Raw genomic sequence first — 57,671 nt, 5'->3', positions numbered from 1 at the left:
CCGGGTTCTCCGTGTGGACGGCCCCGGACTCCGGCGTGCGGCGGGCGAGCCCCTCAGCCGCCAACCGGCAGCCCCGCGGCCTCCGCACCCCGGCGCAGCACATCCCGCAGCATGGCGGGGGTGAGGGTGCGGGTGAACATATTGCGCCGACTGGGGTGGTAGCCGCCGATCAGGCGCACCTCCCGCTCACCCCGTGGATCGACGGCCGGCGCTTCGGCGCCGTGCCCGAAGACGGGGCGCGGCCGGGGCAGCCGCCATCCGGCGCCGGCCAGCACGGGCAGCAGTGCCTGCCAGGCGAAGGCGCCGAGGACCACGATCGCCCGCAAGTCCGGGCGCAGCAGCTCCAGTTCGCGGGTGAGCCAGGGCCGGCAGGTGTCGCGTTCGGCGGTGGTGGGCCGGTTGGCGGGCGGCGCGCAGTGCACCGGCACGGTGATCCGCACCCCGTACAGCTCCAGTCCGTCGTCGCGGTGGGTGGCGGTCGGCTGGGAGGCCAGCCCCAGGTCGTACAGGGCGGCATAGAGGGCGTCACCGGACGGGTCGCCGGTGAAGATGCGCCCGGTGCGGTTGCCGCCGTGGGCGGCCGGGGCCAGCCCGACGATCACCAGTGGCGCGTCCGACGGTCCGAAGCCGGGCACCGGACGCGCCCAGTAGTCCCAGTCCGTAAAGGCCCGGCGCTTGGTCCTGGCGGCCTCCTCCCGCCAGGCGACCAGCCGGGGGCAGGCCCGGCAGATGGCCACCGCCTCGTCCAGGTCCCGGGTGGTGTTCATCCCAGGGGCCGTCACGGCGGGAAAGTCGTGTGCCGCCGGGCGCCTGCCATGCATGCCGCGCTCCTCTCCAGTGGCCGGGCTCTCGACCGGCGTCACGGGTCGGCGCCGATGAAATGTCGGAGCCGGACCTGCCAGCCGGCCGGAGGTGCTGTCATGGCCGTACGGTTCGCCTGCCGGCGAGTCCACGAAGAGACCTTCCCCCGGGACGGCAGGCGAGTACCGGCCGACGGTGCCAGGTCTTACGAGGTGATGACGTGCCGCGGACACCCGCACCGGGCGACCGGGACCGGCCTTAGCGTCGACGCATGCGCGTACTCGTCACCGGAGGGGCCGGGTTCATCGGCTCCCAGATCGTCAACGCCCTGCTCAAGCGGGGACATGAACCCGTCGTTCTTGACGCCCTGTTGCCGGCGGTCCACCCGGTACGGCCCATGGTGCCGGAGGGCGTTGTCCGTCTGGAGGCGGATGTGCGGAACCCCGCCGGCACCGCCCGGGCGCTGCGCGGCGTCGACGCCGTCTGCCACCAGGCCGCAATGGTCGGTCTGGGCAGGGACTTCGCGGATACGCCCGCCTATGTGAGCTGCAACGACCATGGGACGGCAGTGCTGTTGGCGGCGATGGCCGAGGCGGCGGTGGACCGTCTTGTGCTGGCGGGGTCCATGGTGGTCTACGGCGAGGGCCGTTACGACTGCCCCGGGCACGGCCCGGTGCGCCCCGGGCCCCGGCGGGCCGGCGATCTGGCGGCCGGGCGCTTCGAGCCACGGTGCCCGCACTGCGGTGGAGAGCTTGTCCCCGGCCTGGTGAGCGAGGACGCCATCATGGACCCGCGCAATGTGTACGCGGTGACCAAGCTCGCCCAGGAGCAGCTGGCGCGGTCCTGGGCCCGGGCGACGGGCGGCCGCGCGGTGTCGCTGCGCTACCACAATGTCTACGGTCCCGGCATGCCGCGCGACACCCCGTATGCGGGCGTCGCCTCCTTCTTCCGCTCCGCGCTGGCGCGGGGCGAGGCGCCGCGGGTCTTCGAAGACGGGCGGCAGCGCAGGGACTTCGTGCATGTCAGCGATGTGGCGCTGGCGAATGTGGTGGCGCTGGAGGCGCTCGGCTCGCGCGACGCGGGCGGCTTCGGCGCGTACAACTGCGGCAGCGATGTACCGCACACCATCGGGGAGATGGCGCGGTCGCTCAGTGCGGCGTACGGCGGTCCCGAGCCGGTGGTCACCGGTGAGTTCCGGCTGGGCGATGTCCGGCACATCACGGCGACCTCGCGGCGGCTGCGCGAGGAGTTCGGCTGGCGCCCGCGGGTGGGTTTCGCGCAGGGCATGGCGGAGTTCGCCCGCGCCCCGCAGCGGGATGTCGCAACCCCTCAACTGGGCTGACCCGCCGGGACGATGCCGGCCGGGCGGCGGCGCCACAGCCATCCGGCGAGCACGGCCGCGCAGGCCACGGCGTACGCCGCCGTCCCGAGGAGATCCGGGTCTGCGACGGCCCGTCCGCCAATGTACTTGGCCGCTCCCGCCATGGCGACGGTGAGCCATTCCCCTCGCCCGTCGAGTGCCACCAGGGCGACGAGGAGCAGCGCGTACCAGGAGTAGCCGGGGGTGGTGAGGAGAAAGGCGGCGCCGGTCACCAGGAGGGCGCCCCGCCAGGGCCGTCCGGGGTCGCCGCGCCACAGCACATGGGTCACCACCACGGCCAGCACGGCCGGCACCGCGGGCTGGGCCCAGGAGGGCGGGAGGACAAGCCGGAGGAGGGCATAGCGGTTCTTGACGGTGGGGTCGTCATAGCCCTCCTCCCGGGCGTAGCCGCCGAGGTAGCCCAGGACCGAGTGGTGCGAGACCAGGACATAGGGCAGGTAGGCGAGGGCGGTGACCGCCGCCGCCGGCAGCAGGACGGCGAGGGCCCGCCGGAGCGCGTCCCGCGAGCCGCCGGGCCGCCGCCGGGCCGCGAGGCCACCGAGGGCCCCGGGGAGGACGACGGCGGGCAGCAGCTTGGTGGCGATCCCGGCACCGATCAGGGCGCTGCCGCGGGCCGCCCGGGCGCCGGGCACGGTGAGGCCGGCGACGGTGAAGAGCACGGCGACCACGTCGACATGGGCGTTGTTGACGGCTTCGAAGGCGACCGCGGGCGACCAGGCCCAGCAGGCGGCCCAGTGGGCGCGGCCGCGGCGGCGCAGGGCGGTGAGCAGGAGGGCGGAGACGGCAACGGACAGGACGGCCCCGCCCACTTGGAACGGTTTGTGGCGCGCCCCGGGCGGCGAGAGGAAGTGGAGGAGCAGGAAGTACCCCTCGGCGACGGGAGGGTAAATCGTGTGGACGGCCGGGCGGTTGATGCGGGTGCATGTTGCCGTGCCCGGCTCGCCGGCTGCCGCCGGGGAGACCGTGAACCGCTCGGGGCGTGCGCACTGCGCGCCCCGGGGGAACAGCCAGTCGTCGCGCAGCCGGGCCAGGGCCGGGTCGCCGGGCGCGTGGTCGTACGGCGAGATGCCGGCGGCCTGCACCCGGCCGTCCCAGGCGTAGCGGTACATATCGGAGCTGGTGCGGGGTTCGGCGACCAGCCCGCTTGCCGCGACCGCCACGGACCCGGCCAGTACCAGGGGCACGACATGCCGGGCCGGCACCCGTCGCAGGGTCCACACGGCCGTGCCGAACAGGGCCCAGGCGGCGGCGTACCAGCCGGTGAGGGCGGCGGGGTCGGTCACATAACTGTCGCCGTGGACGGCCGACACCAGAACCGTGGTGAGTGCGGTGAGGGCGGCGAGGGTGACGGCGGTGGCGGCAACGGGGCGGCGGGGGCGGGAGATCACCCGCTCAGCGTGGCACCGGCGCGGGGTGCCGGACGGCCGCCCGGCGGCGATGTCCGCGTTCCGTAAGGTCTTGCGGCCGGTGCCGGGCCGCCGCCCGGGGTGTGATGGAGGGCATGCGGTTCTCTTGGCGCTTCCCCGTCCTCAAGTACCCCTCGTTCACGGGCAGGTTGCATGACGCGCGCACGGCCACGGCCGTGGGGCGCCTGCTCGGTGCGGCCATTGCCGTCTGCCTGGTGACCGGGCTGATCAGTCATGTTCTGCAACACCCGCCCGCGGTACTGGCGAACGACCTGCCCAGCCGTCCGGCCTGGGGGTACCGGGTCAGCCAGGGGCTGCATACGGCGAGCGGGATCGCGGCGGTCCCGCTGCTGCTGGTGAAGTTGTGGTCGGTGTACCCGCGGCTCTTCGTCCGCCCGCCGGTGCGTTCGGTGCCGCATGCCCTGGAGCGGCTGTCGGTCGCGGTGCTGGTGGCCACGGCGCTGTTCGAGCTGTTCTCCGGGCTGCTCAACATCGCGCAGTGGTACCCCTGGCCGTTCTCCTTTGTGCCCGTGCACTTCGCGGTCGGCTGGCTGCTGACCGGCTCGCTGCTGCTGCATATGGCTGTGAAGTACCCGCAGATCGCGGCGCATTGGCGGCGGCGTTCCCCCGGGACGCTCGCGCTGCCGGCCGAGGACGCGCCCGACCGTCGCGCGCTGCTGGCCGCCCTGGGCGGTGCCGTGGGTGCAGTGACGCTGACCACGGTGGGCCAGTCGGTCACCCCGCTGGCCGGCCTCGATCTGCTGGCGCCCCGCCACCCCGGCCATGGGGAGCAGGGCCTGCCGGTCAACCGCACCGCGGCCGGCGCGGGGATCACCGAACGGGCGCTGCGGGAGTGGCGGTTGTCCATCGACGGCCCACGCCCGTACCAGCTCACCCTGGACGAGCTGCGCGCCATGCCGCAGCACGAGGTGACGCTGCCCATCGCCTGTGTGGAGGGCTGGAGCAAGTCGGCCCGGTGGACGGGGGTGCGGGTACGCGACCTGCTGGACCGGGCCGGGGCGCCGGAGGGTGCTCTGGTCCGGGTGACCTCCCTTCAACAGCACGGCGCCTACCGGGTGATGGTCATGCCCCATACCTACGCCCGCGATCCCCTGACGCTGCTGGCCCTGGGTCTCAACGGCCGCGTGCTCCCGCCGGACCACGGCTTTCCGGCGCGGATCATCGCTCCCAACCGGCCCGGTGTCCTGCAGACCAAGTGGGTCTCCCGGCTGGAGGCACTGTGACGCGCATGACGGGTGTGGTCCGCGTGGTGCTCGGCGCCTGCGGCATCGGCTTGATCGCCGTGGGTGTGTGGTCCCTGGGCCGGGGAACCGAGGACCCCTGGCAGGTCGCCCGCTGGCTGGCGGGCCCGCTGATCGTGCACGACGGCGTCATCGTCCCGCTGACGCTGCTGATCGGATGGGCCGTTGCCCGTCTCCCCGCCCGCCGGACGGTACGCGGCGCTCTGCTGGTCGCCGCGAGCCTGACGGCGGTGGCCTGCCCGGTACTCTTCCGGCCCGGCCGCACCGCCAATCCATCCGTGCTGCCGTTGGACTATCCACGCAACTGGCTGCTCGCCCTCGGGGGCGTCGCCGCGACGACCCTGGCGGTCGGGCTCGCGGGCGCGTGGTCACGGCGCAGGAGTCGAACGGGCCGGGAATGACGGCGCGTTGAGGCGTGCGGCGGGGGTGTTCCGGCAACTGGAGCGCTCCCGGCCGGCGGCGGGCCGGCCGGATCGCACCACATGGACCACCACGCTCCCCCGCGCACGACGGGGGGATGACGGCCACCGGAACACCTCCGCGTCAGCCGCAGTGGCGCAGGCCGACGAAGGCACGCCCGGCGGCAGTCCACTGCTCGGCCGTGTGCCACCCGGCCGCCCTCGCGTGGCGGGTCAGGGCGGATGCCCCGACGCGGGCCCAGGGGAAGGCCGGTCCGGTCCGGCCGTGGCCGTCGTCGACGCGGACCAGGAGGCGTTCGTCGGCCTCCGTCGCGGTGGCTTCCGCCAGGAGGAGTCCGCCGGGCGTCACGATGCGGGCGACCCGGTGGAGCAGCGCCCGGGGGTCGCCGCCGATGCCGATGTTGCCGTCGAGGAGGAGTGCCGTGCCCCAGCGTCCCTCGCTCGGCAGGGGCTCGAAGACGGACCGGCACAGGGCGGTGCCACCGGCCCGGCGGGTGCGGGTGACCGCTGCCCGGCTGATGTCCACCCCGAGCACGGGGTGGCCGCGCTCGGCCAGTGCGACAACGAGTCTGCCGGGGCCGCAGCCGAGGTCGATGACGGGGCCTTGGCACCGCTCGAGCACCGTCAGATCGGCGGGGACGGCCTCGGCGCACCACCGCTCGATCTCCAGGGGCAGCAGCCGGCCGTCGGCCCGGCGCAGGAAGAGCGGTCCCCGCCCGGTCCGCATCGCATCGGCATAGGGATCACCGTGCCAGGGGGCCGGAACCCGGCCGCGGGTGGCCGTGTCACCGGTCAGCACGGCCGCTCACCCGCTGCCCGGCGGGCGTTCCTATCCCGCGCATCCCTCGCGGCCGGCACCTCGCCGCGTGGCCGCATCGCGGACAGGGCCCTGGCGAAGCGGCTGCCGGGCGCCGCCGACGCGACCTCGGCCGCGTCGGCGGCGGTGTCCACATCGCGCAGCGCGGGCAGGTCCCGGACCCGGAGCCCCGCGGCCACCAGCCGGTGCCGCTGCACGGCGCCGGTCTCGGCGGTGGACATGGGAACACCCCGGAGCAGGCCGGGCCGTGGCTCGGCCAGGCCCAGGGCCCAGAACCCGCCGTCCCGGGCGGGGCCGAACCAGGCATCGCACCGCGTCCAGCCATCCGGGCCGAGGGCCGGGGCCAGCAGTCGCGGTGCGAGCTGCGGGGTGTCCATGCCGACCAGCAGGGCCGGGCCCGTACAGCCGGCGAAGGCGGCGGCGAGCCGTTCGTCGAGGCCGCCCGCGCACTGCGGGACGATCTCGAAGCCCGGCGGCAGCCAGGGCCCGGGCCGGCCGTCGAGGACGAGGACGCGGCGCCGGGCGGGCATGGCCCGTACCGCCCACAGGGTGTCGGCCACCGCCGCCTCGGCCAGGACGGCCGCCTCGGCGGGTGTGTAGGGCGGGGTGAGCCGGGTCTTGACCCGGCCCGGCACCGGTTCCTTGGCGATGACCAGCAGCGTGGTGGGTCCGGCCGGGCCGGGCGGGGGCACCGTCACCGGGCCGCTCCTTCCCGGAGCACGGCCCGCATGTCCCGTACCGCGTGCCAGGTACCGCGCCAGGTACCGGTGACCTTGGAGGCGCCGGTCCGCGGCAGATAGGGGATGTCGGTCTCCCGGACCCGCCACCCGGCCTCGGCGGCACGCACCACCATCTCCAGGGGGTAGCCGCTACGCCGGTCGGCCAGGCCGAGTTCCAGCAGCGCCTCCCGGCGTGCCACCCGCAGCGGCCCGAGGTCGCGCAGCGGCAGGCCGGTGCGCCGCCGGACCATATGGGCCAGGGCGAGGTTGCCGAGGCGGGCATGCGACGGCCAGGCGCCGGCCCCCCGCGGGCGGCGCCGCCCCAGCACCAGGTCGGCGGTGCCGTCCCGGACGGCCGCGAGGAGACCGGGCAGCAGTCCGGGGTCGAGGGAGGCGTCACAGTCGCAGAAGCACACAAAGTCGGCGGTGGCGGCGAGCAGTCCGGCGTGGCAGGCGGCGCCGAAGCCCCGGCGCGGTTCATGGACGACGGTGGCGCCGAGCGAACGGGCCACATCCGCCGAACCGTCGGTGGAGCCGTTGTCGACGACGACGGCCCGCCAGCCCGCGGGGATCCGCCGGAGCACCCAGGGCAGGGCGGCCGCCTCATCGAGGCACGGCAGCACAACGTCCGCGGAAGAGGTGGTGGAGTGAGTCACGCCACTCACCCTACGAAGGTAATTCGGAAATATCGGGCGCAAGGTCCTTACGAAACAAGGACGTTGGCCCCGGGAACCACGGCATGCCGCGCCGACCGGCTCCGGTCGGTGCGAGGCTTGCGGACATGCCCACCGAAGTCCCCGCGCGCGTACTGGTCGTCGACGACGACCCGACCGTCTCCGAAGTCGTCGCCGGCTACCTCGGCCGGGCCGGCTTCGCCGTCGAGCGGGCCGCCGACGGCCCGGCCGCGCTGCGCCTCGCCGCCACCGCCCGCCCCGACCTCGTCCTGCTCGACCTGATGCTGCCCGGCATGGACGGTCTGGAGGTCTGTCGCAGCCTGCGCGCCGACGGGCCCGTCCCCGTCATCATGCTGACCGCCCGCGGCGACGAGGAGGACCGCATCCTCGGCCTGGAGGTCGGCGCGGACGACTATGTCACCAAGCCTTTCAGCCCCCGCGAACTGGTGCTGCGCGCCGAGGCCGTGCTGCGCCGCGCCCGCGCCCGGTCCGCCGCCCCGGCGCCGGCCCCGCCCCTGCGCGCCGCCGGACTCGTCCTGGACCCGGTGGCCCGCCTCGCCACCAGGTGCGGCGGCGAACTCGCCCTCACCGTCCGGGAATTCGACCTCCTCACCCATCTGATGCGCCACCCCGGCCGTGCGTTCGGCCGTGAGCAGCTGATGCGGGAGGTCTGGGGGTGGGAGTTCGGCGACCTGTCCACCGTCACCGTGCATGTACGGCGGCTGCGCGCCAAGATCGAGGACGATCCGGCCCGGCCCCGGCTGATCCAGACGGTCTGGGGGGTCGGCTACCGCTTCGACGCCACCGGCATGGACCATGGCCGGGCTCCGGAGGCCGGGGACGATGCGTGACGTCCTGCTGATCGCGCTCTACGCGCTCGCCGGCGCGGCGGCCGCCGGCCTGCTCGGCGCCCTCGCCCTGTGGCGGCTGCGCCACCGCTCGGTCGCCGTGTCCCTCACGGTGGTGGCCGCGGTGTCGGTGACGGCCATGTTCGCCGGCACCTTCAGCGTGGCCCGGGCGATGTTCCTCTCCTCCCACGACCTGACCGTGGTCACCATGGTGTGCGCCATGGCCACCGTGGTGTCGCTGGCCACGGCCCTGCTGCTCGGCCGCTGGGTCGTCGCCCGCAGCAACGCCCTGACCGTGGCCGCCCGCGACTTCGGGCACAGCGGCAGCTTCGCCGCCCCCGACGGTGACGCCACCGCCGAACTCACCGCCCTCGGCAGGGAACTGGCGGCGACCAGCGCCAGGCTGGAGGAGTCCCGGGCCCGGGAACGCGCACTGGACGCCTCGCGGCGCGAACTGGTCGCCTGGATCTCACATGACCTGCGCACCCCGCTGGCCGGGCTGCGTGCCATGGCCGAAGCGCTGGAGGACGGCGTGGCCGAGGATCCGCGGCGCTATCTCCGGCAGATCCGGGCCGAGAGCGACCGGCTCGACGCGATGGTCGGCGACCTCTTCGAACTCTCCCGTATCCATGCGGGCGTTCTGCCGCTCTCCCCGAGCCGTATGTCGGTGTACGACCTGGTGGGCGACGCCCTCGCCGGGGCGGAACCGCTCGCCCGGGAACACGGTGTCCGCCTGGTCGGGGAGCGGGTGGACGCGGCGCCCGTGGAGGTCGACGGCAAGGAGATGACCCGGGTCCTGGGCAATCTCCTGGTCAACGCCATCCGCCGCACCCCCGCCGACGGCACGGTCGCCATCGCCGCCCGGCAGCGGCCGGGCACCGTGGTCCTCTCCGTCACCGACGCCTGCGGCGGCATCGCCGAGGACGACCTGCCCCGGGTCTTCGACACCGGCTGGCGGGGCTCCGAGGCGCGAACTCCCCCGGCCGGGGCGGGACTCGGCCTGGCCATTGTGCGCGGCATCGTCGAGGCCCACGCGGGCCGCGTCACCGTCCGCAACGTCCCCGGCGGCTGCCGCTTCGACGTCTGCCTGCCGACGGCCGACGGCGGCAGCCCCCGGCCACCGACGGCCTGGTGAGCGCCCGGCCGTCGCGGACCAGGGGCGGTCCCGGCGTGCTCAGGCCGCGGTCGGGGCCCCGGCCACACGGCGTTCGCCGCCGTTGCGCTCCTGCCAGAAGCGGTACACCTCGACCGCGGTGTCCCGGGGCTCGTAGCGCATGGGCAGCCGGCGCTCGTCCCAGTTCTTGGCGAACTCCCCGTAGAATGTGTCCAGTTCGAAGTACTTGCGGTCGTCGGCATAGTGCGGCTCATAGGCGTCGCGGGTGGTGAGGAAGACGACCTCGTCCGGGGAGCAGTAGTACAGCGAGCCCAGGCACATCGGGCAGGGGTGGGCCAGCACATAGATGGTGGTGCCGGTCAGGTGCTCGGTGCCCAGCTTGGTGCAGGCCTCGCGGATGGCGAGGATCTCCGCGTGCGCGGTGGGGTCATTGGTCTGGGCGACCTTGTTGGGGCTCTCGGCGAGGATCTCGCCATCCTTGACGATGACGGTGGCGAAGGGGCGGCCGCCCTCGGCGACATTCTGCCGGGCGAGGTCGATGGTGCGCTGAACGAAGTCCATGGGTCCTCCGGGCGAGATGAAACGGGAACAGGGGGGACGGAAGGGGGCGGGGCGTGTCCGGCCCCGCCCCCGCCCGGATCAGAAGGGCTTGGTCGGCAGGTACTTGCCGTCCAGGGTGATGATGGCGCGCTCGCCGCCCTCGGGGTCGGCGACCCTCTTCACATCCAGCTTGAAGTTGATCGCGGAGATGATGCCGTCACCGAACTCCTCGTGGACCAGGGCCTTGAGGGTGGTGCCATAGACCTGGAGCATCTCGTAGAAGCGGTAGATGGTCGGGTCGGTGGGGATGCCGCCGGGGATCGAGCCACGGATGGGGACGGTCTGCAGCAGCAGCGCCGCGTCCTGGTCCAGACCCAGCAGCTCGGCGACCGCCTGGGCGGACCGCTCCGGCAGGGGGTGCTGGCCGAGGACGGCGGCGGTGGTGAAGGCCACCGACAGGCCGGCCGCGTCGGCGATCCGCTGCCAGGTCAGGTTCTTGCGCATCTTGGCCTCGACAGCGGCGTTGGCCAGGGCCTCGCGGGCGGTGGGGTCGAACTGGGCGTGCACCATGAGAGGGGCTCCTTTTCCGGGGGTGCCGGCCCGCGGGGACAGCGGGAGCGGCGGGTTCTTGGGTGGGGTGGTGGGCTTCGGTCAGGACGCGAGGGCGGTGCCCGCGCCGGTGAGATCGAGCGCTTCGACGCGCCCGGTGGCGATGTCGAAGACCCAGCCGCGCAGGGTCACCTTCTTCTCGGCCAGCGCCCGGGCGACGGAGGGGTGGGTGGTCAGATTTGTCAGCTGCGCGTGCACGTTCCGGCGGACCAGCGCCGCCACCTTCGCCGGGCCTGCCGCCAGGCCGGCGGTACGGGCCACGGCGGCGTCCGCGTGCCGCAGCCAGTCGGCGACCACCGGCGCGCCACTGAGGTCATGGCCTTCGGCCAGGGCGGTCATCGCGCCACAGGCGGAGTGCCCGCACACCACGATGTCGGTCACGCCCAGCACGCTGACGGCGTACTCGATGCTGGCCGTCACCCCGTTGGCACCGGGGGTGTAGGCGGGGACGAGGTTTCCGGCGGTGCGGATGACAAAGAGCTCGCCCGGCTCGCCCTGGGTGATCAGCTCGGGTACGACACGGGCGTCCGAGCAGCCGATGAACAGGGTGTGCGGCGTGTGATGGGTGGCCAGGTGGGTGAAGAGGTCTGCCTTGGCCGGGAAGACATCGCGCTGAAACCGTGCGACGCCCTCGGTGAGGTTCTGCATGGGTCACTCCCTTCGGTAGCCGTCGGGCCCCTGGGGGCCGGCGAGTTCCACCATGCACGACCTGCACCTATAGCGTCCAAGAGCTGCTCACCATGACTGCCATAGTCCACACCTATAGTTGCCCTCATGGCCACCCTGGAACTGCGTCACCTGCGCTATCTGCTCGCCGTCGCCGAACATGGCAACTTCACCCGCGCCGCCGAGGAACTGCATATCTCCCAGCCCACCCTGTCCCAGCAGATCAAGCAGCTGGAGCGCACCCTCGGCGTGCAACTGCTGGACCGCACCGGCCGCATGGTGCGGCTGACCGACGCCGGCGCCGTCTACACCGACCACGCCCGGCGTGCACTACGCGACCTGGCCGCCGCCGAACGCGCCGTCCACGATGTACAGGACCTCTCCCGGGGCCAGCTGCGCCTGGGCGTCACCCCGACCTTCAGCGCCTACCTGGTCGGCCCGCTCACCGCCGAGCTCCACACCCGCCACCCCGGCCTCGGCCTGACCCTGACGGAGACGACCCAGGACCATATGGAGGCAGCCCTGCTCGCCGATGACCTCGACCTCGGTATCGCCTTCGCCGGATCCCACCTCCCCGGCATCGAGGCAACCCCCCTCTTCACCGAAACCCTCAGCCTGGTCACCGCCACCCACCACACTCCCCCGCCGGCCGACCCGCTACCGGTCCACACCGTCAAGGACCACCAACTCGCCCTCCTCAGCGGGGACTTCGCCACCCGCACCCATATCGACACCTACTTCACCGACCACCGCATCGCCCCCCGCATCACGGTCGAGGCCAACTCCATCCAGGCCCTCACCGAAATCGTGCGACGCACCGGCCTGGCCACCGTCCTGCCGGACGCCATCACCCACGACCACCCTCACCTCACCCCCGTCCCGCTGGCCCCACCCCTGCCCACCCGCACCGTCGCCCTCCTCCAGCGCGAAGGCGCCTACCGCAGCGCCGCCGCCCATGCCTTCCGCCGGCTCATGGACGACCTCATCCACACCCGCGGATACGCCCCGCCCCGGTGACCCGCCCTGGCCCACCCTCGGCGGACGCGGCCGCGCGGCGGTGAGCGCCTGAACGACCCCGCGCCGGGGCGGCAGGAGGCTTGCAAACGGAGGCCCCGGCCATGACGAGTGTGGCCGCCGCGACCACGATGGCCGGCGAAGGACGGCTGGAGCATGGTGTCGGCGTCCTGGACAAGGACCAGATCGGTGTCGCCGAGGCCGGCCGGGAGCCGCGGTGCGGCGGTCGCTCTTGGCGGTTCAGGGCCGCGATGGCGGCGGCGATGCGCTCGGCCTCCGGCACCGGGTCGGCCGGCAGTGGCGCGACCCGACCGCATCGCCCGCACGATCCGGCACGTCAGGGGATCTGGGCCTCGATATGGGCGAGTTGGGCGGCGAGGATTTCCTCGAATGCGGCGCGGCGGTCTGCTCCGAGGGGGCGGATGTCGCGAGCGAAGTGGGCCAGGGCGGGGAAGCGTTCGGGGTCGGCGCCGAGCACCGCGACGCGGAACTGCTCCATCGCCTGTTCGTACTCGTTGGGGGTGATGGTGCTGATACCGGCCTCGGAGGCGATCAGCGCGGCGAGGAGGATCACGATGCGGTGGTACCGCACCGGGACCTCCTCGTCGGGCAGGCCGGACGCGCGCAGGGCCTGCAACAGTTCCTCCATGACCAATCGGGATCCGGTGCCGCCGGACGCATAGCGTCCCCACACCGTGGCGAGTTGGGGCTGCTCACCGAAGGCCTCGCGCAGGCGCAGGGCCAGGGCGGTGATGCGCTGCTTCCAGTCGCCCTCGGGGCGGTAGCCGTCCATGGCGGCCAGCAGGATCCGGTCGGCAACCGCGCGCAGGAGTTCGGTCTTGTTGCGGAAGTGCCGGTAGAGGCTGGAGGAGTCGGTCCCGAGCGCTGCGGCGAGTTTGCGCACGCTGAATGACTCGGCGTCGCTGGTGCGCAGCAGTTCCGCCGCCGTGTCCAGGATCTCCTCGGTCGACCATCGCCTTCGGCCAGTCATCTCGCCCCTCTCGTCCGGACTCAGCCTAACCTATGCACTTGACGATGCACGCACTGCGTGCATCATTAGGACAACGGGCTGTCCGGCCACAACGACATACCCGGCATCCGGCTCGGAAAGGGAGAAGGACACATGAGTGAGACCACTACCGCGATACGGCCACCGGAGCCGGACTTCTCGGCGATCACGGCCGAAGAACTGCACGCCTACCGCGACGCGGAGAACCGCTGGCGGGCGTCCGGCACGGCTCGGGCACTCCTCGGGGAACCGGACCCCGGCGCCGCGATCGCCTGGCAGCAGGTGGCGCTGCCCGGCCGCGACCTCCCGGTCCGGGTGTACCGGCCCGCGTCGACGGCAGACGGCGAAGCCGACGCCCGAACCGGCCTGCCACTCGTCATCCATGTGCATGGCGGCGGCTTCGTGGGCACGGCGGCGCAGTGCGACTGGACCAACAGCCATCTCGCCGCCCGGCTGCCCGCCCTCGTCGTCTCGGTCGAGCACCGCCTCCTCGCCCCCGGCGGCCCGCTCGCGGACGCCGCCGACGACGGCTGGGACGTGCTCCAGTACGTGGTGCGGCACGCCGCGCAGTGGGGCGCCGACCCGGCGCGCGCGGCCGTCTTCGGCGAGAGCTGCGGCGCACTGATCAGCGCGCTGGCGGCCATCCGGGCCAGCGAGGCCGGCCTGGAGCTCAAGGCACAGGTGCTGGTCAACCCCGTGGTCGACGTGACCGAGACGATGTTCGACTACCCCTCGATCACCGAGTACGCATACAGCCCGACCCGGGCCCTGCCGCAACTGCGGCTCTTCCAGCGGCTCGCCGTCCCGCCGGGAGCCGACGCCGGCACAGTCTCGCCGCTGTACACGGACCACCTGGGTGGGCTCGCCCCGGCTCTCGTGGTGGTGCCCACCCGGGACGCGGTCGCCGACCACGGCCGCCGCTATGCCGAGCAGCTGCGCGAGGCAGGGACCCCCGTGCGGCTTTCCGAATACCCGGGAGCAAGGCACGCATTCCTCACCCTGCCCGGCGTGGAACCACAGGCCGAGGCCGCCCAGGCGGAGATCCTCGCGTTCCTCCACGCGGCTCTGGCGGAGTGACGGAGGAACGACGCACCCCCCCTTGGACCCGACGGCCCAACGGTCTCCCGACTGCGCCGGAGGCGGCGGCCGGGTTGCCGGCGGTGCCGCACGACCGCCCAGGGACACCGCGCCACCCACAAAACCACTGAACGCGACAGTCCCGCAAGGTGAGTTCGCATCACCGGGCGCGCGGCCCGGGTCCGTACTGATGGTTGTCTGTACACACGTGTTCGTCGGCCTCAACGGCCTGCGCCTGCCGGCCGATACCGCCTGGCGCCACGCCCGCACCGGGAACGGCCGGTGACCCGCCGCAATCGCAAGGCCGCCCACGCCACAGCGGGGGCGGCCCGCTGCACAGCCACCGTCTGCCGGGGCTGCTGCTGCGGTACCCCAAGATCCCCGGGCTCGACCACACCGCCCAAACTCGCGCAGCTGCGCGCCCCCCTCGCCGGTCAGGCACAGGTACGGGTCGTCAAGTGCCTGGGCGCCTGCGAACACGCCAACCTCATTGTCGTCCAACCCTCACCGGAAGGCCGCAAGGCCGGCGGCCGCCCCGTCCGGCTCGGCCTGGTCAACGACCCCGACGCCACGACGGACATCGCCGCCTGGATACGCGACGGCGGACCCGGACTCGCCGAACCACCCGGCATCCTCGGCCTCTACGCCTTCACCCCCCGCCGCATACGCCAGTTCCCGGAGAGCTGACCGGCGCCGGGAACAGCCACCTGCGTCCTGGCGGGCACGGCTCCATCGCTACCGTCCGGCACCAGGCCGAAGTCGCATGTGACGCCAGGCCGCAGATTCTGCAGGGCGGTCAATACCTCCGGGCGCAGCTAGTGGCTGGCCGCCGCCCGGTGGCGGAGCTGTCCGTCGGGGCGGGGCCAGGTGTAGTGGTTCCGGTCGATGACGTAGTGGTGACCGTGGCGCCAGCCGCCTGCGGTGTGGCGTGCGTCGACGAGGTGAGGGTGGCCGACCGGGAGGTCGGTGTGCACGTGGTCGAGCCGCCCGGGGTCGTGAGCCGGCCACAGCACAACTGCCCCGAGTGCGCCGGCCAGTGAGATGCCGCCGAGCAGCATGGCGGTGACGGGCAGCCCGGCGCCTGCGGCGAGCCATCCGGCGAGGGGATAGGTCAGCAGCCAGCAGCTGTGGGAGAGGGAGAACTGGGCGGCGAAGGCATCAGGCAGGTCCGCGTCGTCGGCGGAGCGGCGGATGACCCGCCCGCCCGGGGTCAGGACGGCGGAGGAAGCAGCACCGATCAGAGCCCAGACCACGAGCAGTGCTGCCCAGGACCAGGCGCCCGGGTCAGTGGCGGTCAGTGCGGCGGCAGCAACCAGCACCACAGGCAGTGCGAACGCGGCGAACAGCATGACCGCACGGTCGCTGACTCCGGTGAGTACGCGGGGAAGGGCAAGGGCGGTGAGCATGGAGCCGGCCCCGAAGGCACCCAGCGCCAGTGACACTGCACCGGCGGGCTGGTGGAAATGGTCGCGGACGATAACGACGGTGTTGACGTAGACGATTGCTCCGGCCGCGGCGACAGCGAGGTCGAGCGCGAGCAGGGCCCGCAACCGCGGTGTGGCCCAGAACAGGCGCGAGCCGAAGGCTGCCTTGGCATAGACGCTGCCCGTCCGGTCCACGGGCGCGGGCTTGGGCAGGACGACAGAGACGACCAGTGCGGCGGAGGCAAGGAAGCCGACCACGGTGCCTGCGAACAGCCAGTTGTAGGAGACCAGGGTCAGCAGGCCGGCCGCGAGCGCCGGGCTGAAAAGGCTCTCCAGGTCGTAGGCCAGGCGGGACATCGACAGCGCCTGCGTGTAGTTGCGCTCCTCCGGCAGTACCTCGGGGATGGTTGCCTGGAAGGTCGGGGTGAAAGCGGCGGAGGCCGCCTGCAGGAGGAAGACCATCACGTAGATCTGCCAGACCTGAGTGACGAACGGCAGAGCGAGCGCGACGCCGGCCCGGGTCAGGTCCATCGCGACCATCAGCACCCGCCGCGGTATTCGCCCGGCCAGTGCACCCACGACCGGCGCGATGGCAACGTAGGCGACCATCTTGATCGCCAGCGCTGTGCCCAGCACCGCCGACGCATGGTCCCCGGCGACGTCGTACGCCAGCAGCGACAGCGCCACCGTCGCAAGACCCGTCCCGGTCAAGGCGACGACCTGGGCGGTGAACAGGTGACGGTAGGTGCGGTTGCGCAGCACAGACAGCATGGGCCCCGTCCCGGTCAGCACGGAATGACGCACCCATCATAAACATCATGTGCGTACGTATTCACATATTGATTCCGGACCGGTCCCGGATGCTCACACCACACGGGAGGGACCGGGGGTCAGTCGTGAGGCGGCAGCGATCCAATCTGGTGATCAGCGACGTTCAGCGCCTCGTCGACCAGGCGCCGCAGATGCCCGTGCCGCAGGGAGTAGACCACGCGACGGCCGTCCTTGCGGGCGACGACCAGACCGGCCAGGCGCAGCTTCGCCAGGTGCTGACTCACGGAAGTCCGCGCCGCGCCCGTGGCCTCGGTCAAGGTCGTGACGTCGGCCTCACCCCGGCCGAGCCGCTCCATCAGCGCAAGCCGCGTGCGATCGGCAAGCAGAGCCAGCACCGACGCGGCGACATCCAGCCGCTCGCCGCTGCCCCGCTGCTGCAAAGGGTGTGCATCTGCCATCTCCGCGCTTACGCCCATCCCGACATCGTAGGGCTGGAGTGCGCACCTGTGCACGTTTATGGGAGGCGCACACCCTCGAGCCCTGCCTGGCCGGCCTACCCCCACATCGCCCAACCGGAGGGATCCACCCACTGCCCGGGCATAGAACGCCTCACGGGCCAGAAGACCAAGACGCGGGAACGACATTTAAGAGATCTGACTGCCTGCTCTGGCGGTCGCCACGGTGCGTGGCCTGGGGGCCAGTGCCGTGCGCAGCGCCGGGGTGAGGATGTGGCGGGTCTCGGACGGGGTGAGGGTGGCGGGGGTGGGGAGGGGGTTGAGGTAGCGGGTGTAGATGAGGCCGCCGAGGATCGTCACCACGGCCGTGGCGCGGGCGGTAGCGTCCCGGCCGCCGAGAAATTCAACAAGCCGGGCCAGCAGCTCGTGTTCCAGGTATTCGCGGAGCACTTCGGCAGCCTCGTCGCCCTGGGTGGTGAGTTGACGGAAGTCGGCGTCTTCCCATAGGTCCGTCACCGCGTCGATCAGGCGGTCGGGGAGGGTGGCCGGGTCGCCGCCGAGGACCTCGTCCACCGCCAGCGCGTTGGCGCACTGGAACTGCATCACGTCCGCGAACAGGCCCCTTTTCGAGCCGAAGTGGTACGCGATCAGCGCCGGGTCGACCCCGGCAGCCTCGGCCACCGCGCGCAGGGTGGTGCGCCGGTAGCCGCGTTCCAGGAACAGCGCGCGGGCCGCCGAGACGATCGACTCGCGGGTCGGCGGGTTGCCGCGGGGGCGGCCTCGGGTGCGGGTGGGGGTACGGGCGGAGTTATTCATCAGCGTTGAGCCTGCGTTTCATGATCGGCACAGTCAAGGGCGTTCCAGGACCCACACGAAGGGATGACCCGACACCATGCGTATCGCAGTCTTCGGCGCCAACGGACCGACCGGCCGCCACCTCACCGACCAGGCGCTCTCAGCCGGCCACGAGGTCGTCGCCGTAACCCGCCGCGCCGGCTCCCTCACCGAGCGGCCAGGCCTCACCGTGGTGGTCGCCGACGCCACCGATCCGGCGGCTGTCGACGCCGCGATCGCCGGGACGGACGCCGTCCTGTCCGCGCTGGGCGCGCGCTTCAGCAAGGAGATCATCACCACGTACTCGGCGAGCGCCACTGCCATCACCGGGGCCATGGCCCGGCACGGCGTCAAGCGGCTGCTCGCCGTCAGCTCCAGCATCGCCGACCCGAACTGGCGTCCCACCGGCGCGCACTTCTTCAACCACGTGCTCGACCCGCTGGTAAACCGGCGCCTCGGCCGCACCCTCCACGAAGACATGCGCCGTATGGAGGCCGTGATCCGTCAGACGGACCTCGACTGGACCCTCGTCCGGCCCTCGGGCCTGTTCGAGCACCCCGTCGTCACGGACTTCCACACCGCCGAGACCAGCGCCGACGGCGTCTTCACCGCCCGTGCCGACCTCGCCGCGAGCATGCTGCGCGAGCTGGCGGAACGGAGGTACGTCCGTGCGCACATGGGCGTCATCACCACGGCCGTGAAGCCGAACATCGCCAAGCTGATCTGGAACGAGGGCGTGAAGAAGAAGTGAGCCGGGCGACAGTCGTACTCCCGGCCAGCACACGGGCGTTCCTTACTCGCCCCTGCACGGCCACCTTCACCACCCTCCGCCCCGACGGCACCCCGCACGTCACCCCGGTCCGCTTCACCTTCGACGCGGCCACCGGCCTGGTCCGGGTGACCACCCGGGCGGGAGCCCACAAGGCCCGAAACGTGGCGGCGGGCGGCCCGGCGGCCCGCGTCGCGCTCTGTCAGGCGGACGGCTTCCGCTGGGTCACCCTCGAAGGCCGGGCCGCCGTCACCGACAATCCCGCGCGCCTGGCCGAGGCGATCCGCCGCTACACCGCCCGCTACCGCGCGGACCCGCCGGCCCCGCTGGACCTGGTCGTCATCGAGATCGCCGTCGACCGCGTCCTGAGCCTCAACCTCTGAATCCCCCGCACTGAAAGCGAAGTGACACCCGCGATGCCCACCCTCCGCGTCCTTGACTCCACCCTCCACTACCGCGAGTCCGGCGACCCCGACGGGCTGCCGTTCGTCTTCCTCCACGGCAACCCCACCTCCTCCCACCTGTGGCGGAACGTCCTGCCCGGTGTGGCCGCACCCGGCCGCCGCCTACTGGCCCCCGACCTCATCGGCATGGGCGACTCCGGCAAGCCGGACATCGCCTACTCCTTCGACGACCACGCCCGCTACCTCGACGCCTGGTTCGACGCCCTCGGCCTTGCCGAGGCCGTCCTCGTCGGCCACGACTGGGGCGGCGCGCTCGCCTTCGACCGAGCCGCCCGTCTCCCGGACCGTGTCCGCGGCCTCGCTTTCACCGAGACGATCATCAAGCCGCTGGTCGGCGACGAGTTCCCGGCGGCAGGACGGGAGTTGTTCACCCTCCTGCGCACCCCCGGGGTGGGCGAGGAGATGATCCTGGAGAAGTCGCTGTTCATCGAGGGGCTCCCGGAGACGCTGGCCACACCGCTCGACCCTGCCGACCTGGAGGTCTACCGCCGCCCCTTCCCGACCCCGCAGAGCCGCCGCCCGGTGCTGGCGTGGACGCGCATGATGCCATTGGACGGCGAGCCCGCCGATGTCGTGGCCCGTGTCGAGCACTACGACACCTGGCTGGCCACCAGCCCCGAAGTCCCCAAGCTGCTCGCCGCGTTCGAGCCGGGCCCGGGCGCGATGACCGACCAAGGCACCGTGGCCTGGTGCGAGGAGAACATCGCGGGCCTGGAGGTCTCCCGCCACGGCCCGGCCGGCCATCACTCCCCGGAGGACCGCCCCAAGGAGCTGGCCGCGTCGATCAACGCCTGGGCCGACCGCCACAGGCTGGCACGCCGGTAGGCGTCCTCGACCACGACGGTGCCGACCGTCCCGGGGTGGCTGAGCTGTCACCCACGGGTGTACGCACCACGATCGCCGCCACCATCGAACGCCACCGCGAACGGAAACCCTCGGATGTCGCCTACCGGCCAGCACCTGGAGGCCCTGCGCACGCGACGGCAACGACGCCACACCGAGCTGACCGTTCGGTCAACCACGGGTGTGTGCAGGCGACTTCGGACTTCAATGCAGCCGAGCCCGAAAGCTGACATCCGGCGTCACATCCATGGCGGCGGCGACCGTCAGCGGGCCGTACCGGTCGACGAGCCAGCCGGACAGGGGCGCGGGCAGATACATCGCCCCGATGTGGATCGCGATGACGAGGCCGGAGGCGGCGGCACTGTGGCCGTGGTTGTGCATGTGGACCGGTGTCATCGTCATGATCGCGACCATCACCAGCTGCGTGAGGGCCATGACCAGCGCACCCAGTAGTACGCCGGCCCGGCGCCGTCCGGCTGCCGGCCGCGCCCGACTGTCGGGATCGTCTGGACGCGCAACCGCCTCGGCGGTCCGCTCAGCCTCCGGCGTGCGGGCCAGCAGCAGCGGGTCAGGGCGCAACCAGATGGCCAGCACCAGCGCGGCTGTCGCGTAGGCGGCACCCGAGAGAAGGAACAGCCCAGCCAGTCGGGGGATGCCGAGGACATGAGCGAAGTTGCCGGCGGGTGCGACGAGATTGGGGCCGACCACGCCGCCCAGGGTGGTGGCGACCAGCACGGTGGACAAGGCGCGGGCGCGATACTTGGGAGCCGCCAAGTCGGCACCGGCGTAACGGGCCAGCAGGTTCGTGGCCATACCGGCGCCGTAGACGAACATCGCGACGAACAGCAGCACGGAGCTGCCTGCGACGGCGGCGGCAATGACGCCCGCGCTGCCGATGGCGCCGGCCAGGTACCCGGCGGCAAGACCGGAGCGACGGCCACGGGCACAGAGTTCCTTCGCTGAGCATGACCTGCCGGACGGCGCCTCTGGCGGTCCGGCAGGTCTGAAACGGTCCAGCAGATCGCCGACATGTTCGGCGTGCCCCGCTCGACGGCCTATGGCCACCTGGACCGCGAGAAGACCGTGCCTCGGCAGCCGAGGAAGCCCACCTCGGCTACGGCGTGACCAACGGATGTTTGGGGCGGTATCCCATGGGTCAGTCGCGATCGGCCAGAGACTGCCGGAAGGCCGGAGCGTGCCGTCAAGGGGGCTGAAGGTGCGGCTCGAGCTGCGCGCGGCTTGGCGTCTTCCTCGAGATGAGTTGCGTCACGCCACGAGCAGGGCTGTGTTCAGGGGCAGGCGAGGTGGTTGTTGAGATAGGCGTGGAGTGCGAGGGCAATGCCGGCGCTGCCCTCCAGGAATCCTGCGCGATGGACGGCGTTCCGGATTCCTGGGCCGGGTGAGGGGTGATCGTAGGCGTATACGAAGGGGAGGTTCGACCGGTGAGAGGACTCCAGTGAGGAGGCCAGTGCAGGTAGTTGTCCGGTGAGCCGGGGGTCGACGCTGTCCCGGGCCATGAGATCAGCGGTGTGGCCGCCTTGCGCCGACGGCTCGATCGGGATCTCACCCGGTTCCTGGCCCCGGGCAGGCCCCTTCATCGCGATCGTCGCGATGGCGCTCGATGCGCGGGCCCGGACCGGTGAGCTGACCAGACAGCGCGACGGTCGCCTCACCGAAGGCCACCGCGGTGTCCATCTGGTGCGGCAGCCGCAGCATGAGGTCGCCGAGCCCGTCAGCGAGACCGTCACGCTGTCGGCACCGAGCCGGGCCGCTCTCGGCCACTGGCTCCTGGTCCGGGCGCCGCCGACCCGGAGGCTGAAGGGCGGCACGAATATCCTGTGGGTGTCGCCGGCCCACAACCACGCGGGGGCGCTCCGCTCCGGCGGAACGTCAGCCCCTGGTCGGCCGGGATGCCGCTCCAGGAGCGCGGACTGATCCGCAGCTACCACGACGGCCACCACCGCTACGACCTCGCCTATCTCCTCCCGCCCATGACGGAACAATTCCGCCGCGCCGTCGACCAGCGCACCGGAGCGTAAGCGGGACCCGGAGCCGCCCGCCCTTGATGGCCCTCTTCTTCCCTGCTGAATCCGCAGCGCGCATAGGGCCTGTTATCAGAGCTCTGCCCGATGAGTCGGAGGCGGTGTCGTCCGCCAATCCAGCGCCAACCTTCCGCCAACGTCCTGGCAACACCCGAGAGTGAAGGTGGTCCTGCGCACTTCAGCGCGCCGATCACCCGATGGACCACACGCCCCATCGGGCACGCAAGAGGAGCACCATGAAACTCACCGCTATCAAGCGACGGACCGCCCGTACGCTGGCAGTCCTCGGCGCCACCGCCGCAGCGGCCGGCCTCGTCGGCGTCGGCCCGGCCAACGCCGTCCCCCCCCACCAGCTCAAGCTGTGCAACCAGTCCGGCCCGGCGCCGCAGGGAGCCGTCGCGGTCCAGGTGCACCTCACGGACCGGCAGACCTACACCAATGTGGTCAAGTCCGGCACATGCACCACACTCAACCTGACCGGCAACGGCGGCGAGCACGGGAGCATCTGGGTCCTCCCCCAGTGGAATTGCGATTCGTCCGTTCCGACCTGCTTCGGATGGGTGCCGAAGGACGGAAACACCAGTGGCCAGTCCATCGGCATCTGGGACCCCAAGGGCACGGACATCACTCTCACCAGCCCCTACACATACACCCAGAAGTAGCCCCAATCTCCGCTGACGGTCCGTCTCCACGGGCGTCGCGCAGGCGGTCGCGTGGCGCTCGCGGCAGCCGGTCTCGTCAGACATCGGCGAGCGGCCCGCCACGGGAGCCGCGCTTCCTGCGGCGGTGGACCCGGACCGGTTCCACCACCGGATGCCATCCACCAGCTGCCGCCATGTCCACACCGTCGGACGGCCCTTGGATTCCTCCGCCCTTTGCTCCGTTCGTGAGCCGCACAGCGACCCTCGCAGGGCAGCGAGACCGCAGGTCGGCTCCGCCTCGGCCACGAGGAGCTCCCGGACGACCACCGGCCCCGCCGGTCGTATCGCAGCGCTGCGGCAAGGCCGGGGCGGGGCGGGCTCACCCGGCGCACCCGCTCGTCGGGCCCGTGATCGCGGCGTGTTGCCGCCTCACCCGGTGGCGAGGATCTGACCGGTGGGGCCGAGTGCCGTGAGCCGCTGGGTGAGCGCCGCGACGGTGCGTCCGTCGTCCCGCTTGCGATACAAGGCGATCGCCGCATCGAGGTGAGCGGCGGCCTCCCCTGTGCGCCCATGGCCGTTGAGAAACGTGGCGAACTGGGCCTGGGCGAGCCCGTGGAGATGGTCGTCGCCGGCATCCGCGCTGAGGTCGATGAGGCGGCGCCAGGTGGTCTCGGCCTCCTCGGCGCGGCCGAGCCGGTCCAGGGCGTGGGCTTCGAAGCCCAGCGTGCCCAGGGCAATCTGAGTCAGCGGCCGGTCGGCCAGCAACAGCCGCGCGTGACGGGCACGGTGCATCAGTTCCTCGGGCGGGCTGACAGCCATGTCCGCCATGCACATGCGGTGCAGGACAAATGCCTCCAAGAAGGCGTCGGCGGAGGCGCGGGCCGTCTCGAGGGCCTCGGCGAAGCACTGCTGCCCGAGATCCGCACGGCCCAGGTCGTGATGGATGCCGGCGAGCATGCCGATGGCGACGGTGCGGTGACGGTCGCCCGGCGGGTACAGCTGGAGCGCGCGTTCCAGGTGCGACAAAGCCTCCTGGGGGCGGTCGAGTTGGCCGAGGACGATGCCCATCGTGGTGTGGGCCCGGGCAGACGTGACGGGGTCCTGCAGTTGCGCGGCGGCGTGCAGGCCGAGGGTGGCGCATTCGAACCAGGCGCCGATGTCGGTGCAGACGTAGTAGCCGACAGCGTTGTGGGCCAGCCGCCAGGCGCGCTCGTGGTCGTGCGTTGCGATGCAGGTGTCGATGAGTTTGCGGATCACCGGGGCCTCGGGTCCCCACCAGCGCAGCGCGTCGCGGGTGTCCTTGAGCCGGGGCAGGGCCCGGGGCGGTCCGGCCACCGGGGGGAAGGGGGTGCGGTCGTCCCCGAAGACAACGGTGTTGGCGGCGGCGGTCGCAGCGAGGTAGTAGTCCACGAGGCGCCGCGTGGTCCGCTCCCGGTCGTCGGCGGCCAGCTCTTCCTCTGCCAGTTGGCCGCAGTAGAGGCGGACGAGGTCGTGGGCCTGGTAGCGGCCGGGGCGGGATTCGGTGAGCAGGTGGAGTGCGGCCAGGTCCGCCAGGGCCTGTCGGCCGGCAGCTGGCGCGTCGTCGAGGAGTGCGGCGGCGTTCAGGGCGTCGATCTCGGGGCCGGGGTGGAGGGCCAGCAGCGGCAGCAGCCGGGCGGCCACTGTCGGCAAGTGGCGTCGGCTCAGGCCCAGTTCGCGCTGGACGCTGCGGTCGCCGGACAGCCCCAGGGCGCCCAGGCGTGCCTGCTCGTCCTCCAGTTCGGCGACGAGGTCGGCCACCGACCACTGCGGGTGCATGACCAGCCGGGCGAGGGCGATGCTCAGCGCAAGGGGCAGGAAGTCGCAGAGCTCGACCAGGCGGCGCGCCGCCTTGGGGTCCTTCAACGTGCGTTCGTCGCCCAGCCGTTGGCGCAGGAGCTCGTGGGCGGCGGTGGCGGTGAAGACGCCGACCGGCAGGTAGGTCACCTCTTCCCGCAGGACCAGTCCGCCCAGGGCGTGCCGACTGCACACCACGGTGTAGGCGGACCCGCCGTCGGCGAGGAAGGGGGTGATGTCGTCGGCGCACCGGGCGTTGTCGAGGATGACAAGCAGGCGGCGGCCGCGTACGCGACCGCGGAAGAGTTCGGCGCGCGCTTCGGTGGCGGCCGGGATCTCATCGTCCGGTACGCCCATGGCCCGCAGGAAGCCGTGCAGGATCCCGGCCGGGTCGGCGGGGCCGCGCGGGTCGAAACCCTGCAGGTCGGCGTAGAGCCGACCGTCGGGGAACCGGTCGGCCGCCGCGTGCGCCCAGTGGACGACCAGCGAGGTCTTGCCGCTCCCGGCCGCCCCGGCGACGACGACCACGCGCGGCGCCCGCGCCCCGTCGCCGATGTACGCCTCGTCGAGCCGCTGCCGCTCCTCGGGCCGGGCGACGAACCCCGCCGGCGGCTGCGGCAGCAGCTGGGGGGCCAAGTACGCGGACGGGGGCGCGGCTGCCGCGGTGACGGCCGCCTCGGCGTCCGGCGCAGGGGCCGCGAGGACGGGGTCGGCGCGCAGGATCCGCTCGTAGAGCGACTGGAGTTCGGGGCCGGGCGCGACTCCGAGTTCGTCGTCCAGGTGCCGCTGGGTGTCCAAGAACGCGCCGAGCGCCTCTCCCTGGCGGCCTGAGCGGTACAGGGCGAGCATCAGCAGCTCCGTCAGCCGCTCCCGCAGCGGGTGTTGCCTGACCAGGCCGGCGAGGACGGGAACCGCTTCCGTGTGGCGCCCGAGCTCCAGCCTGGTCTCCGCCAGTTGCTGCTCGGCGCCCAGCAGCAGCTCGGCCAGCCGGTCGCGTTCCCGTTCGGCGAACGGTCCCGGCACCCCGGCCAGCGGGGTGCCCTGCTGCAGGCCAAGCGCCCGGACGAGGAGCTCACCGGCCCGCCGGTGGTCCCCCGCCGACCGGGCGCGGCCGGCCGCAGCGAGCACGCTCTCCAGGACACCTACGTCGACGGCATCGGTCCCCGCCTCCAGGGCATAGCCCCCGCCGGCCGAGACCAGCGGGCCGGGGCCGCTCGCCGTCCGCAGGCTGCTGCGCAGCCGGGAGACGTACGAGCGCAGTGTGCCCACCGCCGAGGCGGGCAGTTCCTCTCCCCACACCGCGTACAGCAGCTCGTCGCGCCCGACCGGGCGGCCGTGGTGGAGCAGCAGCGTGGCGAGCACCGCCTGTTGCTGGGGGCTGCCGAGGTCCAGCGCGTTCTCCTCGCGCCACGCGCGCACCGGGCCGAGCACCGCGAACCTCAAGGCGGTGCCGTCTGCCTCCGCCATCACATATCCCTCGGCATCCACATACAAGACAAAATGCTGACGCAAGTTACCCGACGTTACCCGCCTCGCCAAACCGGGGCCCTGCGTGCATGCGGCTCACGCCGATGATTCGCCAATCTTTCGCCAGCCCTTCGGCAACCGCTCCTCGGCACGATGGCGTAGATCCCCACCCGGGGATCATCAGGTCGAGCGGTGGCCTCGGCAACGACCGGAAGCCACCGCCCGCACAAGGAGCACCATGAAGCTTTACCCCCGCACGTCTCCGGGCGCCCACACCGTCTTCCAGCGCGTGGGTGCCCTGATCGTGGCCTTCGCCCTCTCGCTCGGCTTGGTCGCCCTTGCGTCCCCGGCGGCCCAGGCCGACCCCGGCGGCGAATGGTCCAAGATCGACTGGGACATCACCAATCTGGAGAACGGGGGCGACACCCCGGCTTCCCGCTACTACGACATGGTCAACGCGCTGCACATCGGTGCCGGACACCACTACGTCAACTCCGTGGACGAGACGACCTCGCTGCCCGCCCGCTTGATCGAGATCCGCATCAACGAGAACCGACAGCAGATCATGTCGCTGTACGTGTGGTCGGACAACTTGTACCTCGCGGGCTACTGGGTGCCCAACGGCGGGCACTACGCCTTCAATGACGTGTGGCCGCAGGAGATGGAGCGCATCCTGCACGTCCGCGCGACCCGGCTGCCCTGGGGCGGCAATTACGCCACCATGCCGGGCGGCGGCGCGACCGACCGCGCCGGGTATCAGTTCAGCCCGCAGGGCGCACGCGACGCACTGCGCCGGGTGCAGAACACCCAGTCCGCCCTCGCGGGCAACCAGCAGGCACAGGGCCAGCTGAGCATCGGGCTGATCCAGACCATCGCGATGGTCTCCGAGGCCGCCCGGTTCGGCCGCATCTTCGACACCGTCCGCGAGGCCATCCGCACCGGCCATGCCGCCCCGATGGGCACGCTGAACGTCGACATGGAGAACAACTGGGACCGCATTTCCCGGTGGCTCTACCAGCAGGTCAACAACATGAACCCCGGCGATCTCCAGCTGGGCTACCGGACGTACACCAGTTGGGCCGCCTTTATCGGGTACGCCCGCTACATCATGATTCACAACCACGCGAAGGTCTGACGCGGACCGGACGCATGCATCAGGGCGGGAGGCGACGGCTCGCCTCCCGTCCCCTGCCGTCAATCTTTCGGCAACCTTTCGCCATCCCCGGTACGAAAGTCTGCTCTCGGCCGACGAACCCCCCTTCGTCGGCCTGTACGGAGAGCAAGGAGGTGTCCCGTGGCACGGGACAGAGTTCGCATATCGCGGCGCCGCGCCGTGTCGACCGCCGCGGCCGTCGCGGCGCTGGCCGGCGGCCTGGGCCTCGGCCTGGCCCAGCCGCCCGCGACGGCGTCCGCGGCCCGCACGGCATCCGGCCCCACTGGTGGCGCCTGGCTGGCGTTGAAGGACGGTCACCTGGCCTACGGACAGGACGCGCAGGGCAACCGGATCCCCGACTACTCCTCCGCCGGGTACGAAGGCGGCGGCACGTCGTTGCCGAAGGCGCTCGTCAAGGCGACGGTCCCGGCCCCCGGCACGGGAGACTCGACGGCGACCGTGCAGGCGGCGATCGACAAGGTGGCCGCGCTGCCGCAGGGCACCGACGGGATACGGGGCGCGGTCCAGCTCGCGCCGGGGCAGTACCACATCGCCGGGCAGCTGCACCTCGGCGCGAGCGGCGTCGTCCTGCGCGGATCGGGCACCGGTTCCACCGCGCTCGTCGCCGACCAGCCGTCGGTGCGCACGCTGGTCACCATCGGGGACAAATCCCGCTACACCCCCGTCGGCACCGCGCAGCAGGTGACCGACGACTACGTGCCCGTCGGCGGTACCACGCTCACGCTGGGCAGCACCGCCGGGCTGAACGCCGGCGACGAGGTCGTCGTCGAGCGGCCGACCACGCAGGCATGGATCGACGCGATCGGCATGACCGACGCGTGGAAGCCCAACTGGAGCCTGCGCTCGGAGCGCAAGGTCACCGCCGTCCACGGCAACAAGGTCACCCTCGACATCCCGCTGACGACGGCGCTGGAGAAGCAGTACACCCAGGCGACGGTCTACAAGTACACCTTCCCCCGCATCGACCACGTCGGCGTGGAGAACCTGAGCCTGGACGGCCAGGCCATGAGCGGCGACCCGGACTACGCGAAGTCCTTCTACAACGCGGCCCCTTGGGAGTTCAACGCCGTCCAGGACTCCTGGATCAGCAACGTCACCTGGCGTCACTTCGGCGGCAGCGGCCAGACGTTCCTCGGCCCGCAGAGCCGCCGCATCTCCGTCCTGCACACCCAGGCGCTGGACTTCAACACCACCGATTCCTCGGCCCGTTCGGAGGCCTACCTCCTCCAGGGCCAGCAGAACCTCATCCAGGACTGCGCCGTCACCGCACCCATGATCCACGCCTTCTCCACCTATGGCCGCCAGTCCGGCCCCAACGTCTTCTCCCGCTGCAAGGCGACCCTGGTGGACAAGACCTACGACGCGGGCGGCCACGAGCGCTGGGGCAGCGGCACCCTCTACGACAACATCCAGATCGACGGCTCGCTGCTGCTGGTCAACAACGGCAGCCGCGGCAGCGGCCACGGCTGGTCCGACGCCAACAGCACCGCCTACAACTGCACCACCCAGCAGTACATGGCCCAGGAGCCCCCGACCGCCCACAACTGGGCCATCGGCTGCACCGGCACCCTCATGAACGGCAGCGACGGACAGATCGAGTCCAACGGCAAGCACCTCCTGCCCGACAGCCTCTACGACCAGCAACTGCTCGACCGCCACGCGGCGGCGCGCGGAAGCCGCTCCTGAAACCCGGCGCAGCGCCACAGCACGAGCGGCCGCAGGACAACTGCCCTGCGGCCGCTCCGCGTTCCGGAGCGAGCGGATCAGCATGCCGCCTGGTACGAGGCGTCACCCGCGAGAGCGCTCGCGGAGGAGCGCTGGTCCCTGTCCGCTGCTGAGGTCGGTTGCGGTCATGCCGGGGTCTGCGATGTTGATGTGGATCTGGGGCAGCCAGTCGCGAACTGGCCGGGATCGACGTGCGGGGCAGGTGGTCAGAACATGCGCGGTTGACCGTTGGAAGCGCCGAGCCCGCCGTCGACCGGAATGTGCGCGCCGTTGACGAAACGGGCGTCGGAGCCGGCCAGGAAGGCGATGACATCGGCGACTTCGGCCGGCTCCGCGGGGCGCTGCATAGGGATGCGACGGCGAAACGCGGCGAGCGTCTCCTCGTTCTCGACGATGGGCGCGGCCACTGGGGTGCGGGTGAGGCTTGGGTGCACAGCGTTGACGCGCACGCCCTCGTGGCCATGGTCGAGCGCCATGGCGTTGGTGAGGTTGACCAGCGCCCCCTTGGCGGCGTTGCAGGCGGCCAGGCCCCAGTCCGCCCCGAGCCCGGACACCGAGCCGACGTTGACGATGCAGCCCCTGACGCGGCGCAGATGGGGCAGCGCCGCCCTGGAGGCGAAGAAGACGCCGTCGACATCAATTGCCATGACATGGCGCCACGCGGAAAACAAGCTCAGCGGGTGAGCACGATCCAAACCGCGGCGCCAATGATCGTAGGTCGGAGGTGCTTCCTGGTGAACGCCCTTGCATTCTCGGGGTGTTCGAGAAGATAGACGACCGGCACCTGGGTTCCAAGGTAGGAAGGCCGAGATCAGGAAGGCGGCGAGGCCGTGGCCGGTGAGAACGGCGGCCTGCTCCAGCCGAGTTGAGGGCTTTCGATGATGGCGGCGCCAGGGCCGGCAGGCCGGTGGTGAGCCCAAGAGGGGCTGTGGGGTGACCTTGATCCCTCGTCGCAGCCTGGCCAGGGTTCATGGCGGTCCCCTGTGAGGGGTGCCTGGCGGGGTCAGGCTGCCTGGTGGTGGGCGGCGAACTGGTCCAGCAGTCCCTGCGGGGCGTCGGCGCGGAAGCAGGTTCGGAGGTTGGCGGCGGACATCGCGGCGGCGGCCTGGCTGCGGGGGAAGAGCGCCTGCTCGTAGGCGGTGAGGGCGGCTTCGGTGTCGCCGGGGTGGGCGGCGATGGCCCGGCCGAGTTCGGCGCCGTCGAACATGGCGAGGTTGGCACCCTCGCCGGCGAAGGGGGACATCAGGTGGGCGGCGTCGCCGAGCAGGGTGACGCCGGGGACTCGGTCCCAGCGGTGGCCGGCCGGCAGCGCGTGGATGGCTCGCGGTACCAGGGGGCCGTCGGCGTCGGCGACGAGCGCTTGCAGGCTCGGGTCCCAGTCGGCGAAGTGCGCCAGAACGGCCGCCTTGGCGGCGGCGGTGTCGGTGAAGTCGATGCAGCCCGCCCACTCTTGACGAATGGTCAGCGCGGTGTAGAGGTGCAGGCTGCCGTCGGTCTCGCGGTGGGCGAGGAAGCCCTTGCCGTCGCCGAGCGCGAAGAGCATCCCGCCGCCGACCACGGCCGCGCTCGCGGGGTGGCGGGCGTCGGCGTCCAGCAGGTCCGACTCGACGAAGGACACACCGGTGTAGGCGGGGGTGGCGTCGGAGAGCAGCGGGCGGATCCGGGACCAGGCGCCGTCTGCTCCGACCAGCAGGTCGGTGGTGAACATGGTGCCGTCGGCGAGCGCCACCTCGTGGCGTCCGTCGCCGAGCGGGTGCGCGCCGGTCACCTTCGCGTCCCAACGGACGGTGCCCGGCGGCAGCGCGCCGAGCAGCAGGTCGCGCAGGTGGCCCCGGTCGGCCTCGGGGCGGGTGCCGCTGCCGTCGTCCTCCTCGGCGAGATGGACGGTGGCGTGCCGGTCGAGGATCCGCATGGCCTCGCCGCCGGGGTGGACGAGGGCCCGGAACTCCGTGTCCAGGCCGGCGGTGTGCAGGGCGGCCTGGCCGGAGTCCTCGTGGATGTCGAGCATGCCGCCCTGGGGGCGGGCGGCCGGTGAGGCGTCGAGGTCGAACACGGTGGCCTCGATGCCGTTCACATGCAGGACGCGGGCCAGGGTGAGGCCGCCGAGACCGGCCCCAACGATCGCGATCGGGTGATGGGTAGTCATCGGGGTGCTCCTTGCGGTGTGGCGGGGACGGCCTCTGGTCAGGTGAGCGGCTCGTCTGCCGGGGTGGGCGTGTGTGTGATGCCGGTGAGCAGCATCTGAAAGCTCCAGGAGAGCCGTTGCTGCGGCGTCCCGGCGAGCATCCGGGGGCCGAGCGCGGCGATCTGCGGATGGGTGTCGGGGGACGCGCCGCGCAGGGCGCTGGTGAGGGCGTTCCAGTCGGCCTCCGCGCCGGCCGACTGGTCCCGGGTGGCGTGTTCGGCGGCGGTTGCGGTGGCGTGCTGCAGCAGGACGTCCACGCCCCAGGCCGCCTGAGCGGCCGGGACGCCGCCCTCGGCCAGCAGCGCCAGCACCGTCTCGACCAGGCGCAGGTAGTGCTCGCCGCTCGGGCGGGCCACCAGGGCGGCGCGGGCCAGGGCCGGGTGCTCGAAGAGCATCACGGTGTACCCGGTGAGCAGCGCCTCCAGCCGCTCGCGCCAGGTGCCCTCGGCGGGTGCCGGTCCGACCGTGCCGAGCAGCCGGTCCAGGACGGCCGCGTGCAGCTCGTCGGTGTTGGCGACGTACACGTACAGCGAGGCCGGGCCGGTGTCCAGCTCCTGCGCCAGGCGGCGCATGGTGACCTTCTGCAGGCCCTCGGCCCGCATGATCTCCACGGCGGCCGCGACGATGCCCTCCCGGGTCAGCGCGGGCTTGGCGGGGCGCTCCCGGCGGCTTCTGGGTGTGGCGGGGTGACCTGTCATGCCCACCAGGCTAACGAACATGTTCGTTGCGAACAAGGTCGTGACAAACATGTTCGCTACTGCCAGGCTGGACGCCGGTCCGGCTAGCCGGCTCCCGGCCGGCCACCGGGCTCAGCGCTCTCAAGTGTCCCGACAGAAGGGAACGTTGATGCACGCTCATCGTCTCCTCCGGCGCACCGGCGCCGGCACCCGCCCGCCGGGCAGAGCCCGGCGATTAAGCCCGCTCGCGTCCCTCGTGACGGCATTCCTGCTGGCCTGCGCGGGGATCGCCACGGCCACCAGCACGGCGCAGGCCGTGAACGGCGACGGCACCTCGCCGTTCGCCACGTACAACATGCACGGTTCCGACAACGGCTCACGCTGGACCTCGGAGGTCGCGCCGCTGGCCGCGACCAATCCGCTGGTGGCGCTGCAGGAGGCGGGTGCCGGGCCGCCGTTGCCCGCGCACGACAACGACCGCAACGAGCTCCGCCAGATCCGCCTCACCCCCAACCGCAACCCGCAGCCCAGTTCCGTTCAGCGGGTGACCTGGGCGGGCGGCCCGAACGGCAGCAACCGGTACGTGTACTTCCTGCAGACCGACCCGCGCCGGGTCGCCGGCACGAACCAGGACACCTGGGATGGCGGCCAGATGAACCTGGCCTTCGTCACCGATACCCCGGCCGATGACGTCCGTGTGCTGGAGAACCCGTCCTACAATCCGGACCCCAACGCCCCCAACAACCGCTACCGGGCCCGCCCCTTGCTCGGCCTGCGGTTCGGCAACACCTGGTACTGGAACACCCACGCCCGCGGCGAGGATGTGGTGCGGCAAGGCACTCGCCCCGGACTGCTCGACCAGGTCCGCGACTTCGCCGCCACCGACGGCCGGAACTGGGTCCTGGTCGGCGACTTCAACGTGAACATCCTCAACCGCACCACCGATCAGGCCCGCGGATCTCTCCAACTGCGCGCGGATGAGACCCTGCTGCGCACCGGTCAGCCGACACACCTCGGCGACACCCCCAGCGAACTGGACTACGCGATCAGGCGCGGCGTGCCAGGTGGGTTCACCGCGACCGTCCCGAGGGGCGGCGGATCCGACCACGTGCCCGTCGAGTTCGCCCGCACCCCGCCGCCCGTGCGGGCGCCGGCCCCGGCCCACGTCTTCCGCAGCGTGCTGGCCGCCCCGACGGGCGGCCTGCTGCAGGAGAACCCGAACCGCTCCATCACCATCGGGGACGCCCGCTACAACAGCAACCAGACCTTCCAGATGTTCACCACCGACGCGCTCACCCACTACCTGCGGAACGTCACGACGGGCGACTGCATCGGGATCGCGCCCAGCGCCCGCCGGGACGCATCCACCCCGGTCGTCGCGGGCAAGTGTGACGATCCGCGCGCGCAGTGGACCATCGCCCACCTCGATGACCCCCCAGCGTGGAACGACGACAACGGCGGGCCCCAGCGCTGGCGCAACGTGGCCGTCCCCGGACTCTGCCTCACCCCGAACGGCACCACGGTGACTGCCGCCCCGTGCACCGACAGCGCCACGCAGCTGTGGTGGGACAACGCCACCTCCCCGCCCACCGGCTGGCAGACGACCGGCGACAACGTGCGCCTGGAATCCTCCTGGCTCGGTGGCCGGCTGCGGCGAGCCGGTAACGTTCCTGGGACCTTCGTCTACACCCAGCCCACACCACCCAGGTCGTGGTGGATCTACTGGCTGTTCTACGAGCGGCAGGACTTCGGCTGGAACATCCAGCGGATCAGCCGGGGCGACAACCTGGTCCGCATCCAGAGCCTGAGCGGCACCAACCAGTGCCTGGGCAGTCAGGACGTCCACGCCGGCACGCAGACAAGCGCCCTGCTCTACGGATGTGACGATGCCCGCGGTGTCGCCGGAGCCGGCCAGCGCTGGCTGGCCGAGGCATACCCGGACGGAACCGTCCGGTACCGCAACGAGGCCAACCACCTGTGCCTGCTGGCACCCGACGCCGACCACGGCCAGGTCAAGCTCTACAAGTGCCAGGACATCCCGGCCGAACGCTGGAATGTGGTCAGCCCCTAAAAACCCACCGGCCGCCTGGACCCCCGTACGCGCGGGCCCAGGCGGCCCGTTCGCCGGACTCGACCGCTTCTGCCCACATGCCCATCCCGGAAGGTTTGTTCTCTCTGAGCCATGACGAGAACTCCGTCATGGGCGATGACAAAGCCACGCATGCAGCGGATGCGGCCCGGGACTACTACAACTCCGCTGACGTCGACGGCTTCTACACCTCCGTATGGGGTGGCGAGGACGTCCACACCGGCATCTACGAACACCCCGACGAGCCGGTCGCGCGGGCAACCCGGCGGGCCGACGCCCGGATGGCCGACCGGGTGGCCGATCTTCTCGGGCCCGGCCGCACCGTCATCGACCTCGGCTCGGGCTACGGCGGTGCGGCACGCCACCTCGCCCGGACCTTCGGCTGCCACGTCGTCGCGCTCAACATCAGCGACGTACAGAACCGGCGGCACCGCGAACTCAACGCCCGTCAAGGATTCGACACGCTCATCGACGTCGTCGACGGATCCTTCGACAACATCCCGGCGCCGGACGGGCGGTTCGACGTCGTCTGGACCCAGGAAGCCCTCGTCCACAGCGGCGACCGGGCGCACATGCTCTCGGAGGCGGTCCGTGTCCTCGCCCCCGGTGGCGCCCTGGTCCTCACCGACGTCATGGCGGCCGACGACGCCCACGAGGACGCGCTGCGCCCGGTGTGCGAGCGCCTCCACGTCGCCAACCTCCCCACGCCGGGCTTCGTGCGCGAACAACTCGCCCGCCTCGGACTGGGACAGGTTCACTTCGACGACCTGAGCGAGAACCTCCTCCCGCACTACGCCCGCCTCAGCGATGAAGTGCAGCGCAACCGCGAGGGACTCACCGGCGTCATCGACGAGGCGTACCTGGACCGGCTGCGGACCAATCTTCCCCTGTGGGTTCATGCCTGCGAGAGCGGCCTTCTCGCCTGGGGGATCTTCCACGGCCGCCGGTGAACAACACGCAGCACGTGTTGTTCACAATGTGGAGTTCAGCTCTCTCATGGACTGCCGAAGAGTTCAGCCGGGATGTCCAGCAGTTCGGTCACGGCTTCGGCGTGGGGGGCGAGGCGGCGGCAGATCTCGTTGATCTGCTCGGGCAGCGTGAGGACTTGCTGCGGTGTGAGCAGTCCGCGTGCGAGGTACCAGCCGGTGTGGGGTGCCGTCTGCTCCAGGCAGTGGAGCCGGTACAGGTCACGAAGGAGGGGCCGGGCGGATTCGGTGATTTCCGCGGTGCGCCACGTGTCGTGCAGGGTCTCGGCCGTGGTGCGCGTGGTGTGGGCTTCGGCCAGGTGCTGCGCCAGTTCGGTCCGGGCGTTCCAGGATTCGAAGGTGACGGTTCCGCCCTGGTCGTCCGTGTGCAGGGCCGAGGCGAGTTCGGCGTGCAGGAGGCGTTCCCTGGCGCGGAAGAGGCGTGGCCAGTCGCTCGACGCGGACTCCTCGTCCGGTGGGAGGTAGTCCGTGCCGGTGGTCATCGTCCAGGCGGCGTCGAGCAGGATGAGCCGGTTGTCGCCGCCGGCGGACTGGAACGCGGTGGTCAGGGCCTGGTAGTCGATCAGTCGGTGTTCCGGGAAGAAGCCGAGTGCGCCGCATGCGCTGCGGCAGCGGGTGACGGCCGTGTCCGCGAGGACGGCGACGGTGACCTTACTCAGTGCCAGCGTGCGCATCTCGGCGGCCGAAGGGCCGGTGCCTGCACCGCCGCCGGGCGGGATGTGCCAGCTGAGTGCGGTGGTCCGGCGGGCGACCGCGGTGGCGGCCAGGGCGTCGGCCGTGGCGCCGAACAGCAGGCGCTGCTGGTTGAGGTGGGCGATGGCCGGGATGTCGCCGGCGAGGCGGTCGTGGGTGCGGCGGTGGCGGGCGTGGGTGAGCGCGAGGGCCGCGCTCGCCCGCGCGGCCGCGGCCAGTCCGGCCGTGGTCGCTCCCCAGGCGAAGCGGCTCATGCCCACGCTGCGCCGGGTGCGGGCCTTGGGCCCGTCGAGGGGGTCGTGGAAGGACCCGTCGTCGGCGATGGACGCGCCGTCGGCGAGCCATCTGCGGTACGGCAGCCGGACTCCGTCGAAGCGGACCTTCGCGTAGTCCATGGGCAGGAGGGGCGTCGGCGCGAGCGGTTCGATCGTGACGCCCTCGCAGGGTCCGTTCTCGTCGCGTAGCGGTACGAGGAAGAGCGCGGTCCCGTGGTCGGCACCGTCGGCCCGAAGGCGGGCGCTCACCACGGCCAGTCTGGCGAAGCCGTCCAGGCCCACGTTGGCCGGGCGTTTCATCGCCTCGGGGGTCGGGGTGTGCAGGACGAACTCGCGGGTGGCAGGGTCGAAGACGGCCTGGGTGCGGATGTCGGCGCTGCTGTTGCCGTGGCCGGTCTCGTTCATCAGGGCTGCACCGATCCACCGTCCGGAAGCCAGGGCGGCCACGTCCTCGGCCGGGGCGCCGAAGTCGAGTGCGACGCCGATGGCCATGCTGTGGTGCAGGAACATCACGAAGAACAGGCGTGGGTCCGTCACCGCGCTGAGTTCCAGCACGGTCCGCAGCCGGGTGGGGTCCGCCAAGAGGGGCCGCTGATCGCCGAGTCGGGATTGGAGGTGCTGCAGCCCGTGGTAGGGCGCGGCCGGCGGCGGCCCGTCGGCTCGGTGCGTCCGGGCGAAGAACGCGTCGGTGAACAGCGCCGTGAGATCGCCGTCGTAGGGGGCCATGTCCGGTGCTCCTCGGTACGGGGGTACTCCTGATGCGGGGCGTGGTGCGCGGGGGCTACGGCGCGTCTGCGATCTCGGCCCACCAGGTTCGTACGGCATCGGCCAACGCGGAGGCGTGGGTGTCCAGCATGGTGAAGTGGTCGCCCGGGACCGCGCGTTCGGTGTGCGGCAGCTGCCACGGGCGGGCCCACTGGTCGTCCTCCGCGAGCTCGGGGACGGGCTGCTGTGCACGGAGTAGAAGCGTGGGGGTGCTAACCGGTGCGGGCTGCCAACCGGCCAGTACGCGGAGATGGCCGCCGGTGGCGGTGAGCCGGTGTGCGGGGATGCCGTGCGCCGTGAAGGACTGCTGTCGTACGGCTGCGATGGCGAGGACGCGGGACAGTACGTCGTCCTGAAAGGTTCGATCAGGCCACGGGGCGTCCAGCAGGATCAAACCGCCTGCCGGGCAGCCCTGTTCTTCCAGCCGCGTGGCGACGGCGTGCGCGATCAGCCCGCCGGAGGAGTGGCCGCACAGGAGGAACGGCACCTCGCCGACGTGCTGTCCGACTGCCGTCGCGTGGGCGGCGGTCAGGGCGTCGAGGTCGCGGGGCAGGGGCTCGTCCTCGGCGAAGCCGAGCTGCGGGAGCACCAGCACTTCGTGGTCGCCGTTCAACGCCTCGGCGAGAGGGGCGTACTCGTGCGGTCCCGAGGCCGGGAGCAGAGAGGGAAAACACAGCAGCAGAGGGCTGCCTCCTGCCGGTCCCAGCCGGACGGCGCGGGGCGCGTTCTGCGGTGCGGACTCGGCGCCGAACGTGCGGCGGAGCCGGGCCGCTGCGCCAATCAGCTCGACGGCGGCCCGGCCTTCACCGGTCAGGCAGGCTTGCCGGTACAGGGCGTCGAGGGTGTCCGGCACCTCGGGAGGGGCGGATCGGCCGGGCTCCGGGTGTTCTGTGTCGCGCAGGAGGTGCCACAGGTGGGCGCTCAGTGCCCGGGGTGTGCGGTGGTCGAGGACGACGGTGGATGGCAGGGGAAGACCGAGCGCGCGAGCGAGTCGGGTGCGCAGTTCGGCCGCGGCGAGCGACCCCGTGCCGATCTCGGCGAACACCGTGTCCGGGCCGATCTGTTCACGGTCGCGGTACCCGAGGACGGCTGCGGTGTGGTCCCGTACGAGCGTCAGGAGTGCGGACTCGCTGTCCGGGAGCGGGATTTCGTCGGCGACCGGGCGGACTGTGGCGGCCTCGGCTGCCTCCCCGGGCGGCCGGGACGGTTGGGTGGCTTTGACCGGAAGCCAGTGGCGCTCCCGCGCGAACGGGTACCCGGGCAACTCGACGGGGCGGACCTCGCGCCCGGCGAAGACGTTCTTCCAGCCCACCGCAACTCCGTTGCCGAAAGCCTCCGCGGCGGAGAGCAGAAAGCGTCGTTCATCACCCTCGCCCCGGCGGAGACTTCCCGTCACGGAGACGGGCCGTCCGACCGACTCGGCGATGTCCAGGACCGGGTAGGTGAGGACCGGGTGGGGGCTGACTTCGATGAAGTGGGAAAAGCCGGCTTCCAGCAGCGCGCGGACCGCCCCGTGGAACTCGACCGGGCGACGGAGGTTGCGGTACCAGTACTCCGGGGTCAGCCGGGTGGTGTCCAGCGGGCCCGGCTCGACGGTGGAGTAGAAGCGCACCTGTGCGGGGCGGGGTTCGAGGCCGTCGAGTGCTTTCGCCAGGTGGTCCCGGAGGACGTCCACGTGGGCACTGTGGGAGGCGTAGTCGACCGCCAGGCCGGTCGCTCGTACACTCCGGTCACCGAGCTCGTCGAGCAAGGCGCCGATGACACCGGGGTCGCCGGAGATCACGGTCGAGCGGGGGCCGTTGTCGGCCGCGAGCCACAACCGGCCCTGGCCGACGCCCAGATGACCGGACAGGTCGTCCCTGGACATGGCGACGGCAGCCATCCGCCCTGCCGGCAGCTCCCGGACGGCGGCGGCGCGCCGGGCGACGACCTTCGCCGCGTCCGCGAGCGACAGGGCGCCGGAGACACAGGCAGCGGCGATCTCCCCCTGACTGTGCCCGATCACTGCGTCCGGTCGCACCCCCAGCGATTGCCACAGGGTGCTGAGCGCGACCATCGCAGCGAACAGGGAGGTCTGTGCGACGTCGACGCGGCTCAGCGGCGGTTGACCGGTCTCCCCGCGCAGTACGGCACGCACGGACCAGTCGATGTGCGGCGCGAGGGCCTCCTCGCATGCTGCCATCGACCGTGCGAACACCTCGGACTCGGCCAGCAGATCCGCCGCCATGCCCTCCCACTGAGAGCCCTGTCCCGGGAAGACGAAGACCGTGCCACCACTCTCGGGACGGGCCAGGCCGTCGACCGCATGGGCCGGCAGGACACCGCCGTCGGCGATGCCGCGCAACCCGGCGATCAGCTCCGTCCGTTGTCGTGCGACGACCACCGCACGGTGCTCGAACGACGGCCGTGAGGTGACCAGTGCACGGCCCGCCTGGAACACGTCCGCCGACTCGGCGATCGGTATCAGCCGCGATGCCGCCTCGCGCAGGGCCGGGGCGCTGCGGGCGGACAGGACCCAGGGCAGCGCCCGCTGTCCGTCGTCCGTGGCCGGCGCCACCGTGGGGGCAGGCTGCTCGACGGGCGCCTCTTCCAGGATCACATGGGCGTTGGTGCCGCTGATCCCGAAGGCCGACACCCCGGCCCGGCGGATCCGGTCGGAGCGCGGCCACGGTAAGTGCGTCAGCAGGAGCCGCACGCTTCCTGCTTCTCCGGCTGCCGACGGGGAGGCCAGGTCGGTGTGCAGGGTGCGCGGCAGCAGGCCGTGCCGCAGCGCCTGGACCGTCTTGATGATGCCGGCGACCCCGGCGGCGGCCTGGGTGTGCCCGATGTTCGACTTGACCGAGCCGAGCCACAGCGGCCGGTCCTCGTCGCGACCGTCACCGTGCACGGCGTGCAGGGCTCCGGCCTCGATCTGGTCGCCCAGCGGTGTGCCCGTTCCGTGTGCCTCGACCACATCGATCTGGCTGGCCGCCAACTCGGCGTCGGCCAGGGCCTGTCGCATGACGCGCTGCTGCGCGAGTCCGCTGGGCGCGGTCAGGCCGTTGCTCGCGCCGTCCTGGTTGACGGCCGAACCTGCGATCACGGCGAGGACCGGGTGTCCGTACTGCCGGGCCCGGGAGAGGCGTTCCAGCACCAGCACGCCCGCGCCTTCCGCCCACGCCGCGCCGTCGGCCGAGGCCGCGAACGCCTTGCACCGGCCGTCCGGGGCCAAGGCCCCCTGGCGGCTGAAGTCCACGAATGACGCCGGGGTCGCCATCACGGTCGCGCCGCCGGCCAGGGCCAGGGAGCATTCGCCGCGGCGCAGCGCCTGAGCTGCTAGGTGCACGGCCACCAGGGAGGAGGAGCAGGCGGTGTCGACGGTGAGCGCGGGTCCGGTCAGGCCGAGGGTATAGGCGATGCGTCCGGAGGCGACGCTTGCCGCGTTGCCGGTGAGCAGCAGGCCGTCGCAGTGCTCGGGCGCTTCGGTCAGTCGTGGTGCGTAGTCCGGGGCCATCAGCCCGATGAAGACGGCGGTGTCGGAGCCGCGCAGCGCGGTGGGGTCGAGCCCTGCGCTCTCCAGCGCTTCCCAGCTCGTCTCCAGCAACAGCCGTTGCTGGGGGTCCATGGCCTGTGCTTCGCGGGGTGATATGCCGAAGAAGCGGGCGTCGAACTCGGCGGCTCCGGCGAGGAAGTGGCCGTAGTGCGTGCTGGAGCGCCCGGGGTGGGCGGGATCCGGGTGCCGGAGGCGGTCGAGGTCCCAGCCGCGGTCGGCCGGAAAGGGGCCGACCGTTTCCCGGCCGTCGACGAGCAACTGCCACAGGTCCTCGGCGGAGCGGACGTCGCCGGGGAAGCGGCAGCCGATGCCGGTGATCACTACCGGGTCGCGATCGTCCGGTGCCGGTGCGGGGTGCGGTTCCTCCGGTCCGGTCCGCTGCTGCGGTCGGCGGCCGGTGGCCAAGTCGGCCAGATGACGGGCCAGTTCCGTGGGGGTCGGGTGGTCGAAGACGACGGTCGTCGGTAACGCCAGTCCCGTCGCCTCCGACAGTCTCACGGCGAGACGTACCGCGGCGAGCGAGCCGACCCCCGCTTCCCGGAACGTCCGGTCCGGCGCAAGCCCGTCCCCCGCATCGGCCGGCAGGAGACGCGCGACTTCTCGGCGTATCAACTCCCGTGCAGCGTGGAGGGTTTCAAGCCCCGGCCGGGCGGCCGGATGCGTTCCGGTCTCCGCAGGGCGGGTGAGCAGCCCGGCCAGACGGCCGCGGGCGATCTTTCCGGTGGGGGTGAGCGGTACCTCGTCGACCAGGAACAGCTCCAGCGGCTGCTGATACTCGGCTGCGCCCTTGCCTTCCAGATGAGCCCGTACCTCCTCCAGGCCGATGGCGGCCCCGGGCCGCAGGGCGGCGACCAGGCAGGGGTACTGGCCGAGCCGGGCGTCGGAGCGCGCGGTGACGGCCAGCGCGGCGAACTGCGGCAGGTCGCCGAGCATGGTCTCAATGTCCGAGGCGCTGACCTTCACTCCCCCGACGTTGATCACCTCCGCATCGCGCCCCCGGTAGGTGAAGGTGCCGTCCGCGTTCCGGCGGGCCAGGTCGCCGGTGCGCAGCCAGCCGTCCGGGGTGAATGCCTCGCGGGTCCGTTCGGGATCCCCGAGGTAGCCGAGGAACATGTGCGGTCCCCGGTACTGCAGTTCACCGGTGACGTCTTCGGGGCAGGGGGCGCCCATGGCGTCGGCCACGCGTGCATCGCAGCCGCTGAGCGGGCGGCCGATGCTGCCCGTGGCGACCTCTGGCGGGTCGTCGGGGCGGGTCACGGTGCCCGCACCCAGCTCCGACATGCCCCACTGGACGACCACCGATGCCCCCGTCAGCCGTCGCAGGTCCGCCACGAGCGGACCGGGCACCGCCGCGCCGCCCGTGCGCACCTCGCGCAGGCGCAGCTTCCCCGCCGACACGTCATCGCGCAGTATCGCGGCCAGGTCCCGCAGTTGGGCCGGTACCGCGAACAGCACACTCGCCTCGGCGCGTTCGGCGAGCGCGCGAAAGCCGCCGACATCCCACTGCGGCAGCAGGCCTTGCCGGCTTCCGGTGAGGAGCGCCAGGTGCACGGACAACAGGCCGAAGAGATGGGTGAACGGGCTGGCGCTCACGATGGTGTCGCCCTCGCTCGCACCGCCGTCCAGGGCCACCGCCGCGGCGTTCGACAACAGCGTGCCGTGGCTGTGCAGGCAGAGCTTGGGACGGTCCGAGGTGGTGCCCGACGACGGCAGCAGGGCGAACGGCAGCTCGGGGGTCAGGTCCACATGCCGGGGTGCGGCCAGGCGGTGGTCCCGGACGAGTGTGTCGTACGAGACGAGGCAGGCGTCTTGCGCTCCCGGGCTCCCGTCCGCCGGAGCCGCCGGCCGGGCCCCTCCGACGAGCAGTACACGTTCGAGCGCGTCCAACCGGGTCAGCAGCCGTCGGCCCAGCGCCGCACCGTCCACCTGCCGGTATGTGGCAGGCAGGACGAGCACGCGGGCTGCGGCCCGGCGCATCAACGTCAGCAAATCCCGCTCACCGTAGGCGAGATGGAGTGGCAGGAGCACCGCGCCGGCCTCGGCCACCGCGGTGTGGGCGACCAGGAATTCCCAGCAGTTGGGGAGGTGGACGGCAACCACGTCGCCCACACCGATGCCGTGGCCCTGCAGGCCCGCTGCCAGGGCGTGGGACTCGGCGCGCCACTGCGACCACGACCGCGATGCACCGCAACCGACGACGGCCGGAGCATCGCCGTGCGCGTCGGCGGCCGCAGCGAAGGCCTCCGGGAGTGTCGTACGGCCGCTTCCCCCGAGGGCGGCTCCCGAGGGGGCGACGAGATAGTCCTGGACCGTGATCGCCATGCATGTATCTTTCCCCGCACCGGTACTGCCTGTCAGCCCCGCCGTCGGGCATGCAAGAGGTTGCCGTCCAGCGGCAGGCTCCGGACCGAGAGCAGCTCGAACCCGGCTGCTGCCAAGAGGCGTTGATAGTGGCCGGCGGTCCGTTCCCGGCCGCCCACGTTGCACATCATGTGCAGGTCCCAGGCCACCGCCAGGGACGGCACCTCACCGGGGAGCACACTGTCACCCTCAGGCAATAGGCGCTCGACAAGCAGCAGTTGAGCCTCCTCGTGCATGCTCTCGGCGCAGCGGCGCAGGATGGTCAGGCACTGTTCGTCGTCCCAGTCGTGCAGGACGCGCGACAGCAGGTAGACGTCCCCGCCTTCCGGCACGGCACGGGTGAAGTCACCGGCCACAAAGGAACAACGGCCGGCGCATCCTGCACCGGCCAGGTGCCGGCGCGCAGCCTCCAGCACATGTGCTCGTTCCAGGAGCACACCGCGCAGGTGAGACGCGTGAGCGAGGAGCAGACCGAGCAACTGCCCGTTGCCTCCGGCGACGTCCACCACCACCTGGGCATCCGAGAAGTCGAAAAACCCGGGTATCGGCTCGAACATTGCGCCGCTGGCAGCCATCGCCGAGTCGAACAGCTCGGCCAGGCCCGGCTGTTCGGCGAAATAGTCGAAGTGCCCCTTCCCGAAGAGCGCCTTGAACGCTTCCTGCCCGGTACGGACGGAATGGGCCAACTGCCCGAAGGACTGGTAGAACGGTCCGCCGTACAGCAGTGCCAGTGAACGCAGCGAGTGGCGTGAATCCTGCCGGAGCAGCGCACCGAGCTCCGTGAGCGCGTAGAAGTCCCCGACGGGAGTGACCACCCCCACGGCCGCGAGGTAGCGCAGTAGCCGGACCAGGGCGACCGGATCGACAGCGAGACGCTCGGCGAGCCCGGCTATGGAAACGGCCACGCCACCGGCTGCGGTACCGCGCGTGGACCGGCCGGCGAGGACGGGCAGTTGGTCGGCCAGCCCGAGCTCGGCGGCGACCGCGATCGCCTGGGTTGTCCAGGCTCCGGTCATCAGCTCCAGCATGCGTTTCGCCGGATCGTCCGGCTCGGCGCCCCGGTGTGCGGCCAGGACCGCCGGGTGGTGGCCGCGCGCCCGTAACTCCAGGCGCCTGGGGCGCCCCGGGCCATCGGCAGCGGTGCTGAGGAAGTACAGCACCGTGCAGTCCTCTACGGAGTTGTAGCCTCCGTCGTCGGCAGCCAGCCCGCCGTGGTCGGCCAGGAGGGTGCGCAACCCCGCCAGAACCACGCCGTCCGGCGCCCTCACCTCCAGGGCGAGATGGGACTCGTTGCGCTCCGCCCGTTCCCTGGCGGCGATCTCGCGCAACTTGGTGCCCGGCGCGGCTTCCAGGACGAAGAGCTCGATCTCACACGGGCGTTGACCGGCAGCAGGCACCTGTACGTGCAGGATCACGACCTCCAGCGCAGCGGCCGGCACACCGTAACGCCGGCTCAACCGCTCTCGCACCACCACGCTGGGGACCGCTGCACCGACCGTGAACCCGTCGGCCCGAAGGCCCGCGATCAGCCCGTCGCGCGAGGGCGGAAAGACCAGCGCCGCGGCATGGGCCACGTCGCAGTGAGCGGCCACGGACTCCTGCTCCCCCTCGGTGAGCCGGGGCAGCAGGTCCCGCACAACGGCACGCACGTCTGCCGAACGGACCAGCGACAGAGCCTCGTTGACCAGGGCAAGATCAGCCGGGCCGAGACCGCCCGTCGGGGCGTACGGATCCACCAAGACCAGCTCCCTCGACACGGCACCTGCAGGGTGCCCTCAGCGTGCCCGCTCGGGAGCCGCCCGGGCAATGACGCGTACATCGACGCGGGCCCCGGCGCTCAGCCGCGGATGAGGCCGGCCGCGCGGTGTCCGACGACCAGGCACGGGGCCATGGTGTTCCCAGAGGTCACGCGGGGCAGCACCGACGCATCGGCGACGCGCAGGTTCTCCACGCCCCTGACGCGCAACTCGGCGTCGACGACGGCGTTGTTGTCCATGCCGATCCGGGCCGTTCCGCACTGATGCCAGTACGTGGTGGCCGCCGTGCGGATGTAGGCGGCGACCTCGGCGTCGGAGACGCCCCCGGGGATCGCACGGGAGCCGCGGTAGGGGCGCATCGCCTCCGCGTGGGCGATCTCCTCGGCGAACCGGTACCCCTCGACGGCGTCACGAAGGTCGTCGGGCTCGTCGAAGTAGCCGGTCTCGATCACGGGGGCGCTCGCCGGGTCGGCGTCGGTGAGCCGCACCGATCCGCGGGACCGCAGGCGCATGCCGAGCAGGAAGGTGAAGGCGGACTCCGGCTTGCCGTAACGGGCTTCCGCTTCCGGGCTCATGAACGCGATCGCACCGGCGTACATGACGAACTTCGGCGACTCGGGGTAGCCGTCGGTACCCCAGAAGCACACCGCCTGGGCACGCGTCGGCGGGGGCATCTCCCGCGCGCCGGCCTCCCATACGCAGCCGAACAGCAGGTGGTCGTCGAGGTTGGCGCCCACACCGGGCAGATCCTCGAGGACGCCGATGCCGAGCGACTCGAGGTGCCGGGCGGGCCCGATGCCCGATTGCATGAGGATCTTGGGTGTCTGTACCGCCCCGAGGCCGAGCACGACCTCGCGCGTGGCGCGGAAGCGGAGGAGGCGGCCCTCCGACACGGCCTCGACACCGACCGCGCGGTTGCGCTCGAACACGACCCGGGTGACCAGCGTCTGTGTGAGCACCGTCAGGTTGCGCCGGCGCCGCTGTGGGGCGACCAACGCACGGTAGGGCGAGCGCCGCGTGCCGTCCGCGGCGAACTCGTCCCGGACGGCGCAACCACTGCCCCGCTCGGCGAGTTCCCCGTTCGGGCTGTCGTAGCGGTCGAGCCCGGCCGCCTCGGCTCCCGCCAGCATCGCCGAGAAGAACGGGTGCAACGGCTGCGCGGGCTGGATGTGCATCGGCCCTGCCGTGCCCCGCCGTTCGGGGTCGGGCTCGCCGCGCCAGGTCTCCAGCTCGCGGTAGACGCCGAGCGTCGAACGGTAGCCCCACCGGGGGTCCCCGCAGCGTGCGGCGAGGTCCTCCCAGTCGCGTCGATGGCCGCGCGACCAGGCCCCGGCGTTGATGCTCGAACCGCCGCCGAGCCCTCTGCCCATCGAGTACGGCAGGCGCCGATGGTCGATCTGGGCGCCCGGCTCGGTGACATAGCCCCAGTCGCGTTCGCTGCCGAGATTCTCGATCCACCGGTCGGGGTCGGACACCCGTTCGTCGGCGTCGTCGGGGCCCGCCTCCAGGAGCAGCACCCGCAGGCCCTCGTCAGCCGCAAGCATCCCCGCGACCGTCGAACCGGCCGAGCCGGCGCCGCACACGATGACATCGAAGACATCGAACCCGCCTTCAATGCTCTGCCCGCCCAGGTCGGCGGCTAATTCGGCTTCCCTCTGCTGTCGAGGCTCGTCCACGTCGCTCACCTCCTCCTCAAGGCCCATCAATGCGGACGCGAGTGTTGCCCAACTCGCCGACGCCCGCCTCGGCGGTCAGGGTCACGGTCGGCTCGGCGACGCCGCGTCGGTGCAGGGCTTCGCCGGCCGCCCGGGCGCGTTCGGCTCCCATCGACCCATGGGAGGAATTTTATGTGATGACAGTCGATGACGTCAGGTGTAGCTTCGATAACAGCAACTGGCATCAACTGGCCTCTGCTGTTGATGAGTTGTGCTCATGCCCGTCATGGTGACCGGGCGTGTGAGCGCACCATCATCAGGAACTCGCACACCACTCTCATCGACCAGAAAAGGACGTGCAGCCATGAAGTCAGCCCTGCGCACCGGAGTGGCCGCCACGGCAGTGGTCGCAGCCCTCGCCGTGATCGCCCCGTCCGCCAGTGCCACCAGCGCAAAGAACGGGCAGGCGGTGAACGCGCTGTGCCGGGGGCGCTCTGCCGCAGTGGACGCCGCCGCAGACCAGGCCATGGCCGCCCGCACACCGGCGAACCCGACCAGGATCAAGGCCGCCGCCTACAACCAGGCCCGCTCCATCCTGGCCAGGGCCGGCAGCGAGACCGCCGCCAAGTCCCACCCCGTCCACGGCACCGGCGACGTCCCCGTCGGCTACGGCACCAACCTGCTGGCCTGCTCGCGCGACGAATTCCGGGCCAAGGACAAGAACGCTCCGATCAAACGGTCGGGCATGACGCCCTACCACTACGTAGCCATCCACGACGCGGCACGGACCATGGGCATCGACCGCTGGTGACACAGCCGACAGCGCACCAGCCCAGCCGGGCTGGTGCGCACGGCCGCCATCGGATTCCTGCGCCGCGCGCTCGACCGCGACTGAGCACGATCGCCCCGTCCCGGGCCGGAGGGCCCGGCCACCGGTGTCGCTTCCCTCACGTGTCAGCGCTGCACAGGCACGACTCCTCCGCACGCGCACCGCGCGGTGCGGGCACTTCGCAATGGGCTCAAAAGCCGGCGGATGATGGGCATTTGACAGAGTGCATGGCGGGCGCGCATGTCGTGGTGGGCGTCGTCTAAAGCCGGACCACGGCGACCACCTCAGCTCTCGGCGAGGAAGTCGGTGATCCGGGGCCAGAGCGCGTCCCACTCCTCGCCGTCGTGCCGACTGTCGTGTGCGAGGCCGGGCACGGTGACCAGCCTCGCGGATCGGCCCAGGCGCTCCGCCTCGGCGGCCAGATCGCGGGCGTGCTCGACGGGGATGAGCGGGTCGGCCTCGCCGTGCACGATAAGCACGGGGGCGGTGACGTCGCCGAGCGAGGCCATCGGGCGGCGTTCCGGAGCCGCGAAGTGGTCCGTCAATTGGTCCGGTCCGAGGCCGAGTCGGGCGGGTACGAAGGAGCCGGGCTGTTCCCGCTCAGCCGTCACGAGCAGCGCCGGGTCGTACAGGCCCATGAGCAGCACCGCCCGGTGCCAGCGGTCCGGTGCGCGCCCGAGCGCGGTGAGGGCGGTGTACGCGCCGCGGCTGGTGCCCAGCAGGCTCACCCGGGCGCCATCGATCTCGGCGAGGCCCGCGAGGTGGTCGGCGGCGGCGAGGACGTCGTCGATGTCCCGGCCGCCCATCTCGGCCCGGGCGTCGAAGTCGGGGCCGTGCCCCGGAGCACCGCGGTGGTCGACCGTGAGGACCGCGAAGCCCGCGGCGCGCAGCGGCGGGTGTTCGCTGATCTGTACGGGGTCGCCGTCCGCGTTCAGGGCCCCGCCCGGGCCCGCGGTGCACACCACGACGGCCGGGTGCGGCCCGGGCCCCGGTGGCAGGCTGAGGTGGCCGTAGACGGTCAGGCCGTCCGCCGAGGTGAACTCGTGGACGGCCAGGGCCTGGAAGGCGTCGGCCGGGGCCCGGTCGAGTTCGTCCGAGAGCAGCCTGGCCAGTCCGGCCATGGTGAGGTTGCGCTGCAGTTTGACCGCGGGTACCGAGACGCCGAGTTCCTTGTGCAGCAGGACGCGCAGTCCGACGGCGGTCAGCGAGTCGATGTCGACCGGCTGGTCGTCGCCGAGTTGGTGGTCGGTCAGGCCGGTGGTCTGTTGCAGGAGGGGCGCGAGCAGGGCCGGCAGCAGCGTGGCGCGTTCCTCCGGGCCGAGGTCGGCCAGTTGTGCCGCGCCCGCCCCGTCGCCGCCGGCCGTCATGCCGGCCGGTACGACCGGGCGGACCCGTGGCAGCGGGGCGAGTTGCGGGTTGGCCCGGGCCCAGCGCGGCCAGTCGATGTCGGCCACCGAGACCTCGACCGGGCGGGTTCGCAGCAGCGTTTCCAGTTCGGTCAGGAACCGCTCGGGTGACAGGCCGGCGTGCCCGTTGCGGCGGAGGAAGGAGCCGACCTCGCCGTTGCCGCTGACCGCGACGCCCACGTCGTCGATCATGCCCCAGCCGATGCTGGTGGCGGGCAGGCCCTGGCCCCTCCGGTGGCGGGCGAGGGCGTTGAGGAATTCGTTGGCGGTCGCGTAGGCGCCCAGCGCGACGGAGCCCAACTGCGCCCCCACCGACGAGAAGAGCAGGAGGAAGTCGAGGGTGTCCGGCCGGGTCTCCAGGTGCAGGTTCCAGGCGCCGTCCGCCTTCGGCCGGGTGGCGCCCACCAGGCGCGCCGCGTCGGTGTCGGCGAGCACGGTGTCGTCGAAGTCGGCCGCGGCGTGGACGATGCCCCGGATCGGCGGCATCGTGGCACGGATGCGCGCGAGCAGGGCGGCGACCTGGTCCCGGTCGGCCATGTCGGCCTTTTCGACGCGGACTTCGACGCCCCGGGCGGTCAGCTCGGTCACCGCACGCTCGGCCTCGGCCGTCGCGGCACCGCTGCGGCCGATCAGTACCAGGTGACGGGCTCCCCGGTCGGTGAGCCGGCGGGCGACCGTACGCCCCAGACCGCCCAGGCCGCCGGTGAGCACATAGGTTGCGTCGGGCCGGATCGGTGATCCGGCGAGTGAGGACGCGGGAACGGTGACCGGTTCACCGGCCATGCGGACCACGATCTTGCCGAGGTGGTCCGGCCCGCCCATCGCCAGCATCGCCTTGTCGACCTGGTCGGCGGGCACCTCGGTGACCGGCAGCGGGGCGATGACGCCCTCCTCGAGGAGGGCGGCCACCTCCCGCATGGCCGTGCGGACGTCCTCCGGACGCAGCGCCATCAGCTGGTCGTAGTCGAACGCGTGGTGCGTCATGGCGCGTTGTGCGGGGCCGGGGTCGACAGTGGGTTTGCCGAGTTCGACGAAGCGCCCGAACGTGCGGAGCACCCGGAGGTTGTGGTGGATCATCTCTCCGGGCAGCGAGTTGAGGATGACGTCGACGCCTTCGCCTGCGGTCCAGCGGAGCACGTCGTCGGCGAACGTCGTGGACCGGGAGTCGGCCACGTGGGCCACGCCCTGGTCGCGCAGGAACTCCCGCCGGGTCCGGCTGCCGGCAGTGGCGAAGACCTCGGCGCCGAGCCACCCGGCGATGCGGACCGCGGCCAGCCCGACTCCCCCGGCAGCCGAGTGGACCAGGACCCGTTCGCCCGGGCGTACCCGGGCCAGCCGCACCAGCGAGAGGTACGCCGTGACCACCGGGAGCAGTGAGGCGGCCTGGGCCGGGGACAGCCCGGCGGGCTTGCGCACCACCCGGACCGCGTCGAGCGTCATATGCGAGGCGAACAGCGCCTTGCTGTGCGCGAACACCTCGTCGCCGGACCGTAGTTCGGTCACGCCCTCGCCGACCCGGACAACGGTGCCCGAGCACTCCAGGCCGAGTGTCTCCCGTGAGTGGCTGCCCTCCATCGCCTGGGGTGCGAGCAGCCCGGTCACCTTGAGCACATCCTTGAAGTTGACACCGACGCACGCGACTTCGATCTCGACCTCGGCCGGGCCGGGCTCCCGCCGGGTGGTCGCGGCGAACCGGAGGTTGTCGGCGGTGGTGCGCAGCACGCCGAGGCGGACCGGCGTCAGGTCGGTACGGGTGGTCACCTGGTGCAGCGGCGACAGGTCCCCGGCCGGTTCCAGCCGCCGGACGTACCGGGTGCCGCCGCGCAGCGCCACCTCGTCGAGCCCGTCGTGGAACAGTTCGGCCGGCAATGCGTCTTCGGCGGCCGCGTCGATGTCGATCAGGCGGCAGCGCAGTTCCGGCCGCTCGGCGTTGACGACCCGGCCGAACCCCCACAGCGCGGCGGCGAACGGGTCGGAGGTCGGGTCCTCGGGGGAGACGCTCTGCGTACCGACGGTGACGAGGAACAGCGGTACGTCGCCGGCCGGCATCGCCTGCACCAGCCGCAGCGATTCGGCGACCGGTGCGCACACGGGCGCGTCGTCCGTCCGCTGGTCCACGACATGGACGACGCCGCGGCAGTCCTTGACCTGTTCTGGCCAGTCGTCCTCGGTCGGGTCGGTGTGTACTACGGTGCCGCCCGCCGCGGTGATCCTTCGTGCCAGCCCGGCCGCGGCGGCCGAGGAACCCATGAGGATCCAAGTTCCCTCGGCATCACCGGCGTTGTCGAGGGGTTCGGGGCGCCAGGTGTGTTCGTAGTAGAGGCGCTGTCCGGGTGCGGTGGTCACGGCGCTGTCGTCGGCGAGCCGTTGGGCGCGCAGGCCGGTTACTTCCGCGACCACCTCGCCGTCGTCGGTGACAAGGGTGAGGTCGCACTCGAATCGTCCCGGGACCGTGCTGTGCCGGTCGCGTCCGTGGACCCACAGCTGTCGGCCCGATGCTCGGTAGTAGCGGAGTTCGGTGATGCGGGCCGGTACATAGGTGCCGGCCGCTGCGGTGCCGCCGAGGACGAGGGCGCCGGCGAACACGGCCTGGAGAGCGGCGTCCAGGAACACCGGGTGCAGGCGGTGGCCCGCCGGGTCCACGGTGTCGAGGCCGATCTCGGCGAAGACCTCCCCGGTCTCCTCCCGGAGCCACATCCGGTCGACGGCGCGGAACGCCGGTCCGTAGTGCAGGTCTCCGGCGCCGAGCCGTGCGTACACCTCGTCGTGGTCGAGCACCGGTAGCGAACGGACGTGCTCGGCAAGGGTGTCGGTGCGCGGCGGCGGCAGCGACGGTCCGGCGAGGTGCGAGCGGCGCAGCTCGGTGTGCAGCGTCCAGTCGGGGTCGTCCGCGTGGGCGCGGCTGTGCAGGCTCACGCGTCGGCGCGTCGGGTCGTAGCCGACGCGCAGGGTGGTGACCGTGGACGGCGGGAGCACGAGCGGCCGGTGGAAGACGATGTCCTCCAGGAAGCAGGGATCGTCGTCGGGGAACATCGCGAGCGCGGCCTCGACGTATCCGGCGCCCGGGAAGATCACGTCGTCGCCGATCCGGTGGTCCGTGAGGTACGGCAACTCGGCCGCGCCCAGCTCGACGTCCCGGGCCGGGGTGGCCGAGGCGACGGTCCGGCCGCCGAGGGAGAGGCCGTCGTGGTTCAGGCGTGCCTGCCGGGAGGCCGGCGACTCGATCCAGTGGCGGTCGCGCTGCCACGGGTAGAGCGGCAGGTCGAGGTGGTCCGGTGGGCCGGGGTGCACCGCTTCCCAGGTCGGCGTGGCACCGGCCGTGTAGAGGGAGCCCAGCGTTTCCAGCAGCTGCTGGCGCTGCGGTCGGTCCCGGCGCAGTGAGGCCAGCCGCAGCGCCTCGGTGCCGCGGTCGGTCAGGGCCTCGTCCACCGCCGCGGCCAGTACCGGATGCGGTCCGACTTCCAGCACCGCACCGGGCGCCCGGCCGAGGAGGCGGCGGAACGCGTCGGCGAAGCGCACCGGCTGCCGAACGTTCCTCCACCAGTACGCGCTGTCGAGTTCGGGGCCGTCGACCCGGTCGCCGGTCACCGTCGAGTACAGCGGCACCCGGGCCCGGTCCGGCCGGATACCGGCCAGGGCCGCCAGCAGCGGTGCGCGGATCTCGTCCATCTGCGGGCTGTGATAGGCCACTTCGACCCGCAGCGGCGTGACGGACACGCCCGCCGTCCTCAGCCGGTCGGCCACGGCGCCCACGGCCTCGTGGTCACCGGCCAGCGTGGTCGCCGTGGTGCTGTTGATCGCGGCCACCGATACGCCGTGCGTCAGGTAGGGGGAAAGTTCACTGACGGGCAGCCCGACCGCGATCATGCTGCCGCGGCCGGCGAGCGTCGCTTGCAGCCGCGCCCGGTGGAAGCTCACCGTCAGCGCGTCCTCCAGCGTGCACACCCCGGCCGCGTGTGCCGCGGCCACCTCGCCCACGCTGTGGCCCACGACCACGGCGGGCTCGATTCCCCAGGCGCGCCAGACCGCCGTCAGCCCGGTCTGCACCACGAAGTTGGCGACCTGCGCGTAAAGGGTCCTGGTCAACCGGGAGTCGGTCTCGGCGCGGAGCAGTTCGTCGCCGATCGAGAGGCCGAACCTTTCGAGCACCGCGTCGCACTCGGTGACGACCTCGGCGAAGCGTGGCTCTTCCAGCAGCAGTTCGCGGCCCATCCCCCACCATTGGGGGCCCATTCCCGTGTAGACGAACGCGACCGCCGGTCGTTTCGTCCGCTGCGCGACGACGTCGAGCTGCCGCAGTTGCCCGGCCGCTTCCCCGGGGTCGGCAGCGACCACAAAGGTCCGCAGGGAATGGTGGTCGCGGCGTCGTGCGGCGGCGCCGGCGACGCGCCGCAACGTCGGCGCGTCCGGCTGTTCGAGGAGGTCCGCATAGGCGTCGGCGAGGGCGCGCAAGGCCCCTTGGCTGCGCGCCGACAGCGGGAGCAGCAGCGGCTCTCCGTCGTCCTTCCTGCCGGGTACGGCGGATCCAACGGCCGGGGCCTCTTCGAGGAGAGCGTGTGCGTTCGTACCGCCCACGCCAAAGGAGTTGACCCCTGCCCGCCGTGGCCCGTCGTACGCCGGAAACGGGACCGTCTCCGTCGGCACGCGCAACGGCAAACGGTCGAACGGTATGGCGGGGTTGGGCTTTTCGAAGTGCACATTGGGCGGGATGAGCCCGTGTTCCAGGCACAGACTCGCCTTGATCACCCCCGCCACCCCGGCCGCCGCCTCGGTGTGACCGAAGTTCGACTTCACCGAACCCATCCAGTGCGTACGCTCCGAGCCTGCGAGCGCGTCACCGATCGCCGCAGCCTCGATCGGGTCTCCCACGGCGGTGCCCGTGCCGTGGGCCTCGTAATAGCCCACCGACCCCGGCTCGACACCGGTCGTCCGGAACACCCGCCGGATCAGCTCCCGTTGGGCCGCCACGCTGGGCACCGGAACGCCGGGGGTACGGCCATCATGGTTCACCGCCGTGCCGCGCACCACCGCGTGGATGCGGTCGCCGTCGCGCCGGGCCGCGGAGAGCGGCTTGAGCACGACCATTCCCGCGCCTTCGCTGCGCACATATCCGTTCGCGCGGTGGTCGAACGACCTGCAGCGGGCGTCCGGGGAGAGGAACTGTCCCTTCGCCATCGCCATCGTGGTGACCGGAAGGAACATCATGTTCACGCCGCCGGCCACCGCCAGTTCGCACTCACCACGGTCCAGCGCGGAGCATGCCTGGTGGAACGCGACCAGCGACGAGGAACACGCGGTGTCGAGCGTGAAGCACGGCCCATGCCAGTCGAAGGTGTACGACAGCCGCGCCGCGAGCATGGTCATGCTCACCCCGGTCGGAGTGGCCACGCCCAGCAGATGGCGGTTCTGGTCGGCCATCGCCAGACCTGCGGCGTCGAAGGTGAACCCGCCGACGAACGCGCCCACGCTGCGGCCGGCGGTCGAACCCGGTGGAATTCCGGCGTCCTCGAAGGCTTCCCAGGTCACCTCCAGCAGCACCCGCTGCTGCGGATCCAGGGCCGCCGCCTCACGCGGTGGCATCCCGAAGAAACCCGCGTCGAACTCCTCCAGAGCCGAACGGAGAAACCCGCCTTGCCTGATGAACATCCGGCCCGGAGTGGCGGAATCGGCGTCGAAGAAGGCACCCGCGTTCCACCGGTCGGCCGGAATGTCGGTAATGGCGTCCGTTCCGGAGACGACCAACTCCCAGAAGCTCCGCGGGTCCGCGATCCCGCCGGGGAAGCGGCAGCCGATTCCGACGATCGCGATCGGCTCGGACCAGCCGGAGTTCTCTCCCCGGCCATCAGCCTGGTCAATAGGGTGAGTTGAGGAAGCCATCGAAACCCCTCCTGGCGGCTCTGACCGCGACAACGGGCCAGCCTACCCGCTGCTCCCATGGCAGTTGGGACGGAAGTGGCAAGGGTTCCCAGGTCGATAGAAGGGCCCCGGACATGTCCGGACCGGTCATGGACCGCCCGGCCCGGTGAGCCAGGCGCTGATCGCTCCGGCAGTGGTACGGGCGTAACTCGTCGCGCACCTTGGTCGTGCCCTCGCCTGTCGGCCACCATCTCGATCAACGCCGGCGTCCCCCTCGCCGTGGTCTCCAAGGCCCTGCGGCACTCGACACTCTCCACCACGGCGAATGTCTACAGCCATCTGACCACCCAGGCCGCCCGCGAAGCCGTTGACGTTATCGACAAAATCCTCACCCGAGCCGACAGGCCACCCACTCCCCCACGACCTGTCCCGGCACCGCGACCGCCTTACGACCACATCCCGCAGCTGCACAACCAGATGACCATCACCAGACAGCCCACCAGCACCAGGACTTACGCCACCCGAACCCCGAAGATCATGACCGGCTCCCTGCCGTCCCCTCCACCGCTGCAGCGTCTTCTGGTCTGTACCCAGAGAGAGGGGCGCATGGGGCCTGTTATTAGTGCGACTGGCTTCAGTGAACTCAGTCGCCAGTCTTATTCAGCAAGCTCGGCAGCGTGGTCCGGCACATACATCTGTTGATCCCGAGGAGGCCGCTCGTACCCGGTGGAGGGCGGACGTGACGGCAGCTCGAGGACCGGCCGCGGTACTTCGTGATACGGGACTGTCGAGAGCAGATGAGCGATCATGTTGATGCGGGCCGAGTACTTGTCGTCGCTCTCGACGACGTACCACGGTGCCTCCGGGATGTCGGTGCGCACGAGCATCTCGTCCTTGGCCCGGGAGTACGCCTCCCAGCGGGTGATCGACTCCAGGTCCATCGCCGACAGCTTCCAGCGTCGCGTCGGGTCTTCCAGTCGATTGCGGAACCTCTGTTCCTGCACCGCGTCGCTCACCGAGAACCAGTACTTGCGCAGCAGGATCCCGTCTTCGACCAGGAGTCGTTCGAAGACGGGGCACTGGCGCAGGAAGCGTGCGTACTCCTCGTCGGTGCAGAAGCCCATGACGTGCTCGACTCCGGCGCGGTTGTACCAGCTCCGGTCGAACAGGACGATTTCCCCGGCTGCCGGCAAGTGCTCCACGTAGCGCTGGAAGTACCACTGGGTGCGTTCCCGTTCGGTCGGGACGGGCAGTGCGGCGATCCGGGCGATCCGCGGGTTGAGATGCTCGGACACCCGTTTGATCACGCTCCCCTTGCCTGCCGCGTCGCGTCCCTCGAACACGACGACGAGCCGCTCGCCTTCGGCACGCACCCACTCCTGGAGCTTGACCAGCTCCACCTGCAGCCGCAACAGCTCACGCTCGTAGACCGGGCGAGACAGCCGTCGTGGCCCCTCCCTGTCCGTCACTGCCATCGCCTCCAAACCGTCTCCCCTCACGCTAGGGGGTGGGCCGCCCCGGCCAGCCTCATAGGGACCGAGCGGCCCCGGACGCCCTCCGATCGGCCCTGGCGATGCCCTCGGGCAAGGGGCAGGCTGGGAAGAAGTTGCAGGCAGGTCCCCCGTCCCCTTTCGGAGGCAGTCATGCCGGACGTTACGACAACGACGACGACTGGTCCCACAGACGAGGAGCTGCGGGTCCTGGACGCCCACTGGCGGGCGGCGAACTATCTGGCCGTCGGGCAGATCTATCTGATGGCCAATCCGCTCCTGGCGGAGCCGCTGCGCCCCGAGCACATCAAGCCGCGGCTGCTGGGACACTGGGGCACCTCGCCGGGCCTGAACCTGGTCCACACCCACCTCAACCGCGTTATCCGCGCCCGCGGCCTGGACGCACTGTGCATCTGGGGACCCGGACACGGCGGGCCCGCGGTACTGGCGAACTCCTGGCTGGAAGGCACGTACTCCGAGACGTACCCCGACGTCAGCCGGGACGCGGAGGGCATGGCGCGGCTGTTCCGGCAGTTCTCCTTCCCCGGCGGCGTCCCCAGTCACGTCGCACCCGAGACCCCCGGCTCGATCCACGAGGGCGGGGAACTGGGCTACTCCCTCTCCCACGCCTACGGGGCCGCCTTCGACAACCCGGGCCTCCTGGTGGCCTGCGTCATCGGCGACGGCGAGGCCGAGACCGGACCACTGGCCGCCTCATGGCACTCCAACAAGTTCCTCGACCCCGTGCACGACGGCGCCGTCCTGCCCGTCCTCCACCTCAACGGCTACAAGATCGCCAACCCGGCCGTTCTCGCCCGCCTCCCCGAGCCCGAGCTGGACGAGCTGCTGCGCGGCTACGGCCACGAGCCCCTCCACGTCACCGGAGACGACCCCGCAGCCGTCCACCGGGCCATGGCCACCGCCCTGGACACGGCGCTCGACCGGATCGCCCTCATCCAGCACACCGCCCGGCAGGAAGGGATCACCGCACGCCCCCGCTGGCCCATGATCGTGCTGCGCACGCCCAAGGGCTGGACCGGCCCCGCCGAAGTCGACGGCCTGCCCGTCGAGGGCACCTGGCGCGCGCACCAGGTGCCACTGGCCCAAGTCCGCGAAAACCCGGTGCACCTGCGGCAGTTGGAAGCGTGGATGCGCTCCTACAGCCCGGAGGAGCTCTTCGACGAGCACGGCCGCCCCCGGCCCCAGGTCCTCTCCTGCATCCCCGACGGCACCCGCAGGCTCGGGGCGACGCCCCATGCCAACGGCGGCCTGCTGCTGCGCGACCTGCCCGTCCCCCCGCTCGAGAGCTTCGCGGTACCGGTCGACAAACCCGGCACGAGCCTGCACGAACCCACGCGCGTGCTGGGCGAGTTGCTCGAGGACGTCATGGAAGCCACGACCGAGCGCCGCGACTTCCGCCTGGTCGGCCCTGACGAAACAGCCTCCAACCGGCTCCAGGCCGTCTACCGGGCCACCGGCAAGGCGTGGGAGGCACGCGTATTGCCCACCGACGAACACCTCACACGCGGTGGCCGGGTGATGGAGATCCTCTCCGAACACACCTGCCAGGGCTGGCTGGAGGGCTACCTGCTCACCGGCCGGCACGGCCTGTTCTCCTGCTACGAAGCGTTCGTCCACCTCGTCGACTCCATGGTCAACCAGCACATCAAATGGCTGCGCGTCTCCCGCACCCTGCCCTGGCGCCGCCCCATCGCCTCCCTCAACTACCTGCTTACCTCGCACGTTTGGCGCCAGGACCACAACGGCTTCTCCCACCAGGACCCCGGCTTCATCGACCACATCCTCAACAAGAGCCCCGAAGCCGTGCGCGTCTACCTCCCGCCGGACACCAACACCCTGCTGTCCGTAGCCGATCACGTGCTGCGCAGCCGCGACTACGTCAACGTCGTCGTCGCGGGCAAACAGCCCTGCTTCGACTGGCTGGACCTGGAGCAGGCACGGGCGCACTGCGCCCGGGGCGCCGGCATCTGGGAGTGGGCCGGCACCAGGAACGGCACCCGGGAACCCGACGTCGTCCTCGCCTGCGCCGGGGACGTACCCACCCAGGAGGTCCTCGCCGCCGCCCAGCTCATCCGCCGTCACCTGCCGGATCTGGTACTGCGCGTCGTCAACGTCGTCGACCTGGCCAGGCTCCTGCCCGCGAGCGAGCACCCGCACGGCATGACCGACCCCGAGTACAACGCCCTGTTCACCACCGACAGGCCCGTCATCTTCGCCTACCACGGCTACCCATGGCTCATCCACCGCCTCGCCTACCGCCGCACCGGCCACCCCCACCTGCACGTGCGCGGCTACAAGGAGATCGGCACCACGA

The 57,671-nt window shown here is 71.7% G+C and carries 43 protein-coding genes and 1 pseudogene (1 of these 44 only partly in view); 19 read left to right on the top strand and 25 right to left on the bottom strand.

The annotated features are described in order from the left end of the window. Nucleotides 1–53: 53 nt before the first annotated feature. The gene (locus ACIHFE_RS24215) at nucleotides 54–767 is read right to left on the bottom strand and encodes a uracil-DNA glycosylase (RefSeq protein WP_400109528.1); all 714 of its coding nucleotides are present in this window, start codon (nucleotides 765–767) and stop codon (nucleotides 54–56) included. A gap of 305 nt (nucleotides 768–1,072) precedes the next feature. On the opposite strand from ACIHFE_RS24215, the gene ACIHFE_RS24210 reads away from it, so the two are divergent. Further along, nucleotides 1,073–2,143, top strand: a complete 1,071-nt coding sequence (locus ACIHFE_RS24210) for an NAD-dependent epimerase/dehydratase family protein (protein ID WP_400109526.1) — start codon at nucleotides 1,073–1,075, stop codon at nucleotides 2,141–2,143. Here ACIHFE_RS24210 and ACIHFE_RS24205 read toward each other — a convergent pair. Next, nucleotides 2,131–3,570, bottom strand: a complete 1,440-nt coding sequence (locus tag ACIHFE_RS24205) for a glycosyltransferase 87 family protein (protein ID WP_400109524.1) — start codon at nucleotides 3,568–3,570, stop codon at nucleotides 2,131–2,133. The two genes, ACIHFE_RS24210 and ACIHFE_RS24205, sit on opposite strands and share 13 nt — an antisense overlap. A gap of 113 nt (nucleotides 3,571–3,683) precedes the next feature. On the opposite strand from ACIHFE_RS24205, the gene ACIHFE_RS24200 reads away from it, so the two are divergent. Beyond that, a complete protein-coding gene (locus tag ACIHFE_RS24200; RefSeq protein ID WP_400109522.1) occupies nucleotides 3,684–4,832 on the top strand; it encodes a molybdopterin-dependent oxidoreductase in 1,149 nt (382 codons plus the stop codon). A gap of 5 nt (nucleotides 4,833–4,837) precedes the next feature. Further along, a complete protein-coding gene (locus ACIHFE_RS24195) occupies nucleotides 4,838–5,251 on the top strand; it encodes a hypothetical protein (protein WP_400109520.1) in 414 nt (137 codons plus the stop codon). A gap of 142 nt (nucleotides 5,252–5,393) precedes the next feature. Here ACIHFE_RS24195 and ACIHFE_RS24190 read toward each other — a convergent pair whose 3' ends face one another. The 3 genes from ACIHFE_RS24190 to ACIHFE_RS24180 form a co-directional block, all read right to left on the bottom strand. Beyond that, a complete protein-coding gene (locus tag ACIHFE_RS24190) occupies nucleotides 5,394–5,996 on the bottom strand; it encodes a class I SAM-dependent methyltransferase (RefSeq protein ID WP_400109736.1) in 603 nt (200 codons plus the stop codon). Nucleotides 5,997–6,061: 65 nt separating this feature from the next. Beyond that, complete coding sequence (locus tag ACIHFE_RS24185; protein ID WP_400109519.1) at nucleotides 6,062–6,784, bottom strand: DUF2064 domain-containing protein; 723 nt, start codon at nucleotides 6,782–6,784, stop codon at nucleotides 6,062–6,064. After that, complete coding sequence (locus ACIHFE_RS24180; RefSeq protein WP_400109518.1) at nucleotides 6,781–7,470, bottom strand: glycosyltransferase family 2 protein; 690 nt, start codon at nucleotides 7,468–7,470, stop codon at nucleotides 6,781–6,783. The genes ACIHFE_RS24185 and ACIHFE_RS24180 overlap by 4 nt, the downstream gene beginning before the upstream one ends. Before the next feature lie 116 nt (nucleotides 7,471–7,586). On the opposite strand from ACIHFE_RS24180, the gene ACIHFE_RS24175 reads away from it, so the two are divergent. Both ACIHFE_RS24175 and ACIHFE_RS24170 read left to right on the top strand, forming a co-directional pair. Next, nucleotides 7,587–8,330 (top strand): response regulator, encoded by a 744-nt coding sequence (locus ACIHFE_RS24175; protein WP_400109516.1) that lies wholly within the window; start codon nucleotides 7,587–7,589, stop codon nucleotides 8,328–8,330. Next, nucleotides 8,323–9,462 carry a sensor histidine kinase gene (locus ACIHFE_RS24170; protein WP_400109515.1) on the top strand — a complete coding sequence of 380 codons (1,140 nt, stop codon included), beginning with the start codon at nucleotides 8,323–8,325 and terminating at the stop codon, nucleotides 9,460–9,462. The genes ACIHFE_RS24175 and ACIHFE_RS24170 overlap by 8 nt, the downstream gene beginning before the upstream one ends. Nucleotides 9,463–9,501: 39 nt before the next feature. Here ACIHFE_RS24170 and ACIHFE_RS24165 read toward each other — a convergent pair whose 3' ends face one another. From ACIHFE_RS24165 to ACIHFE_RS24155, 3 genes are all read right to left on the bottom strand, one after another. Continuing rightward, nucleotides 9,502–10,002 (bottom strand): nucleoside deaminase, encoded by a 501-nt coding sequence (locus ACIHFE_RS24165; RefSeq protein WP_400109514.1) that lies wholly within the window; start codon nucleotides 10,000–10,002, stop codon nucleotides 9,502–9,504. 78 nt (nucleotides 10,003–10,080) lie between these two features. Beyond that, entirely contained in the window at nucleotides 10,081–10,551 is a 471-nt protein-coding gene (gene cynS / locus ACIHFE_RS24160) for a cyanase (protein WP_400109513.1), read from the bottom strand. Between the two features lie 81 nt (nucleotides 10,552–10,632). Then, nucleotides 10,633–11,238 carry a carbonic anhydrase gene (locus ACIHFE_RS24155; RefSeq protein ID WP_400109511.1) on the bottom strand — a complete coding sequence of 202 codons (606 nt, stop codon included), beginning with the start codon at nucleotides 11,236–11,238 and terminating at the stop codon, nucleotides 10,633–10,635. 126 nt (nucleotides 11,239–11,364) lie between these two features. Between ACIHFE_RS24155 and cynR the strand changes: the two genes are divergently transcribed. Continuing rightward, on the top strand, nucleotides 11,365–12,273 hold the full coding sequence (gene cynR / locus ACIHFE_RS24150) for a transcriptional regulator CynR (protein WP_400109509.1): 909 nt from the start codon (nucleotides 11,365–11,367) through the stop codon (nucleotides 12,271–12,273). Nucleotides 12,274–12,607: 334 nt separating this feature from the next. Here cynR and ACIHFE_RS24145 read toward each other — a convergent pair whose 3' ends face one another. Then, nucleotides 12,608–13,261, bottom strand: a complete 654-nt coding sequence (locus ACIHFE_RS24145; RefSeq protein ID WP_400109508.1) for a TetR/AcrR family transcriptional regulator — start codon at nucleotides 13,259–13,261, stop codon at nucleotides 12,608–12,610. Between the two features lie 132 nt (nucleotides 13,262–13,393). Here ACIHFE_RS24145 and ACIHFE_RS24140 point away from each other — a divergent pair, with 132 nt between their 5' ends. Both ACIHFE_RS24140 and ACIHFE_RS24135 read left to right on the top strand, forming a co-directional pair. Next, nucleotides 13,394–14,356: an alpha/beta hydrolase gene (locus ACIHFE_RS24140; RefSeq protein WP_400109506.1), complete on the top strand. Its 963-nt coding sequence runs from the start codon at nucleotides 13,394–13,396 to the stop codon at nucleotides 14,354–14,356. 282 nt (nucleotides 14,357–14,638) lie between these two features. Further along, the gene (locus ACIHFE_RS24135; protein ID WP_400109504.1) at nucleotides 14,639–15,043 is read left to right on the top strand and encodes a (2Fe-2S) ferredoxin domain-containing protein; all 405 of its coding nucleotides are present in this window, start codon (nucleotides 14,639–14,641) and stop codon (nucleotides 15,041–15,043) included. 128 nt (nucleotides 15,044–15,171) lie between these two features. Here ACIHFE_RS24135 and ACIHFE_RS24130 read toward each other — a convergent pair whose 3' ends face one another. The 3 genes from ACIHFE_RS24130 to ACIHFE_RS24120 all read right to left on the bottom strand — a co-directional run bounded on the left by ACIHFE_RS24130 (nucleotide 15,172) and on the right by ACIHFE_RS24120 (nucleotide 17,822). Beyond that, nucleotides 15,172–16,551, bottom strand: coding sequence for an MFS transporter (locus tag ACIHFE_RS24130; RefSeq protein WP_400109735.1), 1,380 nt, complete (start codon nucleotides 16,549–16,551; stop codon nucleotides 15,172–15,174). 119 nt (nucleotides 16,552–16,670) lie between these two features. After that, entirely contained in the window at nucleotides 16,671–17,027 is a 357-nt protein-coding gene (locus tag ACIHFE_RS24125; protein ID WP_400109502.1) for an ArsR/SmtB family transcription factor, read from the bottom strand. Between the two features lie 168 nt (nucleotides 17,028–17,195). After that, the gene (locus ACIHFE_RS24120) at nucleotides 17,196–17,822 is read right to left on the bottom strand and encodes a TetR/AcrR family transcriptional regulator (protein ID WP_400109500.1); all 627 of its coding nucleotides are present in this window, start codon (nucleotides 17,820–17,822) and stop codon (nucleotides 17,196–17,198) included. Nucleotides 17,823–17,898: 76 nt separating this feature from the next. Between ACIHFE_RS24120 and ACIHFE_RS24115 the strand changes: the two genes are divergently transcribed. The 3 genes from ACIHFE_RS24115 to ACIHFE_RS24105 are packed head-to-tail and all read left to right on the top strand — an operon-like array spanning nucleotide 17,899 to nucleotide 19,898. Further along, entirely contained in the window at nucleotides 17,899–18,591 is a 693-nt protein-coding gene (locus ACIHFE_RS24115) for an NAD(P)-dependent oxidoreductase (RefSeq protein WP_400109499.1), read from the top strand. After that, the gene (locus tag ACIHFE_RS24110; RefSeq protein ID WP_400109497.1) at nucleotides 18,588–18,992 is read left to right on the top strand and encodes a pyridoxamine 5'-phosphate oxidase family protein; all 405 of its coding nucleotides are present in this window, start codon (nucleotides 18,588–18,590) and stop codon (nucleotides 18,990–18,992) included. Before ACIHFE_RS24115 ends, ACIHFE_RS24110 begins: the two co-directional genes overlap by 4 nt. 21 nt (nucleotides 18,993–19,013) lie before the next feature. Further along, nucleotides 19,014–19,898 (top strand): haloalkane dehalogenase, encoded by an 885-nt coding sequence (locus tag ACIHFE_RS24105; RefSeq protein ID WP_400109495.1) that lies wholly within the window; start codon nucleotides 19,014–19,016, stop codon nucleotides 19,896–19,898. A gap of 267 nt (nucleotides 19,899–20,165) precedes the next feature. Here ACIHFE_RS24105 and ACIHFE_RS24100 read toward each other — a convergent pair. Then, nucleotides 20,166–21,050, bottom strand: a pseudogene (locus tag ACIHFE_RS24100) (MFS transporter); the annotation flags it as partial. 429 nt (nucleotides 21,051–21,479) lie between these two features. Next, entirely contained in the window at nucleotides 21,480–21,698 is a 219-nt protein-coding gene (locus tag ACIHFE_RS24095; RefSeq protein WP_400109493.1) for a hypothetical protein, read from the bottom strand. A 128-nt stretch (nucleotides 21,699–21,826) separates the two neighbouring features. Between ACIHFE_RS24095 and ACIHFE_RS24090 the strand changes: the two genes are divergently transcribed. After that, nucleotides 21,827–21,955: a hypothetical protein gene (locus ACIHFE_RS24090; protein WP_400109491.1), complete on the top strand. Its 129-nt coding sequence runs from the start codon at nucleotides 21,827–21,829 to the stop codon at nucleotides 21,953–21,955. A gap of 239 nt (nucleotides 21,956–22,194) precedes the next feature. Beyond that, nucleotides 22,195–22,620 (top strand): hypothetical protein, encoded by a 426-nt coding sequence (locus ACIHFE_RS24085; RefSeq protein WP_400109490.1) that lies wholly within the window; start codon nucleotides 22,195–22,197, stop codon nucleotides 22,618–22,620. A gap of 408 nt (nucleotides 22,621–23,028) precedes the next feature. Here the strand turns inward: ACIHFE_RS24085 and ACIHFE_RS24080 are convergent, their stop codons facing one another. After that, a complete protein-coding gene (locus ACIHFE_RS24080; protein ID WP_400109488.1) occupies nucleotides 23,029–25,881 on the bottom strand; it encodes a BTAD domain-containing putative transcriptional regulator in 2,853 nt (950 codons plus the stop codon). Nucleotides 25,882–26,119: 238 nt separating this feature from the next. Here ACIHFE_RS24080 and ACIHFE_RS24075 point away from each other — a divergent pair, with 238 nt between their 5' ends. Together ACIHFE_RS24075 and ACIHFE_RS24070 are read left to right on the top strand one after the other, a co-directional pair. Then, nucleotides 26,120–27,016: a ribosome-inactivating family protein gene (locus ACIHFE_RS24075; RefSeq protein WP_400109487.1), complete on the top strand. Its 897-nt coding sequence runs from the start codon at nucleotides 26,120–26,122 to the stop codon at nucleotides 27,014–27,016. 159 nt (nucleotides 27,017–27,175) lie between these two features. After that, complete coding sequence (locus tag ACIHFE_RS24070) at nucleotides 27,176–28,741, top strand: peptidoglycan-binding protein (protein ID WP_400109486.1); 1,566 nt, start codon at nucleotides 27,176–27,178, stop codon at nucleotides 28,739–28,741. A 245-nt stretch (nucleotides 28,742–28,986) separates the two neighbouring features. Here the strand turns inward: ACIHFE_RS24070 and ACIHFE_RS24065 are convergent, their stop codons facing one another. The 3 genes from ACIHFE_RS24065 to ACIHFE_RS24055 all read right to left on the bottom strand — a co-directional run bounded on the left by ACIHFE_RS24065 (nucleotide 28,987) and on the right by ACIHFE_RS24055 (nucleotide 31,663). Continuing rightward, on the bottom strand, nucleotides 28,987–29,451 hold the full coding sequence (locus tag ACIHFE_RS24065; protein ID WP_400109484.1) for an SDR family NAD(P)-dependent oxidoreductase: 465 nt from the start codon (nucleotides 29,449–29,451) through the stop codon (nucleotides 28,987–28,989). Between the two features lie 332 nt (nucleotides 29,452–29,783). After that, entirely contained in the window at nucleotides 29,784–30,926 is a 1,143-nt protein-coding gene (locus tag ACIHFE_RS24060) for an FAD-dependent oxidoreductase (protein ID WP_400109482.1), read from the bottom strand. 38 nt (nucleotides 30,927–30,964) lie between these two features. Then, nucleotides 30,965–31,663 (bottom strand): TetR/AcrR family transcriptional regulator, encoded by a 699-nt coding sequence (locus ACIHFE_RS24055; RefSeq protein ID WP_400109480.1) that lies wholly within the window; start codon nucleotides 31,661–31,663, stop codon nucleotides 30,965–30,967. 235 nt (nucleotides 31,664–31,898) lie between these two features. On the opposite strand from ACIHFE_RS24055, the gene ACIHFE_RS24050 reads away from it, so the two are divergent. Both ACIHFE_RS24050 and ACIHFE_RS24045 read left to right on the top strand, forming a co-directional pair. Continuing rightward, nucleotides 31,899–33,713, top strand: a complete 1,815-nt coding sequence (locus ACIHFE_RS24050) for a ricin-type beta-trefoil lectin domain protein (protein ID WP_400109478.1) — start codon at nucleotides 31,899–31,901, stop codon at nucleotides 33,711–33,713. 128 nt (nucleotides 33,714–33,841) lie between these two features. Further along, nucleotides 33,842–34,681, top strand: coding sequence for an SAM-dependent methyltransferase (locus ACIHFE_RS24045; protein ID WP_400109477.1), 840 nt, complete (start codon nucleotides 33,842–33,844; stop codon nucleotides 34,679–34,681). A 44-nt stretch (nucleotides 34,682–34,725) separates the two neighbouring features. Here the strand turns inward: ACIHFE_RS24045 and ACIHFE_RS24040 are convergent, their stop codons facing one another. The 5 genes from ACIHFE_RS24040 to ACIHFE_RS24020 all read right to left on the bottom strand — a co-directional run bounded on the left by ACIHFE_RS24040 (nucleotide 34,726) and on the right by ACIHFE_RS24020 (nucleotide 45,927). Next, complete coding sequence (locus tag ACIHFE_RS24040; protein ID WP_400109475.1) at nucleotides 34,726–36,411, bottom strand: acyl-CoA dehydrogenase; 1,686 nt, start codon at nucleotides 36,409–36,411, stop codon at nucleotides 34,726–34,728. A 55-nt stretch (nucleotides 36,412–36,466) separates the two neighbouring features. Next, the gene (locus ACIHFE_RS24035) at nucleotides 36,467–42,304 is read right to left on the bottom strand and encodes a beta-ketoacyl synthase N-terminal-like domain-containing protein (RefSeq protein ID WP_400109473.1); all 5,838 of its coding nucleotides are present in this window, start codon (nucleotides 42,302–42,304) and stop codon (nucleotides 36,467–36,469) included. A 32-nt stretch (nucleotides 42,305–42,336) separates the two neighbouring features. Next, nucleotides 42,337–44,079 carry a methyltransferase gene (locus ACIHFE_RS24030; protein WP_400109733.1) on the bottom strand — a complete coding sequence of 581 codons (1,743 nt, stop codon included), beginning with the start codon at nucleotides 44,077–44,079 and terminating at the stop codon, nucleotides 42,337–42,339. 101 nt (nucleotides 44,080–44,180) lie between these two features. Further along, nucleotides 44,181–45,785, bottom strand: coding sequence for a GMC family oxidoreductase (locus tag ACIHFE_RS24025; protein WP_400109471.1), 1,605 nt, complete (start codon nucleotides 45,783–45,785; stop codon nucleotides 44,181–44,183). A 7-nt stretch (nucleotides 45,786–45,792) separates the two neighbouring features. Further along, on the bottom strand, nucleotides 45,793–45,927 hold the full coding sequence (locus ACIHFE_RS24020; protein WP_400109469.1) for a hypothetical protein: 135 nt from the start codon (nucleotides 45,925–45,927) through the stop codon (nucleotides 45,793–45,795). Between the two features lie 192 nt (nucleotides 45,928–46,119). Between ACIHFE_RS24020 and ACIHFE_RS24015 the strand changes: the two genes are divergently transcribed. Then, a complete protein-coding gene (locus ACIHFE_RS24015; protein WP_400109467.1) occupies nucleotides 46,120–46,566 on the top strand; it encodes a hypothetical protein in 447 nt (148 codons plus the stop codon). A gap of 302 nt (nucleotides 46,567–46,868) precedes the next feature. Here ACIHFE_RS24015 and ACIHFE_RS24010 read toward each other — a convergent pair whose 3' ends face one another. Continuing rightward, nucleotides 46,869–53,867 carry an SDR family NAD(P)-dependent oxidoreductase gene (locus ACIHFE_RS24010; protein ID WP_400109465.1) on the bottom strand — a complete coding sequence of 2,333 codons (6,999 nt, stop codon included), beginning with the start codon at nucleotides 53,865–53,867 and terminating at the stop codon, nucleotides 46,869–46,871. 635 nt (nucleotides 53,868–54,502) lie between these two features. Further along, complete coding sequence (ppk2, locus tag ACIHFE_RS24005; protein ID WP_400109463.1) at nucleotides 54,503–55,321, bottom strand: polyphosphate kinase 2; 819 nt, start codon at nucleotides 55,319–55,321, stop codon at nucleotides 54,503–54,505. A gap of 168 nt (nucleotides 55,322–55,489) precedes the next feature. Here ppk2 and ACIHFE_RS24000 point away from each other — a divergent pair, with 168 nt between their 5' ends. Next, on the top strand, nucleotides 55,490–57,671 hold the 5' portion of the coding sequence (locus ACIHFE_RS24000) for a phosphoketolase (protein WP_400109461.1). Its footprint extends 203 nt past the window's final position; 2,182 of the gene's 2,385 nt are visible here — the first part of the coding sequence; it begins with the start codon at nucleotides 55,490–55,492; the stop codon falls past the right edge of the window.

The sequence above is a fragment of the Streptomyces sp. NPDC052396 genome (assembly GCF_044593195.1).
In the GTDB taxonomy this organism is placed as follows: domain Bacteria; phylum Actinomycetota; class Actinomycetes; order Streptomycetales; family Streptomycetaceae; genus Streptomyces.
This window is presented reverse-complemented; position numbering and strand designations above follow the sequence as displayed.

What these genes read in the sequence shown, in the direction of transcription:
- ACIHFE_RS24215 (WP_400109528.1), bottom strand. Translation starts at nt 767, where the DNA reads ATGAACACCACCCGGGACCTGGACGAGGCGGTGGCCATCTGCCGGGCC.
- ACIHFE_RS24210 (WP_400109526.1), top strand. Translation starts at nt 1,073, where the DNA reads ATGCGCGTACTCGTCACCGGAGGGGCCGGGTTCATCGGCTCCCAGATC.
- ACIHFE_RS24200 (WP_400109522.1), top strand. Translation starts at nt 3,684, where the DNA reads ATGCGGTTCTCTTGGCGCTTCCCCGTCCTCAAGTACCCCTCGTTCACG.
- ACIHFE_RS24195 (WP_400109520.1), top strand. Translation starts at nt 4,838, where the DNA reads ATGACGGGTGTGGTCCGCGTGGTGCTCGGCGCCTGCGGCATCGGCTTG.
- ACIHFE_RS24190 (WP_400109736.1), bottom strand. Translation starts at nt 5,996, where the DNA reads ATGCGGACCGGGCGGGGACCGCTCTTCCTGCGCCGGGCCGACGGCCGG.
- ACIHFE_RS24175 (WP_400109516.1), top strand. Translation starts at nt 7,587, where the DNA reads ATGCCCACCGAAGTCCCCGCGCGCGTACTGGTCGTCGACGACGACCCG.
- ACIHFE_RS24170 (WP_400109515.1), top strand. Translation starts at nt 8,323, where the DNA reads ATGCGTGACGTCCTGCTGATCGCGCTCTACGCGCTCGCCGGCGCGGCG.
- ACIHFE_RS24165 (WP_400109514.1), bottom strand. Translation starts at nt 10,002, where the DNA reads ATGGACTTCGTTCAGCGCACCATCGACCTCGCCCGGCAGAATGTCGCC.
- cynS (WP_400109513.1), bottom strand. Translation starts at nt 10,551, where the DNA reads ATGGTGCACGCCCAGTTCGACCCCACCGCCCGCGAGGCCCTGGCCAAC.
- ACIHFE_RS24155 (WP_400109511.1), bottom strand. Translation starts at nt 11,238, where the DNA reads ATGCAGAACCTCACCGAGGGCGTCGCACGGTTTCAGCGCGATGTCTTC.
- cynR (WP_400109509.1), top strand. Translation starts at nt 11,365, where the DNA reads ATGGCCACCCTGGAACTGCGTCACCTGCGCTATCTGCTCGCCGTCGCC.
- ACIHFE_RS24145 (WP_400109508.1), bottom strand. Translation starts at nt 13,261, where the DNA reads ATGACTGGCCGAAGGCGATGGTCGACCGAGGAGATCCTGGACACGGCG.
- ACIHFE_RS24140 (WP_400109506.1), top strand. Translation starts at nt 13,394, where the DNA reads ATGAGTGAGACCACTACCGCGATACGGCCACCGGAGCCGGACTTCTCG.
- ACIHFE_RS24130 (WP_400109735.1), bottom strand. Translation starts at nt 16,551, where the DNA reads ATGCTGTCTGTGCTGCGCAACCGCACCTACCGTCACCTGTTCACCGCC.
- ACIHFE_RS24125 (WP_400109502.1), bottom strand. Translation starts at nt 17,027, where the DNA reads ATGGGCGTAAGCGCGGAGATGGCAGATGCACACCCTTTGCAGCAGCGG.
- ACIHFE_RS24120 (WP_400109500.1), bottom strand. Translation starts at nt 17,822, where the DNA reads ATGAATAACTCCGCCCGTACCCCCACCCGCACCCGAGGCCGCCCCCGC.
- ACIHFE_RS24115 (WP_400109499.1), top strand. Translation starts at nt 17,899, where the DNA reads ATGCGTATCGCAGTCTTCGGCGCCAACGGACCGACCGGCCGCCACCTC.
- ACIHFE_RS24090 (WP_400109491.1), top strand. Translation starts at nt 21,827, where the DNA reads ATGCCGCTCCAGGAGCGCGGACTGATCCGCAGCTACCACGACGGCCAC.
- ACIHFE_RS24085 (WP_400109490.1), top strand. Translation starts at nt 22,195, where the DNA reads ATGAAACTCACCGCTATCAAGCGACGGACCGCCCGTACGCTGGCAGTC.
- ACIHFE_RS24080 (WP_400109488.1), bottom strand. Translation starts at nt 25,881, where the DNA reads ATGGCGGAGGCAGACGGCACCGCCTTGAGGTTCGCGGTGCTCGGCCCG.
- ACIHFE_RS24075 (WP_400109487.1), top strand. Translation starts at nt 26,120, where the DNA reads ATGAAGCTTTACCCCCGCACGTCTCCGGGCGCCCACACCGTCTTCCAG.
- ACIHFE_RS24060 (WP_400109482.1), bottom strand. Translation starts at nt 30,926, where the DNA reads ATGACTACCCATCACCCGATCGCGATCGTTGGGGCCGGTCTCGGCGGC.
- ACIHFE_RS24055 (WP_400109480.1), bottom strand. Translation starts at nt 31,663, where the DNA reads ATGACAGGTCACCCCGCCACACCCAGAAGCCGCCGGGAGCGCCCCGCC.
- ACIHFE_RS24045 (WP_400109477.1), top strand. Translation starts at nt 33,842, where the DNA reads ATGGGCGATGACAAAGCCACGCATGCAGCGGATGCGGCCCGGGACTAC.
- ACIHFE_RS24040 (WP_400109475.1), bottom strand. Translation starts at nt 36,411, where the DNA reads ATGGCCCCCTACGACGGCGATCTCACGGCGCTGTTCACCGACGCGTTC.
- ACIHFE_RS24035 (WP_400109473.1), bottom strand. Translation starts at nt 42,304, where the DNA reads ATGGCGATCACGGTCCAGGACTATCTCGTCGCCCCCTCGGGAGCCGCC.
- ACIHFE_RS24020 (WP_400109469.1), bottom strand. Translation starts at nt 45,927, where the DNA reads ATGGGAGCCGAACGCGCCCGGGCGGCCGGCGAAGCCCTGCACCGACGC.
- ACIHFE_RS24015 (WP_400109467.1), top strand. Translation starts at nt 46,120, where the DNA reads ATGAAGTCAGCCCTGCGCACCGGAGTGGCCGCCACGGCAGTGGTCGCA.
- ACIHFE_RS24010 (WP_400109465.1), bottom strand. Translation starts at nt 53,867, where the DNA reads ATGGCTTCCTCAACTCACCCTATTGACCAGGCTGATGGCCGGGGAGAG.
- ppk2 (WP_400109463.1), bottom strand. Translation starts at nt 55,321, where the DNA reads ATGGCAGTGACGGACAGGGAGGGGCCACGACGGCTGTCTCGCCCGGTC.